Genomic DNA, 57,671 nt, shown 5'->3' on the forward strand with positions numbered 1-57,671 from the left:
GTATGCCACAAAGTTTCATCTTTTCCATCGACAGCTAAAGCTGCTTCTTGTCCCGGCTGTTCACTATCTGCTTTTGCTGTCATATTCTTAGGGACATTTCTGTATCGGTCAAGCTTCGTTCTGATTTTGAGCTCATCACTCCAGCCAGATGATCCTTTTGTATTCGTTACTCTTATTCTATAAGAATACTCTGTATCAGATGTTAATCCCGAATGAAGATAGAATGGGACTTGCTGGCTATCACTCATCTTAAACACATTAGTATGAACAACACCATTAATCATTAAATCATAGGTTGTATTTGACCCATCAACCTTTTCCCAATTTAATTTAATATCTTGGTCTGTAATGTTGGATTCATCAGCATTAAGCCCAGTTGGAATAGTTGGTACTGCTTTATCCAGGACTTCTTTCTTTTGTGTATTATCAAAGCCATTTACTGAAAAAACGATATTATTTTTCGTGATGTCTGTTTTTCCAACTTTAATAAATAACTTTGGTGATGTAAAAATTTCAGTCTTTTCAAATGGTGAACCTTTTGTCGAATATTTGTTCAAGTTGGGATGTTCATTATAGAAGTACACGTTTTCCGAGTTTTGATATTCCTCTTCGCTCGTAACTTCTCGTAATTTAATATTTTTATTACCAACCTTAACCTGATGTATATTCTTTGGCTTTACACGAGTATTAACAATCACTTCTGTGCCCCGCTCTTTAACCATGCCTTTATAGCCCTTTCCTTTTGCGGCATATACGGTAATATCAACTTTGTTCCCGATAATTTCAGAAGTGACCTTTGTTCTTGCATTTTCCCCTTCCTTATACTCAACCGTTTTACCATCGTCTTCATACAGGGTAAACTCTGATTTTCCCGATGGATATACATCAAATATTCTATTTTCCGAACCATCCAATTCATTAATGGAATTGTTTTCCGGTGCCATTGGAATGATTGCGCCAGCTTTCACAAATATAGGAGTCTTCCATAATGGAGCACTAAAATTATGAAGAACTGAACCTCCCTGATATTGCTCACCTGTAAAATAATCGATCCAAACTTGATCTTTATCTGGAAGATAAATATCGTTCCTTACTTCTGCTGCATTAGAGTTTTCATCATATATTGGCGCCACTAAAAGATTGGGTCCCCACATATATTGATATTGTGTTTCGGTCCCGTACGTAAAAGGATCATTTGGATATTCTAACATCATTCCTCTGACCATAGGCATGGATGTTGCTGTTGATTCCTCAGCAATCGTATAGATATAAGGCATCATTTGCGACTTTAATTTTAAATACATCCTATTTATCGATGTATAGGGTTCACCATAATTCCATGGGTTTTTAGACTTACTATAATCAGTACCTCCCGATGCCCAGCCGTCCATATCAATCTGGATAGGAGTGAATGCTTTCCATTGGAAATCACGTGTTTGTACTTTTGCATCTCCGCCAAATATACCATCCATATCTGAGCCAACGTTTGGATTCCCTGATAGCCCGGAGCCAATGTAAGTAGGGATATGCATTCTAATGTACTCCCAATTGCCGCCATATTGATCGCCTGACCATAATGTTGCATAACGCTGAGTACCAGCCCACCCATCTAGTGAAATAACAAATGGACGTGCACCACCTGAATTATCTTCTTTTTGAATTCCTTCTGCTGCCTGGCGTGTTGCATTTAAAGCCATGGAATATCCTTGCCCAACCCATGCAACATCCGTCTTTATGGCTCTTACACCAGCTTTAACTTCCCCGTCAAGGTCTCTGCGTAAAGGGCTGTCTTCAGGTAAATTAGGGTCTGGATAGAGATTGCTTTGTGTCCATAAGCCTACCTCTACTTTTTGATCATTTGCCTTATCAACAAATTGCTCTAAATTATCCAATCCGCCATATCCGCATCCATAACCGTCATTTGGCAAAAACCATCCTAAAGGCATATCGTTGTCTACATATTGATTTAATGTATTTACCCCATTAGTTAGGAAGGTTCGTTGGTCCTTATGACCATTGTGAGTTCCATTAAAACAGTCAGCATGCCCTAAGTAGAAAGCGTATTTTGGCATAAGGGCTGGTTTTCCCGTTAATTCTGTATATTCGTTAATGATTTTTGGAATGGAATTATCTACAAAATAATAAGCGTCAAATCTGTCTTCACTGTGAGTAAAGGTAGACGTTTTTGTAAAATCATAAACACCCGGCTTAAAAGTATTTCGCATGACTCCATAGCCTTCTGTGCTTAAATAAAATGGGACTGGGCTTGATGCAGCTCCTGCATCCCAACCTCCCCCGATGGCAATTTTTATAGAGTTATTCTTATGGGCATAAAACCCATTCTGTTGACCCCCACCATAAAAAAATTCGTTTTCTTTTGTATCAAGGGTTTGAACTGTACTTCCGCTCGAATGTTTTAGAGGCTCACTTTCACTCCAAAGAATCTTTGATTGTTTTTTATCGTACAAGCTCATTTTTGAGGTAGTTTTATCAACTCTTAATTCTAAAGCATCAGTAGATATTTTATAGACATTGCTATCACTCTCATCGACCTTAATGCCAATCTCTCCATATTGCCTTTTGTAATCGTTAACATTTTTGTCGATAATTTTCGTCTCATGCTCAGGTTTGTTGGGAGTTGGATATTCTTCAAAAATACCCTTTGGGTCCAAATGTAGTCGAAACACATTATTTTTTAGAAAGTTAATTTTTATTTTTTCTCCTGTTTCTAAATTAAGATATACATTATTGTGATCTTTTGTAATCTTAGTTACTTTTCCTATAGTCTTGGTTTCATTGGCAGCGAGATTTTCAATTGAGTACTCCTTTTCAGTTGTTGCCACAGATGCTGTTGAAGGAAGCGTAGAAAGTAACATACCCACTGATAAGCATAAACCTATCATCTTTTTTAACGTAGTTCGTCGTCTTTGCATATTTTACCTCCAATAGTAATAATGGTTTACCGAAAATAAACTCCGACTGTCTTTAACTCTTCATATGGATAATTGACTTATACACTTCCTTGGGGATCCAATTGGAAGAAAAGAGAGACAATCTCTAAAAAAAACACTTAAATTCATCCCTCCTGCCTTTATCTCAATTTGTGCAATTTTCTAACTATTTCAATATATAACACATAGGGTTGATGGGTCAACTTAGTAACGCAAATATCCTACAAAAGTTCTACTTTCCTATCGTCTAAAGAAAAAACATTAGGGCAAAACAAAAAAAAGGATAGCCTAGGGCCCCTTCAAACTTGGTCGGCATTAACAATCTATGAAAATTACAAAAAAAACATAAAAACCCCCACATTTGCACGAATATACTTTCATAACAAAATAATGCCAAATGGAAATATTCAAACATACATCTTTCATTTAGAGAGGTAAGTAATAACGGGTTGATGGTACGGGTTAATTTTATAAAAAACTCATAGACACATTGCTATGAGTGATTTAACCATTACGTTAGTTCTGTGTAAAAGCGGCAGCGATCGCCTCGTACAATGGATATACAAAATTCAACAGTTATTCCATTAGCATCATAGGCTGTTCGTTCAAGTAACAGTGCTGGACGGCCTTTTTCCGTTTGAAGGTACTCACTTTCTTCGGGCCGAATGAGGACAGGTTCAAATGCCTCTTTTGCTCTAGTTACTATGATATTAAATTCCTGTGCGAATAAATCATATAATGATATTTCGCCAACTTTTTTAAGCTGCTCCATATCCGAAACCACATTTTTCGGAATAAAAGACGATTCCAAAATGTAAGGCTCATTGTTAGCACAACGAAGACGTTTCATTTCAATGACTTTCTCGCCTTCTCCAAGTTGTAACGCTTCCCGGATTTTTGCAGTCGGTTTTACTTCTTCTATTTTCAGAATGATATCCTTAGGATTTAATCCTTTTTCTTTTAATACTTTGCTAAAGCTATAAAACCCCATCAATGACTGCTGAAATTTTGGTTTTGCGACGAATGTTCCTTTTCCTTGGATTCGGTAAAGGATTCCTTCCTGAACAAGCTCCTCAATTGCTTTTTTAGCCGTGTTGCGGCTTACACCGAATTGGTCCATCAATTGATTTTCTGATGGGATTTTATCACCAGGTGTCCAATATCCCTTTTCAATAGACTCCTTAAGCCTTTCCATTAATTGGTGATAAAGTGGAATTATACTTTCATGCTGCAGTGGTTCCATATAATTTACCTGCCTTCCAACCATACTTATATTCTTTAAAAAAATTATATCACCGTACCTTATGGTGTCAACCCAACAAGTGAGTGTAAGAAAAATAGCCATCTTACTTGTAGATGGGAATTACTTTACGCCTACATAAATCCTTTTAAGGTGTGGTGTGATTTGATTTGCGGTAAACGATTCGATAAGAGTACATACTTTTCTATTTTTTATACTTTTCAGGATGGGGAGGTCTTTCAAGAAATTAAGACATTCATATAACTACATCCTAAGTCATCCGTCTCAAGTCTTAGATAAAAATAATCCCATGATAGGATTTAACGATTTAGGAACGATGATATACTCGGTTAAGCAAGGGAGGAAATTATTGCTAATTTATTGGATCTAAAAAAGGAGAAAAAGTGGGAGGTTATGTAGATTTTATGAAGTATTTAACGAAGTGGGCCTTTCGAAATAAGGCTGCCTTAATCGTTATGACCGTTTTAACGTTGGGACTCGGGATTGGAAGTTATTTCATTTTACCGATGGAATTAATGCCGGAAGCCGATAATCCCCAAGTAACCGTTGCGACGATAGGGCAAGGATATAATTCGCAAACAATGACGCAAGAGGTTACGGAGCCAATTGAAAATGCAGTAGCAACCGTAAAAGGCAAAACGGATGTGTTATCTACTACGGGCGATGGTTATTCGCAAGTGAACATATCCTTTGATTCCAAAACAAATATGAAGGAAGCAAAAAAACAAGTAGAAGATGCTATTAATAATTTGAGGCTACCGGATACTGTTTCCAAACCAAATATCATTCAGTACGATACCTCGATGATTCCAGTAGCCCAACTTTCTATTGCTATTGATAAAGGCTCTAAGGAAGCGAATCTTGAAAAACTAGAGAAAGAGATTTTGCCTAAGTTCGAGAGTATTAAAGGAGTGGGCAATGTCCAACTCTTCGGCAAAGATAATCCTCTAGTGGAAGTGAAATTGAATGTAAAAAAATTAGCTGCTAACCAGCAATCTATCAATTCCGTCATGAGTTTATTACAAGGTCAAAATCTTTCTGTATCTTTAGGAGATAAGAGCATTGACGGGCAAATGAGTAACCTTAAAGTAGTGGGGGAAATTACAAGTATAGAAGAACTTGGAAATCTTATTCTTCCTTCTCTAGTGCCAAATGCACCAGTGGTACATTTAAAAGATGTGGCTGATATTCAGAGAAAGAGTGGTCAAGAAGGAATCACCCATGTCAATGGAAAAGATGCAATGGCAATTTCGATCACTAAAGAAAGCAGTGCTAGTGCAGTAACGGTTGGGAAAGATATTCAAAAGGTTGCAGAGGATATTAATAAATCGGGCACAGGTGAACATGTAGAAATATTGTTCTCGAGCTCGAAAATGGTGGTTGACTCTGTCAATAGTATGTTAAGAGAGGTATTATTGGGAGCTTTATTTGCAACAATCGTTATCGTTCTATTCTTAAGGAATATTCGTTCCACCTTGATCACCGTTGTATCCATTCCACTTTCGCTAGGCTTGACCTTGATATTGCTTTGGCAATCTGGCATTACGCTCAACATCCTGACATTGGGAGGAGTAGCGGTAGCGGTTGGACGGTTAGTGGATGATAGTATCGTAGTTGTCGAGAATATTTTCCGAAAGACTCAGAAAGAGGGTTTTTCTAAAGAGACAATTATCCAAGCAACAGGTGAAGTAGGAAAGGCAATTACATCCTCTACACTTACAACGATAGCTGTGTTTTTGCCGATGGGTCTCATTCAAAGCTCATTAAAGGCATTCTTACTGCCGTTTGCCTTAACGGTTACTTATTCCCTTTTGGCATCTTTAATCGTTGCTTTAACGATTGTTCCTTTAATGTCATTTGGTCTGTTAAAAAAGGCGAAGCTACCGGAACATAAAGAACCTAAGCGTTATATGAATATTTTAAAATGGAATCTTAATCATAAATGGGTACCAGTTCTCTTTGCTTTTATTATGTTTGTAGGCTCCATTACCCTTTATACGATGCTTCCTAAAGGTTCCGTTAGTGCAGATGATACAACGATGGTGTCTGTTACCATGACTTATCCAAGTGATACACCCATTTCAAAAGTGCAAGACCACGGACTCGCTTTTGAAAAGAAATTGTTAAAGTTAAACGGATATCAATCCATCATAACACAGCAGGGAAATAGTGAAGAACAGGCAAAATGGGGTCAGGTATCCAATCCTACCCAAACAACATTTACCGTCATCATGAAGGAAAATGCCAATGCTGATCATTTTATGAAAGATGTGAACGCACTGAAAAAAGAATATCCAAATGCGGATATTCAAGCATCTACAGCATCCTTCATGGGTTCGGCTCAAACGGCAATCACCTATGATTTGGAAGGATCAGACCGAGAGAAACTGTTAGAGGCTTCGGATGATATGATGAAGGTTATTGCTGGGACGAAGGGTGTTAAAAAAGTCGCTTCCAATGCAGAAGAGAAGAAACCCGTCTATCAATTTGTTGTGGATCCGACAAAGGCCAACACAGGTCAAATTGCCATGCAATTAAATGGATTATTAAACAAAACACCAATCGGCAATATGAACCTAGACGGAAAGGATACTTCCATTGTGATGGACACCAATCTTAATCCGGCTACAAAAAACGATTTGGATAAAATACAAATCGCAACCCAAACAGGAATGGTTCCCCTTTCTTCGATTGCTAAAATTGAGAAAGTAACACAAAGCAGTACAGTACTTCATAAAAATGGAAAAGAATATATTCGCATCAGTGCAGATGTAAATCCTGAAAAGCTTTCCGTTATTTCAGCGGATATAGATAAGAAACTTGATAAGCTGAAGCTGCCTAAGAATGTTACGCTTGTTAAGGGCGGGGCAGTTGCTCAGCAGGCTAGTGATTTTGCCGATTTAGGGTTAGTCATGGTTATTTCCATTGGTTTAGTTTATTTGATTATGGTTATTACGTTTAAAACGCTCAGGACACCTGTTGCCATTCTCATGACATTACCACTCGCATCCATCGGTGCTATTCTTGGGCTGATTGTTTCTAGAGTTTCCGTTGATCCGACTGCCCTTCTAGGTGCATTAATGCTGATAGGTATTGTAGTAACGAATGCCATCGTGTTAATTGACAAAGTAAAACAAAATGAAGAACATATGTCCATACGGGAAGCCATTGTGGAAGCAGCAGCGACAAGAACACGCCCTATTCTTATGACTGCAGTCGCAACCATTTGTGCTATGCTGCCGCTGTTGTTTACACACGCAGAAGCTGGCAGCCTTGTTTCAAAAGGGTTAGCTGTTGTCGTTATTGGCGGACTTGCAGTTGCAACTGTCTTGACATTATTTATCGTTCCTGTGTTTTATGAACTGCTTTATTTTAGGAAATCAAAAAAACAACGGAATAGAGTAAAATCAGATTTAACACAAAGTGTATAGTTTGTTATGGAAGCTTCTCATATATGAGGAGCTTCTTTTTGTGGGTGCTTTGGTGGTCCAACTTCCTCTGGAAACAAGGGGACGGTTCCCACGTCCCCCAAAATTGTCAGGTCCCCATAAGTTTACATATCTTGATGTCCTAATAATGTCAATAAACTAGAAGCATCTATTGTTCCTCAAGTTCAATAGTTTTTTATCCCAAGACAAAAAAACCAATCAATAAATGATTGGCCCTCTCCCTATAAAATTAGAGTATATCCATCCAAATTTTAATAGCAGTTACGAAGATTAATATTGCCAAGATAATTTGGAGAATCTTAGTGTTCATTTTTTTACCCGCTTTTGCTCCAAGGGGTGCTGCAATAATACTAGCTACAATCATGATTAACGCTGGCCAGTATTCTACTTGACCGGTTGTAATTTTTCCAATTGCAGTGCCTATGGATGATATAAAAGTAATGGCTAAAGATGTAGCAATGGTCATTCTTGTAGGTATTTTAAGAACCACCAACATAATTGGAACTAATAAAAACGCACCACCGGCTCCTACAATTCCTGCAGCAAGACCTACTAAAAGAGCAAGAAGAGCGGCTAACCATTTATTAAACTTAACTTCATCCAACCGAACATCGTCTATCCCTTTTTTGGGAATAAACATCATAATAGCAGCAATAAGGGCTAGTATCCCGTAAATGACATTGACACTACTCTCTGACAGATGAGTAGAACCAAATCCTCCAGCAAAACTACCAATTAGAATACTGATTCCCATATAAGTGATCAATGTCTTATTTAAATATCCGCCTTTTCGATAAGCCCACACACCACCGATAGTAGCAAAAAACACTTGTAATGCTGTAATGCCCGATACCTCATGTGCAGTAAAGTGAGCAACACCGAATGCAGCGGGAATATATAACATCATTGGGTAGTTAATTATGGCACCACCAATGCCTAACAACCCTGATATAAACGATCCCACAAAACCGATCAAAAAAATGGTTATAATAAAAATAATATCCATCCTATTCCTCCTTTGTTTAGTTAGAATTGAAAGATGCGGCGGGAAAAACAAAGTATAACCTATATAATAATTAGTCCTGTTCCTAGGCCTTCTTTATCCAGAACTTTAGAATTTCATTATCTTCTTCTTGTTTAACAATCTCATGACCACCTGATTTTGCCCAAGCAGGGAGATCATTTAATGCACCTTTATCCGTTGTATGAATTTCTAATATTTGCCCTGATTCAAGCTCGTTCATTGCTTTTTTTGTTCTCACAATTGGCATTGGACATGCTAGTCCTTTTGCATCTAATACTTTAGTTACATCCATGTTCTAAACATCTCCTTTTACATTTTTTCTCCTATAAAAAGCCTGTTTTAAACAGGCTTTTTATAGGAATAAATTATTGACATGGTTATTACTTATCTTACTGCACAACGGTTTGGTCCTATTTCCATTTCCCGTTGTTCTTCTTCATCTGGATTGATTTTACCCATATTAGTTTGACGAATTTCTTGGTATGCATTTGGTTGTGGAGGAAGATTCTCCGTTACCAATTTTCTAAATTCATTTTCATCTTCAATATTTAAACCATGATTTTTGGCAAATAGTACTCCTAATTTTTCAGCTACTGTACCATCATCATTTAACTCATCAATAATCATAAAGTGTGCTGGAAGAACGACTAATTCATCTGATAATTCTCTATAACGATTGTATAGAGTCTCTCTTAAATCTGAAACCCAATCTTCTGCCATACCAGCTAGGTCTGGTCTGCCAATTGAGTCGACGAATAAAATATCTCCTGAAAGTAAGAATTGTTCATCTACAACGAAAGAAGTGGAGCCAACGGTATGACCCGGTGAATATAAGGCATGAATATTAATGGTAGTATTTCCAATAGTCACATCATTTCCATCCGCTAACGGTTGGTATGTGAATGTTACATCTGTTGCATCTTTTGGTGGTAGCCAATAAGTTGCACCTGTTTTCTCTGCAATTTGACGTCCCCCAGAAATATGGTCAGCATGAAGATGCGTATCAAATACATGTGTAATTTTTGCACCTAAGTTGTCAGCAAAGTTTAGAAAAATATCAGTCATACGAGTGGCATCAATGATTGCAGCTTCCCCATTAGAAATGACCATATACGATAGACAGCCTTTTCCGATACGGACAAATTGATAAATCTCTCCACCTTCTTTCAAGTCTCCAACCTTAACAGGTTCTAAATGCTCACTCCAAGCTTTCATGCCTCCCTTTAAATACGAAACAGTCAATCCTGCTTCAGAGAGCATATCTGCAACCATGATAGAAGATCCTTCTTTTGCACAAACCACTAAGATATCTTTATCAGAAGGAAGTTTTTCTAAAATCTCCTCTACACCATCTAGTAATTCAAAATAGGGAACATTAAGGTAGTCAAAATGTTCACCTTCAATTTTCCAGTCATTAAAATCACTTTCATTTCTTACATCCAATACAAATAGCTTTTCTTTATTAAATACTTTTTTTGTCACATCTGCGGAAGTCATTACTTGAACAGTCATTTTAAATCTTACCCCCTACGGTATATTCAACTTTAAAAAAAGATGTTTTTCCTAAAATGTCAATGCTACATCTGCATCTTTAGCAAACTCTAAAAATGTTACAGCTCCGCCTACTTCTATTCCATCAATAAAATCTTCTTTTTGATATTGCTCGTTTTTCCAGACCATTGACTCATGCCCGGAACTACATTGACAACATTAGTAAATCCTTTTTTAGATAATTTTTGTGCTGCAAGATCACTACGATTACCAGTGCGGCATATAACGTAAATCTCATCTTCCTTATTTAATTGATCCATTCTCTCTTCTAATTCACCTAAAGGAATCGAAATTGCATTTGGAATATGATTAAATGCATATTCTGCAGATTCTCTAACATCGAGTAACACAATATCTTCATTTGCATTAATCTTCACTTCAAGATCCTCATTACTAATCACGTTAGGGTGGTTTTTCTCGTTTACTTCTTCACTCGAGGATTTTCGTAAGTAATGCTTTAAGACATCACCGTCTTCTATCGTTCCTAAATATTGGTGACCTGTACTCTGAGCCCATGCTTGAATATCGGCTCTGGAACCTTTATCTGTAGCTTGAACTTCGATTACTTGACCTTCCTCAAGGGTATTCATTGCCTTCTTTGTTTTCACAATCGGCATTGGACATGCTAATCCTTTTGCGTCTAAAATTACATTTGCTTTTATGCTTTCCATGATGAACCTCCTATTTTTATACCTAATAGGGTATATATGAAATCAAAAAAATTATTCCACTTCGCCTTCCCAAGCAAGCATTCCACCACTCATATTCATAACATTAAATCCTTCACTTTCTAAAATCTCCGTTGCCCGGCCACTTCTGCCGCCTGAACGGCATACCATAATATATTCAGCTGACTTATCTAATTCATTTATACGAGATTCAATTGTTCCTAAAGGAATGTTAACAGCTCCTGGAATTTTCCCAGCTTCTACTTCATCCACTTCACGAACATCAATGAGGTTTACCTTTTTACCTTCTTGAATGAATGTTTCTACTTCTTTTGGTGTGATTTCTTTCATTTTATATTCCTCCTAAATAAATGATTAAGACCAAGCACTCATGCCGCCTTTTACATTGGTAACTTGTTTAAATCCTTGTTTTTTTAACACCTTACATGCCTTATTACTTCTCATCCCGCTCTGGCAGATAACCACAACCTCTTTATCTTTAGAGAGCTGACTTACTTTTTGCTCTAACTGATGTAGAGGGATATTCTTAAATTGTCTAATATGGTTACCCTTAAACTCACCAGGTGTTCGAACATCCACAAATTGTTTATTCTTATCACTTAATTCATTTTTTAGTTGTGCAGATGTTATGTTTCTTACACCTTTAGTTGGGAGCATACGCGTGATGAAAAAGAGAATAATAAGGGCAAAAATAATATATTTTATATAATCCAATTGTAAAACCTCCATCAGAAGGAAATCGTATTCTTCCTTTTATTAAATGAATAAGTTAACATTACCATCCTGCGCATCTGCTAAATAAGCTGCAACACCTGCATATTCAATGTTATCTAATAGCTCTTCCTTTTGAAGTCCAAGAAGATCCATTGTCATTGTACAAGCGACTAATTTAACATCTTGTTCCTGTGCCATTTCAATAAGCTGTGGCAATGTCATCGCATTGTGCTTTTTAATTACCCCTTTAATCATTTTAGGACCAAAACCTGCAAAGTTCATTTTAGAAAGTCCCATTTTGTCTGCCCCTCTAGGCATCATTTTCCCAAACATCTTTTCCATAAATCCTTTTTTTAATGGAATATTTGTCTCTTGGCGTAACGCATTTAGACCCCAAAATGTATGGAAAATTGTTACTTCATGATCATAAGCAGCTGCACCATTTGCAATAATATACGCTGCCATAGCCTTATCATAATCACCACTAAATAAAACGATTGTTGTTTTTTTCGTATCTCCCATTGGAAACCTCCTGTATTGTAATAACCCATACCTGTATAGGTATTATGATATCTAAAAAAATTTAATCCTTTTTAATCCAAAACTTTAATACATTATTTTCTTCTTCAAAATGTAATAATTCATGGCCGCCTGATTTAGCCCAAGCACTTAAATCATTTTTTGCACCTTTATCTGTTGTATGAACTTCTAAAATTTGACCTGACTCCAGTTCATTGATTGCTTTTTTTGTTTTAACGATTGGCATTGGACATGCTAATCCTTTTGCATCTAAAATTTTATCTGAATTCATTTTTATACCTCCTACAAATTACCCCTACGGGTATTATCTTAATGAAAATAAAATAGGATGTCAACCTATTTTTTATCTACTTTTAACAAGTAGGTTAACAGCCTCTTTTACTAATTCCTCCGTACTTCTTTCTCCTGTTTCATTAGCTTTTTGCACACATTCCACTAAATTGGAGCTAACAACAACCCCAATCGTACGATCAATAGCCGTTCTCGTTGCTGAAAGTTGTGTTATCACTTCTTTACAATCCTTGTTTTCTTCCATCATCCGAAGAATTCCTCTTAATTGTCCTTCTATACGTTTTACACGATTTTTCATTTGATCATCGTAATACATGGATTACCCTCCTTTACAACAAAGACTTTCAATATTTTTATTTTTTTCTTTTGGATCTAAAATGGTATACCCCATAACGTTAAATTCAAATTGACGTAATAAACGAACTCCTACATTTCTTTCAAGTAGATTAGATACTACTATATGAACGTCATTATTAGGTATTTCATTAATAAATCTTTTTAAATAAGCTACAGGTATATTAATTGAGCCATCGATTGGATTATTATATGATATATTGTAATCTCTAATATCTATCACATTTATCTTATCACAAACGTGATCAATTAAAACAGAATCTACATCACAGACTGGGTAATATCTTTTATACGTTAGAGATAACAGAACTACTAAGATTGCTGCAATAATAATTAAAAAGATCATTTACAATACCGCCTTTAAGACAAGGAAAATTACTGACAAGCTTTATAATATACCCCTATAGGTATGATGTCAACTAAAATAAACAAAAATTTTTTTAAAACTTATTTGCTAAGAATGGACCGCTGTAAACGTAGCGGGTTCTGTTTTCGAGTACAAAATATCAATTATCATTAGAAAAGGGACATCAACTCACAACGATTTGGTTGTCCTTCTTTTTGTTGTTATCAAGGGATTTCTAATAAGATTAGCAAACTTTTGGTATGCTAAATCACACCTAAAAAGATGTGTTACAGAACATTCTGTATTGGTAATAATTAATAAGACTTTTATGCTCCATTTCATTTCAGTTCTGTTATGGTATTTGTGAAAAAATGTACTTAAAATAACGAAGCAGGTTGGAGAAGGAACTATTCTAAACTATCTAGAAATAAAGACTGTAATGAATAATGATTAAGGAGGTTAGTATGCTGCTACCACCCAAAATAAGAAACCGATTTAAAAAATAGATTGGAGTTTTTATATGAAGAAAGTAGTTTTAGCAGGAGGAACAGGCTTTATCGGTGAATATTTTAAGAATAAATTTAAGGAATTAGGATATGAGGTAAATATCATATCACGGCAAAAGCAACATATTTCTTGGGAAGATAAATTGGGCATTATAGAGGCATTAGAAGATACTGAACTTCTTATCAATCTTGCAGGGAAATCTGTAAATTGTCGATACAATGAAGCAAATAAAAATGAAATTATGAATTCAAGGATAAGGACAACCACATTACTTGGAGAGTCTATACAGGCATGTAATAATCCACCTGAGATTTGGATGAATTCCAGCACGGCAACCATTTATCGACACGCTGAAGATCGTCCGATGACAGAAGAAAAAGGAGAGATTGGTTCAGGATTCTCGGTTAATGTTGCAACAAACTGGGAGAAAGCCTTCTTTTCCTTTGACTTACCAAAAACAAGGCAAATCGCCTTACGCATAGCTATTGTATTAGGTAAGGACGGCGGAGTAATAATACCTTATAGAAATTTAGTGAAGTTTGGACTTGGAGGTATTCAGGGAAAGGGAAACCAAAAGTTTAGTTGGATATATATCGAAGATTTGTTTAAAATCGTTCTTTTTTTGAAAGATAAAGAAGAGCTAAGTGGAGTTTTTAATTGCTCTTCACCACAACCTGTTAGTAATCGTGAATTAATGAAAGTACTAAGAAAAACGATGGATGTTCCATTCGGTTTACCTTCGCCCAAATGGTTGTTGGAGATTGGATCGCTACTAATTAGAACAGAAACAGAATTGGTATTAAAAAGTCGGTGGGTTCTTCCAGACCGATTAGAACGTGAAGGTTACACGTTTACCTATAAAACACTTGATAAGACCTTGCAAGACATTTTAAAGTAAATGTAATGTTCTATGAATAAAGATTGTGAAAGGTTACTCTTAAAGTAAAGGGTGCAAGAGTTTAAGATCTAGCTGCCATTTCGGCGGCTTTTCTTATTGAACTATCGGGGCAGTTTAACGCAAGAAGGATTGCAGGAAAAAATATACAACAAATAGAAATACTTAAAATAACAAACTATGTGAGGAGATAATACTACTTTGAACATTTTAACTCTGATTTTAAGTTATTTAATAGGCTCAATTTCATTTGCTTTAATAGTCGGTAAAATGTTTTATAAGAAAGATATTCGTGATTATGGTAGTGGAAATCTTGGTGCAACTAATGCTTATAGAGTTTTAGGCATAAAAGCAGGAGTAATTGTTGCAATTGCTGATATATTAAAAGGTACACTTGCTTGTTTACTTCCACTAATACTTAGTTCTACGATTAATCCTATTGTTTGTGGTTTATTAGCCATATTAGGACACATATTTTCTGTATTTGCTAATTTTAAAGGTGGAAAAGCTGTTGCGACAGCAACTGGAGTTTTTTTATTTTTGACACCTTTAGGTGTTTTGGTTGGTTTTGTTGTGTTTGTACTAACTTTGTTATTTACTAAGTATGTATCACTAAGTTCAATGTTGGCTGGTATAGCATTATTTATTTACAGTCTAATATTTGAAGATAAAGTTATCATAGCACTTTCTCTACTAATAAGCGTATCAATAATCATTCTTCATCGACAAAATATAAAGAGAATTCTAAATGGAACAGAGAGCAAAATAGTTTAAAAATATTGAGTATAATGTTAAGCTAACGGGTAGCAATCGTATTATAAGGTTAACCAGTTTTTACTGGTTGACCTTTTTTTAATAGATTCTATTATATCAGTAGCCAGGGTAGGACGTACGGGTGCGTGGGACATGATCCCGTCAACTAAACTGTCCGCCCCCTACTTGTAGAAACATGTTTGAGGCTGGTTGGGACGCAGATCTCGTATAACAAGCGAAGCTATGATACTTCAAGATGGAATAGGGGTTACTGGTGAGTAATTTGTGAAAGGAAGAGATAAAAAATGAATCCAGTAGTTGGTCTGGATGTTTCAAAAGGTGAAAGTCAGGTCCAAGCATTTTTAGATAAAGGAAAACCATATAGAAAAAGTTTTACTGTATCGCACACTACTGAGCAATTAACAAATTTACTTCACTTTTTGGAGGAGGTGGAGGAGAAGACAAAGGTTGAGCCAACAGTAATATTAGAATCAACTGGGCATTACCACACACCTGTAATTCAATTTTTAGATGAGCAGAATTACTTGTACATTTTGGTTAATCCGTTACTTTCTTATAACGCAAAAAAATCAAGTTTACGAAAAGTAAAGACGGATGAAATTGATGCTTTTCGTTTGTGTGAACTGTTTTACAAAGAAGATTTTGAGCCATATAAGAAAAGGGGAATTCAACTATTAAACCTTCGTAATCTTACAAGACAGCATGAAACAATTACTGGTCTATATGTTCAAGCCAAATTACAGTTCCATGCGATTCTTGATCAGGTATTTCCTGAATACAAAGGGGTTTTTGGGGATACGTATTCTAAAGTGTCTTTAAATTTACTGTTGGAATTTAGTACGTCAGAATCTGTGTTACAGGCTGGGGAAAATAGATTAACTGAAAAGATTTCTTGCTTATGTTTGAGTCGTTCAGAACGGTGGGCTAGGGATAGAGCAAAGAAGCTCCTTGAAGCAGCGAACCGAAATCCATTTAAAAGCACATTGTATCAAAGTCATTTGATAAGTCTTGATATGTATATTCGTATGCTTCTCCAGTATCAAGAGCATCTAGCACGATTAGATGAGCAAATTGATGCCCTTGCAGGAGAAATAGAAGAATATAAGATTATCCAAACAATCCCTGGTATCGGAGAGAAAATCGCGGCAACGATTATTTCCGAAATTGGAGAGATTGATAGGTTTAATCACCCTAAAAACTGGTTGCTTTCTCTGGGCTTGATCCAAGTGTACATTCATCAGGTAAATTTACAGCGACGATAAATCGGATTACCAAGAGAGGATCAAGCAGATTGCGTCATGCCTTATATATGGCTGTTCTCTGTGGGATTAGAGGCTCTCGAAATAAAAAGCTAAAAGCGTTTTATGATAAAAAGCGAGAAGAAGGAAAACCCTTTAAAGTAGCAATGATTGCTTGTACAAACAAACTAGTTCATTGGATTTTTGCATTATTAAAAAGTAAAGAAACTTTCCTAGATTTAGCTTAAAATATACAATTTAGTAAGTAATGAAGAACCTTCCAATTCTAATGAGGAAGGTTATTTGGCATGAGCATTTTTAGTATAGCATCTATTTTTTTGTTTTTTAATGAAAAATATTGACATCCTATTAGCTGGTTTAGTTAAAGAGCCAGCTACCAATTTGGTGGCTTTTTCTTATTCGATAAAAGGGGCAGGTTTGTCGAATAAGATGGTTAGCGAATCCCTATTATGGTAAAGAGAAGAAGCCCTTCTGAGGTACCTCTGAAGGGCTTCTTTCTATATATGAATCGACTTAAACTTGAATATTCCTAGGGGGCATTCATAGATTAATTAAAGTTTAGTTAGGGGCTTTTGTTTGCAGTAGTTTAATCCCCATGCCGATAAAAATTATTCCTGTAATTTTGTTTAAAATCATTCCTATTTTTTGGTTTCCTCTAAGTTTTTTTGTAACATAAGAAGAAAAATAAGCCACAAATAAACACCATAACAACCCAGTGGTTGTAAAGGTCAGTCCCAAGATGAGAAATGGTATGGGTCCTGAAGCCTTTGTTTCTATGAATTGTGGAAGAAACGCAATAAAAAACAAAGATACTTTTGGATTTGTAAGACTCGTCAAAAGTCCTTGCACGTATAGTTTCCGTATATTTAGTTTGTCGGATGCCGCCGCTGCCTGAAACGCTGAATTGGACTTATCAAGTAACATGCGAATCCCTAAATACACTAAATACATAACACCTATAATCTTAATGGTATTAAATAAGAATACAGATTTAACAAGTATCATTGATAAACCAAACGCAACGAACAACGTGTGAGTCAAAGAACCAGTAATAATACCCAAAACAGAATATACACCAGCTTTTCTGCCTTGTGACATACTTCTCCCAACGATATACATCGTATCTGCACCAGGAATTAAATTCAACAAAATTCCTGTTAATAAAAATACTTCATAATGAATTATTCCGTACATATTAATTAAGCACCTCTTTCTATTTTTAGGGTGCCCTTATTGATAATACAGCATCATCTATGAAAATAGAAGTTTTTTCTCTAGCTATCCCAAAATTGTGAAAAAATGCACTTAAATTTTCGGGGGCTTTAGTTAAAGAAGAAATGGTAAAACTTAATGAAAACCGTCATTTTGATCAATCTTTTTTCGAAATAACGGTTTTCTATTTGTTGTATATGGATTGAATGTAGTTTTTTATCAATCTTTATTTTAAAGCTACAAATCAGTGTGGCACCAGTTAAGACTTATAGTGTAAATGATACAAACGATTGGAGTGCGGTTTTAAGAGTTGTTTATGGAAAAAAATCATTCATTTTTACTGGGGACGCAGAAACAAAATCTGAACATGACATGATTTTATGGTATCGAAACTGAATCGAAAAATTAAATAATTTAATTTCTAAACCCTGACAGCTTGTTGTCAGGGTTTAAGTGTCATACTAAGGTTAGTTAAACAAAAAGAGTGAGGGTAAATTAATGGAAATAGAAAATCTTCTAAATATTTCAACTCGTCAAGAATTAAGAGAATGGCTAACTGATAATTCTACAAAAGAAACAAGTTGCTGGATACCCCTCTCCATTTCTCCAAAACCAAACTTAATATTAGGTTTAGATGCTGTCGAAGAAGCACTTTGTTTTGGGTGGATAGATAACTCAGGGAAAAAAACTCCTGATGGCATACTTGCTGGACGTTTTACTCCAAGGAGAAAAAATAGTAGTTGGACTGAATTAAACAAGGAAAGAGTTCGACGATTGGAAAGATTGGGTTTAATGACTGATGAGGGGCGGAAGTGCCTGCCAGACATGTCGGAAAGTTCATTCAAAATACACCCTCGTGTAATGCAAGCTTTAAAAAGTAATCCAGGTGTTTATGAAAAATTTCTTGAATTTCCCGAACTATACAGGAGAGTTCGTGTGGACACCATTCAGTCTTGTCTAAAAAAGGGAAAAAAACAGGAGGAAGTCTTTGAACAACGTCTAAACAAATTAATTGAAAATACTCAACAAGGTAAAATGTATGGTGCTTGGAATGATAGCGGGCGGTTGTTAGAAAATTGATTTTTCCAGAATGAATTTTGACGTGTCTGATCATGTAAATTTTTTAAAAATCTAAATTGAAAGGAGGTAAAAATTTGAATACTCGTCAATGATTTATCCTGCTATGACTATAGTCTAAACAAACTAAAAAGTATTCTTGATTTAACTAGATGAAAATTTGTTGCCATTATCGGCGCAATACTTGGGAGTTAAAATAAAAAATTTTTAAGGAGTAAATAAAATGAAAAAAACACAGATTAAAAACATTGATGAAATTCCTGGACAACAAATTAACTGGGGTGGGGAAATAAATTTAACAGTAAAACCAGTTTCAGATGAAGGTCTGCTATCAAAGTGTAAAGTGTCCTTTGTGGAGCTTGAGCCTGGCAATCAAGCTTATGCATACCATTATCATGAAATCAATGAGGAAGTATTTGTTGTGCTTAGTGGCGAAGGTGTTGTTCGCACAATTAACGGAGAGAAAAAAATTAAAGCGGGAGATGCAATCTCTTTCCCAGCAGGCGAAGGTGGCTCTCATGTGGTGAAGAACACTTCAAACGAGAAGCTTGTGTATGTAGATTTTAGCACCATAAGTGAAGTGGAAATTTCCCGACATCCAGATACGGGGAAAATGATGGTATTGAGCAGCCAGACCTCCATTATTATGGATGATCCTAATAAGCAATAATGTTAGTTTTTTGAAAAACATCTAATGTGCAGATCATTCCACCAGTCTCAGTCAGAATCAATGGAATAGCCTCGATGAACTGAATCAAACCCTGACATTAAATTGTCAGGGTTTGATTGCCCATGTATAATGGACTTGAGGTGATCTCATGAAGTCAAGTCGATTATTCAATTTACTTGTATTGCTATCTGAAGATTGAAAAGTTTCGTCCACCGAACTTGCAAAAAAATTAGAGGTTTCTGTCAGGACAATTTATCGAGATGTTGAAGTGCTTGCTCAGGCAGGAATCCCGATATATGCAACTACCGGAAAACACGGCGGTATCCATCTTATGGATGGTTTCTTTATTGATAAAACAATGTTTTCAAACGATGAGCAACATGAAATAATGAGTTTTCTGCAAAGTTTGCGCAGTATTCCTGGTACGAATATTGAGATGATCAGGACAAAGTTTTCACAAATTTTTAATAAGCAAGCTGCAACTAAAGATGATTGGCTTGAAATTGACTTCTCATCTTGGATTCCTAATCATCGACAAAATGACATGGTCGCTGTTTTGAGAGATTGCATTCGCACATCATCTTTGCTTGAAATATCTTATATTAATATGCAAGGAGAAGTGAAGATTCGAACTGTAGAGCCAATAAAAGTAGTTTTCAAAACAAGGGAATGGTATCTTTACGCCTATTGTCAACTACAAGAAGACTATCGATGGTTTAGAATGTCTCGAATTTTAGAGTTCAAATCATTATTTGAGAATTCGATAAATAATCATTCTTATCACAGCACAACACAGGCTGACAATGAAATAAATAATGACTTGAAAACACATATCGAATTGTTATTTCCTTTAAAGGTAGCCCATTTAGTGTATGACATGTTTGATCATAGGTGCGTATTTCGTGAAGAAACAGATACAGTGAGAGTTTCAACTGATTGGTTTTTGGACGAGTGGACTTATCGACTCTTATTGTCTTTTGGAGAAAATATAACGGTATTAAAGCCTGCTGTACTTCGAAATGAGCTTAAAGAGCGACACATTAAAGCGTCTTTGAACTTGGACTGAAACCTTAACGCAATGTGCTTTGAATAAGAAATTAATAAATTAAGTGAGTAAATTTCGAGTGTATAATTGACTTGAAATTTTAACGTATGAACTATTTTACACCAAAAGAAAGCAAGGAATCACTATGAAAGTTTACGAAAAATCTTAAACAGACATTAAAACCCTGACAACTTCATGTCAGGGTTTTAATGTCATACATAGTTGTAGTTGAACATTAGAAGAGTGATTCTGATTAGTAGGGGATTCTAAACGCCCGAGCTTTTTGTTTAATTCCACTTAAAAGTAAAACTAAAGATATGGATTTAAAATAAAGTTGTACCGTTTTATCCTCGAAGAGCGACATAATTAATATTTTTATAATTTTTTTAACATCCAACTTAGTTCTAGAGATTCACGCAAGTTTGCCTGAATAGTTTCTTTCATTTCTTCTTCAGTAAACGTTTCATCTACAACTTCAAACCATAGTTTTCCGTTCTGCTTAAAAAAGAAGTTTTTCTTCTTAACTTTACTTCAAAATATATATTGAAAACACGAGATAGACCAAGTAATTTCCCTTGGTTTATATAAACTGCCGGTTTTTATTTTCTACCAATCCCTAATAAATATATTTCTTAACGGGCTTCTTCTAACAATAAAGGCAAACTAAGTGTAAATGTACTTCCTTTTCCCACTTCACTATTAACAAAAATAGCCCCTCTGAGTTTTTTTGCGACTTCTTGAGAAATATAAAGCCCTAGACCTGTACCACCGTATTTAGGATTACGTGATTTTTCTACGCGGTACAGGCGTTCATATATATTGCTTTGTTCTTCTTCCGGAATACCTATTCCAAAGTCTTGAATAGAAATGTGAAGCCGATTATTATCTATATTTCCGGTAATTTTTATCGGTGTTCCTGGAGGCGAATATTTCAAAGCATTTCCTATTAAATTATATAAAATACGATTGATACCTTCTTCGTCTGAATAAATAAAAGAAATTTTATCGTCTAATTCAATCAAAATATCTCTATTCTCATTTTTGAATTGCACTTGAAAACTATTTAATACTTCTACCAATATTTGGTCAATCCATATTTTATTTCGGGCAGGTTTTATCTTTTGGTTTTCTTGTGTAATAGTAAAATCAAATAATTCATCCGTTAATCGATTTAAGCGCATTACTTGAGTGTGAATAGATTCTAGGTATGTGGGCATATCGCTATCACTGACTAAATGATCCATAATAGCCTCAATTTGTGAACGAATGGAGGTAATGGGTGTTTTAATATCATGTGATAATTGTGAAACCATCGTGTTTTTTTCATTTTCAGATTTCTTTATTTGTTTGAATGATTTTTCTAATTGCTCAGTCATATAATTAAAATCTTTAGCAAGTTCAGCTAATTCTTTGGATGAATGAATATCTGTTATTTGTTCAAATTGACCTGTAGCTAGTTTTTTGCTATGACTGCTTAATTTTCTGATGGAATGAAAAGTAGGTAAAAATAGTAAGTAACTTACAATAAAAGAAAGGATGCACGCGACAATCATTATGAAAGTTACTATATAAGCGATATTTGATTTCAATACCATATATTTCACACTAAAAAACACGATAAAAATAACTAACATTAAAGCTAATCCGTAGGACAACATAATGATAGTACGTAATTTCAAGTTCCACCCACCTCTAGTTTATACCCCAGCCCCCAAATAGTTTTAATAATGGGGTATGGTTTGCCATCTGATGCTTTTTCAAGCTTTTCCCGCAAATGATGAATATGAACATTCAATGTATTGGCATCTTCATAGTAATCAGAGCCCCACACTTTTCCAAAAAGCTCTGATTTAGAATAGACTCTTTCCTGTTCAATTGCTAATATCCATAAAAGATCGAATTCTTTAAGGGTCAAATCCAATGTGTTTTCAAATAGAGTAGCTACCCGTTTTTCATAATCGATTTGTAATGAACCTCTATTAATGATAGAATTGCTGCTCTTATTGATTCGGCGTAAAATATTTTTGACTCTCAAGACTAATTCTCTTGGGCTGAAGGGCTTGGTAATATAATCTTCAGCACCAAGTGTTAAAGAATATAAACGGTCTTTCTCCTGTGTTTTTGCACTGATAAATAAGAACGGAATATCTTGATCTGAGTCTAGAATTTTTAAAATAAAATCATACCCATCGAGTTCAGGCATCATAATATCTGTTACAATTAGGTGAATTTGATACTGTTGACAAATGTCAAATGCTTCAGCACCATTTGATGCGATTAACACTGTGAAATTCTCTTTTTCAAGATAACGCTTTGATACATCTAAAATGGTAGGCTCGTCGTCCACAATAAGAATTGTTTTTTTCAATAGGTTCACCTCTGTTAATCCAACATACTATCCTTTCAGTTGAAAAGGAGTGAAACAGAGCTATTGAAAAAATAGTTCTATTTCACTCTGATGGGGAAAATCATTTAATACTATTATGCACTTTATTTTTATTAACTAAATAAAAATATAACCTTGTTACGCTGAAATAGGAAGTGTATTTATTTCCTAACAATAAGATGACCGCTATAGATAGCTGAACTGGATAAATATAAATCATATTAGATAGCCAGTAGTTAAGATTCATAAAGATGGCACATAAAATAGCAGGAAGTGTTAATATCCCTAAAATTAAGCCTAGACCAACTAATGTTTCACCCCAGGGAATCAATAGATTAAAAAGACTCATGTTTCGTTCTACAAAATGCACCATAAAGAATTTAAACCAATCAGGTGTTACATTATTATTTGCTACAGCTTCTGAGAGTCCAGACATAGTAAAATGAGCTTGTAATTTAAAAACACCTTGTTGTAACCAACTAACTCCAAGTCCTATTCTAATCAGTGAAAAGAGATACTTAAATAATTTGATCAATTTACATTTCCTCGCATAAAAATCAAATTTTACATTAATTTAGCAGAACCAAATATTACATGGGCTTTATTGCAATAGATGACTATTTTATTGTAACCTGTTGTATCGATGCCATTTAATGAGAAAGTTTGATCAGTATTTTCTAAATCAATTTTTGCAATTGATTTACCGGAGGCAATATCACCGTCTTTTGTTAAATATACATGTAGATCTGGACCTTTTTCTGTTTTAAAGTTTGATAACATTAATTTTCCATTACTGATGGTGGCTGTTCCTGAGACCATTTTTCCGTTTTCCCCCATAAACATCCCAGTTACAGACATATCTGGATTCATGATCATTGCTTGACCGAAAGTAACTTGAGCTTTGTTACAATAAATGACCACAGTATTGTACTTTGTTGTATCGATACCATTTAATGAGAAAGTTTGATCAGTATTTTCTAAATCAATTTTTGCAATTGATTTACCGGAGGCAATATCACCGTCTTTTGTTAAATATACATGTAGATCTGGACCTTTTTCTGTTTTAAAGTTTGATAACATTAATTTTCCATTACTGATGGTGGCTGTTCCTGAAACTATTTTTCCGTTTTTTCCCATAAAACTACCTGAAAGAGTAGATGTTGAGTCATTCTTTGAATTACTTGTAGTCTTAGTCATGGATGAATTCTCTTGCTTAGTTGTCACATTGCTCTTTGTCATCTCATTTTTATCATTTGTATTCCCACAAGCTGCTAAAGCAAAAGCCATTGTTAAAATGAGTAATAACATGCCTAAAAAATTTTTCTTCAATTAAATCACTCCTAATTTGTTATTTTTAATTATTACGGTTATCAATATAACAAATAGAGTTAATCCCATAATTATTTATTTCTTAAGTAAGTCTTAATTATCTCGTATTTCGTATTAAGAAAAATCTGGCACGATTAGAGAAGCTTAGTTTCCTGGAGGTTGTTATTCAACTTGCAAATAAATTGAACTTTCCAATCGTGGCCGATCCACTTTCCCAGCTGAGGAGGGGAATTCACAATGGAAGCCTTATAATTGATACATATGATAGCTTTTTGAGAAATGAGAATACTAAAAAGGCCCTTAAACCAAATGTGATTATTCGCTTTGGTGTAATGCCTGTATCAAAACCATTGACGATTTTTATTAAGGAAAACAGCACTGCTCGCCAAGTCATTGTCGATGGCGGTAGAGGTAGAGGTTGGCGAGATCCGACTTTACTTTCTACTGAAATGGTACATTGCGATGAAGTACAGTTCTGTAAGATCTTTCTAACTCATTTAGAAGAGATTTGGTACTGTAGGCTGTGCTGGAGATACTTCCCCTTTAAGTAGACAGTATTAAAAAAGTCCGCAAATGATGCGGAATAATACACTACTACTTGGAGGGGATATTTATGACTAAAAAGGGTGGCCTAAATCCTTCATCATATTTGACCATATAAAACACCCCAAAAGTTAAAGTTTTTGGTCTAACTTTTGGGGTGCAAATCAAATTCCACTGGCTTGCGGTTTTTCTAATTAGTAAAAGGGCATTGTTAAGACTACGTGAGTAAAAAGCCCGGGACGTTTGTTAATGTGGCATTTTATTTTGTGAGCCGAATATCAAGAAACACGCTCGATTGCTGAAATTGTGAAAAGGGTTTAAATAATTCAAGTGGATTAGAATGCCTGATGAATTATATTCAACGAAAACGATATTAAATTAACTTTTATCTAAGTGTAGGGGCGTCTAAAGGACCCTCATTATGTTTTAGAAGTCTATTTTGAATTTCCTTTGTTAGTGGAACTGTCTTTCTATGTTTAAAATCAAAGCCGGCTAATACGACCTTTCCACGCGCAACCCAATTTTGATGCTCGTCCTTAATGGCATGTTCAACATCAAAACTAGATTGTCCAATCCTGCTAATCCAAGTGTACACGGTGAAATTTTGGGCATAAACCATCTCACGAATGTAGTCACATTGGGTAGAAGCAACAATTAGATTCCACGAGCTTATGCTTAAATTAGGATTAAATATTTGAAAAATCTCACTTCTAGCTTCTTCAAAATATGTTAAATAAGTAGCGTTATTTACATGCCCCAAAGAATCACATTCCTTGAAACGTACAATCATTTCAGTATTGAACATTTTATAGTCTCCTTTAAGTAAATATTTGTGTTTCCATTTCTTTTTTTCTTATGAAGTTCAGGAAAGTAAAAGTCTAAAAATTGCTGCTCCTACCTAGATAATCATCGAGAAATAAAAAGGAAAGTGTGTCAACCGGAGCACAACGTCATAATTCTCCTGAATGAATTTTATATGAATCCTGCCTTTTAGCAATTTGTAATTACATTAATTGCTAAACTCGTATAAAGTTCTCTCAGTTCCTCTTCCATCATCGAAAAAAAATGTTTCTTTTTAGGAAAACGTTTATTCTTCACAACAGTAGTATAAGCTTGAATTGATTCCAATATAAAGCAGCCAATGATACCTGTCCTAAAGTCTGAACTAAAAAATTAAGTATCATCTTACGGGTCAGAACATTATAATCGCCTACAACTTTCGTGGCCATGTTGTGATTATCAATCCCTGAATAATTAACCTTTCTTTTTCATCTGGGTTAATGTGATGATCCCCTTCATTCCTGAAACTTTAGTAAATAATTTATCTTCTATCATGAATGTCCTTCAAAAGTAATGACATCTCCAACCTGTAAAGTCACCATTCTCCTCTTCAACTATTACCTTTTTTTAATTCGACAATTACAAATGCGCCAAAGCAACGGTTTACCCAAATTTGGATAGTGAATGAGAGTTACAACTCCTTGCAAACATCGACCCATTCTAATGCATTCCCATACTGAAAAACCTCATCTGGGGAAAGCTCTACAACATGATATGGGCTACCACAAGCAGGAAACAAAGTCTCATACTGTTTTATCGAACTATCAATATAAACAGGAATATTATCAGGAATCGCAAATGGACATACACCACCAACAGTTTGTCCCGTCATAAGTGTTACCTCATCGGCTGTAAGCATACGGGCTTTCATCCCGAAGTAATGTCGGAATTTTTTGTTATCAATCCCAGCATTGCCAGCCATAACAAGCATCATACAACTATCGTCTTTCCGCAGAGTTAAAGTTTTGGCAATTTTTGCTGGGATTACCCCGATTGTTTTTGCTGCTTCTTCTACAGTTGCACACGAGTCACCAAAAGTTTTAATACGATTTTCTAAGTTACGATCTTCAAAATATTGTTTAACAATTTTAAATGTCATAGTTATTCTCCTTGTATTTTATGAAAAAATTAGTTTTACGGCACTATATAAAAGTAACGCCGCCATGACTATATTGGAAACACGAAAATACTTCTTTAATAAGTCACTAAAAGCGGAACCCGTAACTGCCCAAATATAAGTGGCTCCATTTCCTATTAGAGATAACAAGAGTATGAACCCTAAAATTGAGATGGAAGAATGATAATTTGTCAGTACAAAACTGGTAAAGACAGTAATGCCCCATAATATAATTTTCACATTCACAAATTGAAGTATAAAGCCTTTCCAAAACGATGGAGAATTTTCATTTTCCGTTACTTCCAAAGGCTTGCTGATTACGACGTGATATGCCAACCAAACAATATAGGCAACACCAAGATATTTCATATAGATCAATATGTTTGGCAACATCGCTACCAAAACGGTGCTAAAAACACCACACACGGCCATAACGCCTAAAAATCCTGTATAGATACCAAACAACAATTTCCTACTTTGTTTTAGTCCGAGGTTTCCAGTAGAATTGAGTGCTAAAATATTGTTTGGTCCCGGCGAAAGGGCTGTTACTATAGTGTAAGAAAAAAAGGATAGCCAAACACCATAACTCACTTGAAATCCACCTCCCTTTCTCTTAAAATATCATTAAAGGATATATCAATCAAATTGAATTATTCAAATTCAAAATTCAATGAAAGTGAATGAATGGTGTAATGGAACTTAAATATCTTCAAACACTCAAAACAATATTAGAAACTGGCAGTTTTCTCGGTGCTGCCCGAAAATTAAACTACACTCAATCGACAGTTACTTTTCAAATGCAGCAGTTAGAGCAGAAATTATCTGTCAAGTTATTTGAAAAAATAGGTAGGAAAATGGTTATAACACAAGCTGGAGAAGATATTCTGCCTTTTGTTGAAACCATACTGCAATCAGTTGAACAGTTAGAAAATTATGGTAAGAGAACAAAGGAACTTAAAGGGAATTTGAAGGTTGCAATGCCAGAGACATTGTTGACTAATCAAATGCAACCTGTCTTAAAGGCTTTTCGAGAGCAAGCCCCTGGAGTGAAACTTTCACTACAAGCGCTAAACTGTTATACAATCCGTGATCAAGTAGTAAATGGTGGTGCTGATATTGGTGTCCATTATGATGTAGGGGGATATGGGGCATCTATGGTAATTGAACAATTAGCAGATTTTCCTTTATCGCTAATCGCCAGTCCATCATTAGAAAATAAATTTTGTGATTTTATAACTGAAGGTCAAAGAAGTTCAGTCTGTTTGATTACAAATGATCGGGAAAGTATTTATCAAGAAATGTTTGATAATTACTTAAAAGAAAAAGATATTAGGCTTGAAGGAATTATGGAGTTAGGTAGTATCGAAACAATAAAACAAAGTGTTAATAGTAATTTAGGGGTTGCGTTTCTCCCTCGCTTTGCAGTAGAAAATGAATTGGAAAATGGAACCTTACAAGAACTCAAAACAGGGCTTTTTGATAGAAACATTACAGCAGTTTGCGTCTATCATAAGAACAAATGGATTACACCGGCAATGGAATTATTCATTAGATTATCAAAAGAGTGCCTGAGTCATACAAGCTAATCTATAGGCTATAAATTTTCCAATAATAATCCTGTTATACAATCTGAGAAACTTTTTTCTACTTGATCTAAAAAATATATTTCTATGAAGAATTTTCAAATAGAATAGTTGGGCATTTTTTAATCGAAGAAATTTATAAACCTGTTATAGAACCAAAAGGATTTCTTAAAAACAAACCAATTTTAAAATCATTTATTAGTTCAAAGAATATAAACTCACTATTCCAACCAACCATACTATACCCTCGTTAAGGGGTGTTTATCACGAAGAATATTTAGACATCAATCTTCCATAATCGGGCAGCAAGAAGTCTCTTTCTTATGTTAATGGCTAACTAGTAGCAATTTGTTAAAATTAACTTACATCTAATGCAAGGTAGGATAATTTATGAGTACTTTTACAAACTATATAGAATTCAATAGAGAAAAATGGGCAGCTTTGCGAAATAAAACTCCTTTGTTACTATCAGAAGATGAATTAGAGAGTATAAAAGGAACAAACGATATAATTTCTCTTCAAGAAGTTGAAGAGATTTATTTGCCTTTGGCACGTTTAATTAATTTAAAAGTGAAAGCTTCACGACAATTTCAGGGAGTAACCAACTCATTTTTAGACTATAAGGCTAAAAAAATCCCATTTATTATTGGAATTGCAGGTAGTGTAGCTGTTGGAAAGAGCACTACAGCCAGAGTTCTTCAAACACTTTTATCGAAGTGGGGAAACCATAAAAGAGTAGAACTAGTTACAACAGATGGTTTTTTATATCCTAAAGATACTTTAGAGAAAAAGGGACTGATGAGTAGAAAAGGATTTCCCGAAAGCTACGATACCCAAAAATTGATTGATTTTATGGTCAGAGTGAAATCAGGAGAAGACAAAGTCGAAGCTCCAGTTTATTGCCACCTAACTTATGACATACTGACCAATAATGTAGAGGTTATTAGTAATCCAGATATTCTAATAGTAGAAGGTATTAATGTTCTTCAAGTCAACAATTCACATCATGTATTTGTCAGTGACTTTTTTGACTTTTCAATCTATATTGACTCCGATGAGAGCAATATAAGGAAATGGTATATTGAAAGGTTCCTTTTACTACAAAAGACAGCTTTTTTGAATAGAGAATCTTATTTTCATCAGTATAAGAATTTGTCTCAGGATGAAGCTATCAAAAGAGCTACTGAAATTTGGATAGACATTAATGCAAAAAACTTAAAAGAAAATATATTACCTACGAGGCGAAGGGCTAATATTGTAATTAGAAAGGGGCACGACCATAGAATTAAAAAGGTATATTTAAGAAAGTTCTAGGCAGTAGGAAGAAAAAAGTACGTCCGTATTATAAATCATTAAAAGATTCCCAAGTGCATCATTAATGCAGAAAAAAGTGATTTTTACATGTGGAGTGTTAGTTAATGACCCAAAAATGAAAGAAATTAAATTATGCTATTAGGCTTGTTTCTATTTCAGTTGAAGACTATTGTGTATTTTCCCTATAAATCAAAACGTATTTAACAAAGTCATTTTAAAAGTAAGTTTGTGAAATAGTGTACTTAAAGTAAATGGTGCTTTGGTTAAACAAGATTAATAATAAATTACATAAAAAACACCGTGCAATTTCGGAGTTTTTTTGTATGAGAATTAATTTGTTATATCACCAACAATTTTAAGTTCCTTTAAACTTTCTTCAATTCTCTTAACTGCTTCGTCCATGGTATAGTGGGTTTCAATTGTGTAATCAAACATCCCTCATTCTCCTTAAAACACTTTATTCTTTTTTATAATATTCATCCTTTTTTCGCTTCCTAAAGCGCTAATTTTAATTGATACCGATTGTCGGGAAAAAAGCACTTCAATTCCCCTTTAAATTTCAATAATTATAGGAACAACCATTGGATTTTTCTTCATTTCATTAAACATATGTTGCTGGATTGATTTTTTTATTTCTCTTTTCATTACCTTCCGTTCGTTTCGATTCTCCTCTTGTAGCCCATTAACCGTTTTTGTAGTAAGTTGATTAATATTTTTTCGGATATCTGAGAAATCACCGTCCGTAAATCCGCGGGATATTGTTTCCGGTTCACCAAGCAGCTTTCCTTCTGCTTTGCTTATCGCTAAAACAATGATGAGCATTCCATCCTCTGAAAACTGTTTACGATCTCGTAAAACAAATTCCCCTACATTCCCAACATTTCCACCGTCTATGTAAGTGTTCCCAACAGGAAAATGGCGGGTCTGGCGCGCAATTCCATGTTCAATATCGACAACATCGCCATTATTGATAATAAACGTGTTTCCTTGCTCTACTCCAACGGATTCAGCTAATAAACGATGATGGTGCAGCATTCTAAGTTCACCGTGAATCGGAATAAAATATTTTGGTTTCATTAAAGTAAGCATTAGTTTTAAATCTTCTTGATAACCATGACCGGAAACATGCATGCCGGATGAACTTCCTGATCCATAAATCACCTTGGCTCCAATGGCATAAAAATTGTCTACAATACTTGTTATACTTCTTTCATTCCCAGGTATTGGACCTGCTGCAAGAATAACCGTATCTTTTGGTAAAACTTCGACACCGCGAAAGTTTCCAGTCGACAAGCGGGCAAGTGCAGCCAATGGTTCTCCTTGGCTCCCCGTACATAAAATAGTTACCTTTTCAGGAGGCAGTTCATTTATTTCATTTTGGTCTATTAACATTCCATCAGGAACTGTTAAGTAACCTCGTTCTATAGCAACCCCTACTACATTCACCATACTTCTTCCAAGCAACGCAAGTTTTCGATTTGTTTTTTGTGCAGCATTCACGACCTGTTGCACACGGCTAATATTGGAAGCAAAGGTAGAAATAATAATCTTTCGTTCCGCTTTCATGAAAGCTGCTTCTACGTGATCAGCTATCATTTTTTCGGATGGGGTCAAGCCGATACGTTCGGCATTTGTACTCTCGGACAATAGAAGTAAAACCCCTTCATTACCGATTTCAGCCATTTTATGAATATCCGAACGCTCATCCCTTTTCTCAGGAGTTAAATCAAACTTAAAGTCCCCGGTATGTACAATATTCCCCTCTGGTGTGTGAAAGACGATACCCAAGCAATCAGGAATACTATGAGTCACTTTGAAAAAGCCTACACATATTTTTCCGAATGTTAATTTTGAATTTGCGTTGATTTCAATAAGATTGCTTTCTCTTAAAAATTTATGTTCTTTTAATTTGATTTCAATTAATCCTAGTGTGAAGCGTGTAGCATAAACGGGGACATTTATTTTTTTCAAAAAGAACGGAATCCCTCCGATATGATCTTCATGACCATGTGTGACAATTAAAGCCTTTACCCTATCTTTATTTTCTATTAAGTAAGTGATATCTGGAATAATCAAATCAATTCCTAATAAACTTTCATCTGGAAACTTGTTGCCACAATCGACAATCACGATATCGTTAGCATATTCAATTGCATACATATTTTTCCCGATTTCATTTAAGCCACCTAAGGCGAAAATAGATAAGATATTCTCATTTGTACTCACCTTAATATCCTCCCACTATAAATATAAACTTAGTATGTCCATTGTTTTATCGTTTATCAGTGGAATGAATGGATTTAGGCATTCTACACATTGTACATTTATATCAAAAATTAACTGCTCTTTTTCACTAATTAATTTTTTGACACACATATTAGAAAGAAGTAATATGATAGTATAAAACATATTAGTGATTTCTAATATGATGGAGGGAATACAGTGATTAAAGAAATTGATTTAGATACAAAAGTAAAGTTTTTACAAGGGTTTGCGCATAAAATAAGAATTCAAATTCTGGAATGTATTAAACAAGAAGAAAAAACGGTATCTCAGATTGTCCATGATTTAAATGGTAACCAATCAAATATCTCCCAGCACCTAGCATGTCTAAAAGGCTGTGGGTTAATCGTTGGAAGACAGGAAGGAAAATATATTTACTATAGTTTAAGAAATCAACAAGTTCGTGATTTGTTAACGATGTTTGATGTCGTTCTAGAAGAAGTGGAAAATGACGTTACTTGTTGTAAAAATCATATCGTTTAGAAGGTGAAAGAAATGGCAGACTCATGTTGCGGTTCTAATGAATCAGGGGACATTAGCGTGAAAGAAAAAACTATCTGTTGTAATGGTAACAATGACAACAAAGAAGTAATAGTAGAAAAAAAAGACTCGTGTTGTAGTAGCGGAGTAGCGTCAGAAGAGAAATCCTCTTGTTGCAGCGGCGGTGCAGTAGCAGAAAAGAAAGATTCATGCTGCAGTAGCAAAGTTGATGAGAAAGAAACAAATTCTTCATCATGTTGCAATAACACAGGTCTGGAGGAAAATCAAAGTTATCTTACTTCTGCGACTGACGACAAGCTCACATATCGTATATTCGGGATGGATTGCCCATCTTGTGCCATGTCCATAGAAAAAGGATTAAGCAAACTAGAAAATATAGAAGAAGTAAAGGTAAACTATAATACAGCTAAACTACAAGTAGTTAGTAAAGATACCCTTTCTTCTGAACAAATAGAAAATGTGGTTGAAATGCTGGGTTATCGTGTTGAACCACTGAAACAAAATAAAAATGTCCGATCCTATACGGTGGAGGGAATGGATTGTGGTAGTTGTGCGAAAAGTATCGAAAACCACTTAAATACAATCCCTGCCGTTCAACAAGTAAGGGTGAATTTTTCAACAGGGAAAATGAAAGTGGAACACGTAAACAGTGTGGAAGAAATTATTTCAGAAGTTTCCAAGATCGGTTATAAAGCGTCTTTGATCTCGAAAGATCGTAAACTAGTCGAAGAAAAAAAGAACAAAGAAGGATATGGAATTATTATAGGTTCGGGGATACTCATTGCATTAGGATATATTAGTTCTTTTACTGGCATTTCTTCGCTTATTCCAATATGTATGTACGCAATAGCCTTGATTATTAGTGGCTATAAGCCGGTAAAAAGCGCCTATTTTTCTATTAAAAGTCGATCCTTAGATATGAATGTGCTCATGTCAGCTGCCGCTATTGGCGCCGCCGTAATTGGTCAATGGTTAGAAGGTTCAACGGTAGTTTGGTTGTTTGCTCTAGGAACCACTCTTCAAAATATGTCCATTGAGAAAACGAGAAGTTCCATTCGTAACCTTATGAATTTAGCTCCATCAGAGGCTTGGATTAAAGTAGGCACACAGTTAATGAAAAAGCCGGTGGAAGAAGTTTCTGTTGGGGAAATTTTAATCGTAAAACCAGGAGATAAAATCCCATTAGACGGTGAAATTGTAAATGGGGAATCTAGTATTAATCAAGCTCCGATTACCGGAGAATCTATTCCAGTCGATAAACAAGTTGGAGATACGGTTTATGCAGGAACAATCAACGAAAACGGTTCGCTTGAAATAAAGGTCACGAGATTAGTGGAAGATACCACCGTTGCTAAAATTATTCACCTAGTTGAGGAAGCACAAGAACAGAAAGCTCCTAGCGAGGCGTTTATCGATAAGTTTGCAAGTATTTATACACCGATAGTGTTTGTTTTAGCATTAGTTGTCATGGTCATCCCTCCTTTAATTGGGTTTGGAGCATGGGGAGATTGGTTTTATAAAGGGCTAGAATTATTAGTAGTTGCTTGTCCATGTGCATTGGTGATATCGACACCTGTTGCGATTGTTTCTGCAATCGGTAATGCTGCCAAGAATGGTGTCTTAATAAAAGGTGGTACATTTTTAGAAAAAGCAGGAGCGATTAGTGCAATTGCTTTTGATAAGACTGGTACATTAACAGAAGGAATGCCAAAGGTATCAGAAGTCAAGGCGCTAAGTATATCTGAAAACGAGCTATTATCCATCACTTTAACACTAGAAGTTTATTCAACACATCCGATTGCCCAAACAATTGTAGAATATGCTAAAGAAAAAAATTTACAGCCTAAAAATGGTAAATTGTTTAGGAGTATCGTGGGTAAAGGTGTTCAAGCAACTATTGATGGCATCGTATATTACGCTGGGAATGCTAGGCTCTTCGAAGAAAAGAACATCCCTTTTGGAAAAGTAAAATCAGCCATTCAAGAGATGCAAAGCAAAGGGAAAACAGTTGTGATCATCGGAACACAGGATGAAGTAATAGGAGTCATCTCTGTTGCAGATACCATCCGAACAACAACTGTAAACGCCCTAGACGGATTAAAACAAGTCGGCATTAGCCAAGTTGCTATGTTAACCGGTGACAATGAAGGTACAGCTAAGATGATTTCTAAGGAAGCAAATGTTAGTCGTTATTTTGCTGAACTATTACCAGAAGATAAAGTGGAAGCAATTAAACAATTACAACACGAAGGACAAAAAGTAGCCATGGTTGGGGATGGCATTAACGATGCCCCTGCCCTCGCCACAGCTGATTTAGGAATTGCTATGGGTGGAGCTGGAACCGATACAGCAATGGAAACTGCGGATATCGTTTTGATGGCTGATAATCTAGAGAAACTGCCATACACGATAAAGTTAAGCAGAAAAGCACTTGCTATTATTAAACAAAACATATGGTTTTCATTAATAGTGAAATTCGTTGCATTAGGCCTCATCTTTCCAGGTTGGCTCACACTTTGGTTAGCCGTTTTAAGTGATACAGGAGCCGCTATCATAGTAATTTTAAACGCACTACGTCTTTTAAAATTTAAAAACTAAATTCTAATAGCTGTTCAGCCTGTTCTGAACGGCTTTTTGTTTTGTAACAATGAAAACGCCTTGCCATGGATGGCAAAGCGTTCCCTAACCTTCAAAATCCACTACACTTTTCTGTTTCCAATCGAAATCCTTCAACTACTACTTCTTCATCAACTTCTATTACTTGCACGGAACTTCTATTTTATTTTCAAAAAATAGCTTATTTATTCTAAAGTTTATATTACTTTTTATTATCGCGAGCTGATTAGGATCAGATATCATGACGGATAGTTCAAACTGAAGGGATGAAGCCCCAAAGCCGACAAAATTCACAAATGGTTCCGGATCCAATAAAACTGCTGGTGAAACCAAGCTTTCCTCTCTTGCAATCTCCATAAGCATCTCTCTTACTTTTTCTGCATCGGTTCCAAAATCAACATTAAAGGGAATCGATATTCGCAGTCTAGGATCACTAAACGAACGGTTAACAACCTTTTCTCCTAAAAAGTATGAATTCGGTACAATAATATGTTCATTGTTAACTGTTTTAATGATAGTCGCCCGCATATTAATTTTTTCAACGTCCCCAATAATGTTATCGATAAGAACACGATCCCCGACTTTTATTGGCCGTTCAAACAAGATAATAACCCCAGAAATAAAGTTGGAAGCAATGTTTTGCAGTCCAAACCCAATTCCAACACTAATGATGCTAGCAAACATAGTTAGTGCACTTAGATTTATCCCCACTGTCGTTAAGCTGACAATAATTGCAATAATCATAATGGAATAATGCACAACTCGGTCAAATGTATACCTCGTACCTTTATCTAAATGGTATCGATTGTATATACCCGGCAATAAAACATTAGTAGAAATTTTTGAAAGTCGACTAGCTAAAGAAATAATTAAAATGGCCACAATAATTATGAATAGCGTTACATCTACTTTACCGAATTTAAATATCTTAGCAAACATCCATTTTGCTTTTGAAAAGTATAGGAGCAAAAAGACCAGGGTTCCATAAAAAGTAAACCAATTTACTATGCTTCTCAACGCAACATGATGTTTGGGAAGCTTTTTGAGAGTCGTAAGAAGAATCCATCGCAATATTAACATTCCAATTACAACAGCTGCAATAATGATTAAGCTCATATAATTAAAAGAAAGAATCCAATTCTTTAATGTATGAATGTCCATGTTTTCCCCCTCTTTATTTTATGCAATTTCAGTCTAGTTGATTAAAGAGTAAACTCCATGTATATTTTAGCAAACAAATAAAATAGAAGGATGAGTATAAAGTCCATCCTTTTTTTGACACCTTAATGATTAACTATTCGAAATATCCTCAATGAAAAAATACACTGAAGGATGGCAAAGTAATCATTAAATTGAAAATGGCTCTATTACTCATAGAAGAAATGAACCTCTTCACTTTAAGCAATCCTCTGATGAATAGTATTTAAAAATAGTAGAATATAGATATATATATAAATAAAAACATTAGTGAGGCATTGTAGTATGTCCCTACATTAAGTTGCTGCTGAGGAAGCAGATGCATGGTCAGCCTTCACACAATCAATTGCGACAACGAGCGCAATCATGATGGCTTCCATCTCTTCATTTAATATTTGCACCTTGTAGCTATCGCCCCAAGTAAACCACTCTTTGCTCACTTTACCGACCAGTTCACCATGCTGTAAAACCTGAAAATCCATATCCCACCAATTACCATGTACTTCAATTCCTGCAGAATCAATCGTATAGCGTGCTTTAAGAAAAGAAAATTCCTTCTTTATCGTTAACACTTCCCGACCATTCACCTCAACAAAAAACTTTGGCAAAAAGCTGAACATCTTTTTCGTAATGAGCGCAACTTCATCTCTTGTAGTATTTAAAATGGAGTAAGTCTTTGGAATTTGCATAAAACTCCCCTCCACGTAATAAACATCCTTCTCCTGCTGATCCTTTACCGTAAATTTTCCACTTAGACTGAATACCTTTTGCTTTATATAGAGCTGCTTCATACTATTCCCCCTTTAATATAGCATATTACTATAAGTATATTATTTTTCTAACTTACATGAATATATTTTTTAATATAAAATTAATCCAATCCAGAAACGCCAGGGGGAATTTCTTAGCTAAAAATATGTAAAACAAAGTACTGCGAAAGGTAAATATCCCCCATTTTTTGATGGGGGATTTTGTTTTTTTGAATAAAACTCTACGAATAGATTGTTTTATCACTGGATCATCTTATAAGATTTGAATAGTCTGATCCCTATCCTACAAAATCCTCTACAGCAGCTCTTCTGATTCCAATCGAAATCCTTCGACTACTACTTCTTCATCAACCTCTAATAATAGGCATCTCTTTCCATTATAAGTAATATACTTAACATTTTTGAGGTCTTTTGGGTTAATGGTTACCTTGGCAATCTTCGTTTCAATTTTAATCGATTTTGGAATGACACTACTTGCTTTGATTTCATGTTTTTCATCATATACAACACTTTTAAAGGCATGTTCCACTTTGTCTGAGTTTACATTTTCAACTCCACTAGCCTCTAAGATTCGTTCGATGTCCTTTGAATCCAGTTTAGGAGATTCACTTTCTTCATTTTCTTGATTCTCCTGTACCATTTTATCAATTTCCTCATAGACATTTGAAATGACCTTGGAATCCACTTCGTCTCCTACTACTATCTGTAAAATTTGATCAAAGCTATCCTTTTCTTCTATCGCGGTTATGATCTCTTCACATTGAAGGACATCCACAATAAAAATTTCATTTGGTTGATTCACTTTCCCACCATTATAAAGAATATGATTCACATCTGCTGAATTATCATTAAAGGCAGGAAACAGAAAACCAGCTAATGGAGAAGTCAAATTAATAATGGGATCCACGGCATTATTTGATTTAAATTCTTTCTCAATATAATCAAAAAGCAAGGCTTTTTTCGGCTGGTCAGTTTTATTGAGACTGCAAAGGACAAACTCACTGGAGTATACCTCATCATCTCCCCCTTCTTCGGATTCCAAATCCCGTTTCCTTGTCGCCTTTTGATATTCACCTCGGATAAATGTTACTACGGTATCAAATTCATACTTTGCATGTGCAAACATTTTGTCCACGATTTGGAGCATCTTTTCTTTCCAATCTTCCGTTGATGCTGCTTGTAATCCATTGAAAAGAATCATTTGTGTGCTCTCTTCCACATCACGTCGGAATTTCAGTTCAAACAGCTTGGCGTCAAGACCCCCTGTCAAAACCTTTTTAAAGTTGGTTAAAAACAATTCTTGCGCTTCCTGTTCTAACATCTCAAACGGTTGGCTAACTTGATGATAAATCTCTCCTGATTCTTTCTTTACATATACATTGAATATTTCACGAAGTTTCATATATCGACTATTTATTTTGAATTGATTTCGGATTTTAGCGATGTCTTTTTTATTCATTTATCTCATCTCCCATCCCTGATTATACTGTTCGGACGAGAAAATAGTAATACTTGATTTTTATTCGGTTTTCATAGCAAATGAGAATTTTTAATTTTTTTTAGAAGAAATTTCAGCGTTATTTAACCATTTCCACTTCCTAAGGGAGGCTAGTTAATTGATTTTCCTTCTACTAATAAATCTTCTAGTAAAAAAATCATTCGCCTTACTTGTATTTTGATTGTAGCAATTGTAAAGAAACTGTAAGGTTCCTTGCAACCCCTGATTTAACAATGCTTATGCCGATTAAAAACAGTGCAGGAATAAATAACCACAAAGACACCTCAATTTTATATGCTAGAATCGAAGCTGGAAAAAAGAATATTTGGAGGTAACCGAATGAAAAAACATCTAGCGACCACAGCATTAGCAGTTACACTTGGCTTAAGTACGATAATAGTACCTTCGCTAAATGCAGTGAAAGTATCAGCAGCTACAATTCATCCTCAGAATAATCAATTAGCTGTCGAGGCAAAAGCTGATCAATTAATTCAAACAGCTAAAAGTTTAATAGGCAAGGCTACATACAGTAATACGGAGTATAAACCAACGGCTCCATATAAATTTTCTTGTGCATCTTTTATTATGTACATTTTTGAAAAAAACGGAGTCGATTTAGCTACATACAATGAAGATTACATGGTTCAACAAGGAACATACGTTGCAAGAAATGAACTACAAAAAGGGGATCTCGTTTTCTTTAAAAGTAAGACAACAGGTACTGATCCGGACCACGTAGGAATGTATATTGGTGATAATAAAATCATACATATAGCTGATCCACAACAAAATATCGTGATTTCCGATTTAGATAGCAAACCATTTTATAAAGATAATTATTATTCAGCTAGAAGGGTTTTACCAAGCTTACTTCCATCGAACCCAGCAACTATTGGAGATAACATTGTTGGAGTTTCCTATGATTTGATGAATAAAGTGACAATGGGGAACATCAATGATGAAGCAGCGCTGAAATTTACAAGTACCGGTTTTGTCAATTATGTTTATCAAAAAAATGGAGTAATATTAGGGACAACAAACCTTAAAGAACTTATGAATAAAGGAACAACCGTTACTAAAGAAAACTTAAAAAAAGGCGATTTGATCTTCTTCAACAGTGTGGTTGGTTCAACTACACCAGGATCAGTCGCTATATATGCTGGAGACCATAGAATTATCGTCCCGAATTCAAATGGAATTATGACTAGGGTTCTCTTTGTTGATTACTACAAACAGCACTATATAACGGCAAAACGTGTTTTTACCGAAGAAACGGCTCCAATTGAAAAACCGGTAACAAATACATCGGCTGCAGATAAAGTAGTGGATTCAGCTACAAGTCTTACCGGAAAAGCAAAATTTGGTTATGTTTATGATGAGAATTCCTTAACATTTACTCCTGCTGGATTTACGTATTATGTCTTCAAAAATCAAGGTATTGATTTAAAAGAAAAACTAGCAAGCCGTCAAGCAGAAATTGGACAAGCAGTCCAGAAAGCAAATCTGCAAAAGGGCGACTTAATTTTCTTTTCTGGTGATAATAGTGGGACAACAATCACTCATGCAGGTATTTACATCGGAGATAATAAATATATTCGCTTAGCTTCAAATGGTGTTGTTACAGAAGATTTAGCATCCAATTGGGCTAATCAAAACTATGTAAAGGCACGTCGCGTTTTATAGTGCTATCCCTTATTCAACAAACGGGAGCGATTGTGGAATAAGAAAAGCGCAAGCGCCTCGCTCATCGGCGTACGGATTTTGTAGTCTTCGACTGAGATAAAGGAAACACGGTGAGGTAGTTCTCGAGCCGATGTTGACTTATCGTAGGGAGGAGACGTAGAAATCCGCTAGCCGATAGGCGCTGGAGCTAGACATAGCAGACACTTTTAGTGTGTAATATCCTTAGTAAATTTTATACTTTCTTACCTTTTAAAAAAGGACATTACATATTGTCATATAAAATATGTAATGTCCTTTTATTTAGGTCTGGACAAACTTATTACTTAGTTCCAGTAGAACCATGTCCGCCACGATTTTCATTTTCTAGCTTTTCAACCTCAACAAATTCAACCGTCGGCATTTTTTTCATGATTCTGAACTGACAAATACGGTCGTTCATTTCAATTACGGTATCTCTTAATGCATACGCAGGGAAAAACCATTGATCTTTATCACCTTTATAAGATTCGTCAATGACTCCCATGGAATTCGTTTGGATGATTCCAAAATTCTTAAAAGTACTGGAACGAGGTACGACATGAGCTTCATAGCCTTCAGGCAGCTCCATCGCAATGCCAAGTGGAATTAATTTGAATTCATCTTTTTTTAATTCCATTGTTTTTGCTGCACGTAAATCCAACCAGTCACCTTGTACAATTTTATCGATTTTTACTAAGTTTTCGTCAAAATATTTAATCTTAATTTGTTGTGTCAACATTTTTTCTCCTCTTCTTCTAAAGAATAGCGATGGGATGTCCAAATACTCCCATCGCTAAACTGTTTAATAGTCATAGTCTGATTCTTTCATATCCTCCACAACTGATAGTAAATAGCCATTTCCGACCGTTGAGAAGAAATCGTGATTCGTTGTTCCTGTAGATAATCCATTAATAACAATCGGATTCACGTCATCTGCTGTATCCGGAAATAGTGGTGATAATCCGAGATTCATTAATGCTTTATTCGCATTATAACGAAGGAAAACTTTTACATCTTCCGTCCAACCTACTTCGTCATATAAGGATTCTGTGTACTTCACTTCATTTTCATATAATTTATATAGCAGAGAGTACGTCCATGATTTCATCGCTTCTTTTTCCGAATCTGGCAATTGCTCGAATCCAATTTTAAACTTATATCCAATATAGGCGCCATGTGCCGATTCGTCTCTAATAATTAATTTGATGACTTCTGCCACGTTTATTAATTTTGCTCTACCTAAATAATATAATGGCGTGTAAAAGCCGGAATAAAATAAAAATGATTCTAAAAAGACACTTGCCACTTTCTTCTCTAACGGAGTACCGTTCTGATATATTTCATCAATGATACGTGCTTTCGTTTGAAGTAAATCATTTTCTCTCGCCCATCTAAAAATATCTTCAATTTCCCTCTTAGTATTGAGTGTACTGAAAATCGATGAATAACTTCGAGCATGCTCTGATTCCATAAATTGAATATTATTTAGTACTGCTATTTCATGCTGTGTTTTTGCATCCATCCGCAATGCATCGATACCATTCTCAGATTGGAGTGTATCCAGCATGGTTAGCCCACCAAATACCTTTTCTACCAAACGTTTCTCAGGATCAGGAAGCTTCGTCCAGTCAGATTTATCCTTAGACACAGGCATACGTGTAGACAGCCAGAATTGTTCTGTTAATTTCTCATATGTCATTTTATCCATAATATCTTCAATATTATTCCAATTTATTGCATCATAATAATTCCATTCCATCCGCACTTATATCCTCCTTAAATACTGCATGATTCACAATAGTTAGCACCCACTTCAGTTCCATCATCCGTATAAGTTCTGATGTAATAGACTGATTTAATGCCTTTTTTCCATGCATAATTTCTCAAGATATTTAAGTCTCTTGTTGTTTTCTTCGTAGGATATTCACTGTTGATTTTCCATTCATACATACCATCTGGCAATTCGGATCTCATGAACAACGTCATACTTAAACCTTGATCGACATGCTTTTGTGCTGTTGCATACGTATCAATCACTTTTCGTTGATCAATATCATAGGCAGACTCATAATAAGGAATCGTTTCACTAGTTAAATATGGTGCAGGATAATAGACTTTCCCACGCTTTCCTTCAGTACGTTCCTCAATTCGTTGTGTAATCGGATGAATGGAGGCTGTTGCCTCGTTCACATATGAAATGGATCCTGTCGGTGCAGTTGCAAGCCGATAGGCATTATATATTCCGTATTGCATGACCAATTCTTTTAATTGCATCCAGTCCTTATGATGCGGAATAAAAATATCTTTAAATAATTCTTTCACCTTTTCATGCTTAAACTCAAAATCTGGTTCATTTAAATATTTGTCGAAATATTCACCTGTTGCATATTTAGACTTTTCAAACTCATAGAAGGTTTTACCCGTTTCTATTGAAATTGTATTGCTTTCAACAAGAGTCCAATAGTTTAATAACATGAAATAAATATCTGTAAATTCCAATGCTTCAGGGGATCCATAATACATTTTATTTTTGGCTAAAAATCCATGTAAATTCATGGCTCCTAAACCAACCGAATGATACATGTCATTCCCATTTTTCACGGAAGGGACTACATCAATACTAGAATGATCTGTTACATATGTTAAGGCACGAAGCATAGTACGTACTGATTTTCCAAAGTCAGGTGAACTCATTAAATTGGCGACATTGGTTGAACCTAAATTACAACTTACATCATTCCCCAAATGAGCGAAGGTTTGGTCATTGTTAATCAAGGAATCCTTCTGTACCTGAAATATTTCCGTACATAGATTAGACATAATAATCGTTCCATCAATTGGATTCGAATGATTAACAGTATCAATATTTATGATGTATGGATAGCCGCTTTCATTTTGAAGATTGCTTATTTCTGTTTCTAAGTCTCTCGCTTTGATTTTTGATTTACGAATATTAGGATTTTCAACCATCCTGTCATATTCCTTTGTAATATCTATATATGCAAATGGTTTTCCATAAATTTTTTCGACATCATGCGGAGAAAATAAATACATATAATCATTGTTTTTAATTAATTCATAGAATTTATCTGGCACGATGAGGCCAAGTGATAATGTTTTGATCCGCACTTTCTCATCAGCATTTTCTTTACGAACAGATAAGAAGTCAACGATGTCAGGATGGAAGATATTTAAATACACGACACCTGCACCATCTCTTGCACCACCTTGATTGGCATAGGAAAAGGCATCCTCAAACATTTTCATAACAGGAACTACCCCATCAGCAAGGCCATATACACCTCTGATTGGATCATTATTTGCACGGAGATTCGATAAACTGATTCCAACTCCTCCGCCCAATTTTGATAGTTGCAAAGCAGAGTTGATACTTCTGCCAATAGAATTCATATCATCAGAAACAGTTAAGAGGAAACACGAAACCATTTCCCCTGCTCTCTTTTTACCAATATTTAAAAACGTAGGGGTTGCTGGCTGATACCGCTGGTTAATTAATTCTTCTCCTAAGTCAAGTGCCAATTGTTCATTCCCATCAGCTAACGCAAGAGCATTAAAAGCTAGGCGATCTTCATATCTTTCTAAAAATCTATTCCCGTCATCGGTTTTCATTGCATATTGGGAATAAAACTTATAGGCACCCATAAATGAACGGAAACGAAATTTTTTATTATATATACTTTTAAATACTTTTTTGACAAACTTGCGATCGTATTTATTTAGAAAATCGACTTTAATATAATCATTTTCAATTAGATAATCCAACTTTTCATCTAATGAATGAAAGAATACTGTATTAGGATTAACATATTCTAAAAAGTATGCTTTAACAGCTTCCTTATCTTTATCTAATTGAATTTTTCCATCCTTAGGCAAATTTAATAGATTGTTAAGAGTAAAATACGTATCCTCTTTGACCTTTTTACTTAATTCTGGTGCTAACAAGTTGATTCACTTCCTTCTTAAAATAAATAACGTCTTCATCTGTCCCGCTAAATTCAAATGTAAAGAGCAATGGTTTATTATATTTTTGAGCTAAATCCCGTGCATTAAAGCAATAGTTATGATCAAAATTCAAATTACCGCTACCAACAAAGCCAATTAAATATTCGAGGTTATTTTTATAGTTAAGAAATGAACTAATGATATCTGTAATATCGTCATCATAGGACGGGGCAATCATAACGAAGGATTCTTGAACCTCGAAAAGAGGATCCGAGTAGTTGATTTCAACAGATTCCAGATCGGTCCTCTTAACAAAGCTTCTAACATTCCCAGTTAAGGAAAGATAGACAATTAACATTTAACAGCTATTGCTTTCAATTTATCTGGTTGAAAACCAGTAAATGGTTCCTGCCCCTCCACTACCACTACTGGCATCTGACGCAAATTTAGTGTATTTACAACGTGATCAAAAGCATTTTCATCTTCTTCTACATTGAATGTTTCAAACTCAATTCCTTCCCCATTTAGAACTACTTTTGTCATGTCACATTGAGGACAACCATTTTTTGTATACACTGTTACTTTCGACATATTTATTACCGCCAATCTACAATTTTTTCACTATTAATATCTGATTATAGCAATTTAAGAATAGAATTTCACCATATGAAGCTCATATTTATCATTTATATTCGCTCAAAAAATTAACCATATATTCACAATTCGTGAGCTAAATCGTTAACAATCGTTGATGTCTAAGCATCAACAGTGATTTGGTATTTACTAGATTAAGAGTAAATATTTTTAAAATAGTTACGATATTTCTACAATCTTTTAATAATTATTCATCGATTAAAAGTTGGCATAGCAAAAGGGCTCATTATTCAGGGATTAAATAAGCTATTTTAAGTATATCATGCTAAATTTTTAAGTTTTATAGAAAAATATTGTCAAAACGATTTGCAGTTTTTAATATAAAACAAACAAGAGAGCAATCATGCTCCCTCGTTTGTTTGTTTTTCAGGAAATGTAAAAGCAGAATACCTTGATTTCAATCCAATTATTTGTATTTCTCTTACAATAGAACAGAATTCAACAGACATCGAAAGTTTCGCCCCAAATTCATATTTAAGAAAAGTGGAACACGATAGATACTACTCTCCTCGCAATTTATCCATCCGTTTGCCCCAATCATCTACTTTTTTCTGTATTCTGGCCAGTTCCTGTTTCTCTTCTTCGTTTTTTGCTTGCTCTAATTTTTTCATTTCCTCAACAATATTTTGTTGGTGGTCTTCCACTAGTTTGCTTAATTGCTCAAGCTTTTCATTGGAAAGCAGATTATTCGATTGCATCAATCCAATAGCTTGAGATAACCTACTTTTTTCATTATAGCTTGCATACAATATACGATCTGCAAGGGCACTCCGCTCTGTTAAGTTGGTCCATGTTTTCCCCCAATTATTTAGGAGAGAGTTATGCTTTTCCATCACATCGAATATGCTTGGCACCCATTTCTTTGTTATGGAATTATCCAATTCATTCGTAGTATTTGCTGAAATGTAATCACCATTTCCTGCTTTCGCCACTTTTTTGAGCTGACTTTCCGACTTTTGATCAACATCAAATCCAATAATATTTACCTTGCGATGATTGTTTTCTTCTGCAAATCTTTTTGCTTCTTTGATCGGATCTCCACCGCATGTTTCCGCTCCATCACTAACAATATATAAAGTGATCGAACCATCCATCGATGCTGTCTTTTCACGCACGGTCTTAATCGCACCTGCTAAAGGAGTCCAGCCTTTTGCCTGAATTCCTTCGACCGCATCAGAAAAGCGATTCGCATCATAGTGCTGTAGTGGGTAAACTTCTTCGATGGATGAACAAGACAATATCTTATCCTTATCCGCTTGTGTTCCTTTGTGTCCATATACATATAAGGAAATCTCATTTTCTTGACCGATTGTACTTGCAAACCGTCCAACTGCTGTTTTAGCAATTTTCATCTTTTGCTTACCATCCACATTCAGCAGCATACTGGAGCTTGCGTCAAGTAAAATCAACGCCTTTCCGGGACTAGATGGATTTTTTCTATTTGTCTTAATGTCACTAGGTTCAGGCAAATACGGTTCGTATAGCCCGCCTTTATAATCTCTTAATCTCTCGATGGATTGAGAATAGCTATTGCTTCCTAAATAATAGAGCAGGCCTTTATAAATGGTGTCAACATCATCTGTTTCTGCAGTAAGTGCCCTCAATTTTTCAACCATTGCACCTTGGTAATCGCTCATATCAAAATTTCCCCATACTTGTGAAGTCTCTTTTTCATATGGAACATCTTTCGATAATAATCCTGGAGGCATTTTCGTGAGGTCGTCTAATGTATTAGGCGAAATATAGGCTTTAATCTTTTCGAAGTCGATGTTTACGGCTTGGGTGCTTTCGTTTTTATTTTCATTTACTTTGCGATTTGGCGATGTTTTATCTACCTTTTCTTCCTTTTGTTTCGTTACATCTTGTGTCCCTGAACAACCTGTCATCAAGAGTAAAGCAAAACAAACAATGACAGAAATCCGTTTGTACATCGTCCACTCTCCAATCCAAAAAAGTAATTTTTTCCAATCAACAACATCATAACATGATTTTAGCCAATGATAATATCATACCTTTGTCCTAGTAAACTTCTGATTCAAAGAAAAGGTTGTATTCGAGTTTTTCAGAGATGTTGGGAAAGAATAGCATCATAAATTCCTCAAAGAAGGTTCGAATGAATTCTTTGAATAAATAGTATTTCCGTATGCAACCAAATTTCCATAACTCGTTTCATATACGAGACTAGATTGTTATTTGGTTTCACCTAATTTATTTTATAAGACTCAGACAGTACCTTTTTACTAGCCTTATAGGAAAAAAGTTGGAATTTTCAATTATAAGAAAAAATGGTAAAAGCATTCCGCTATAATTGGAAGATATAGTATGCATTTACAATTTCATTAGTGCTAAAATTTTTTTGCTTGAAGTGGAGTGGGGGAAATGAAAAAACTGTTAGGAATTTTATTAATGGTTAATTTGCTACTTGTCGGCTGCAACGGTGAAAAAGTCGCCAATAAAGAAAACGATCATCCCAGAAAACCAGAAAAGGGGGAAGCGACGCAAAAGAAAGCGAAGGATAATTGGCAATCCATACTAAACGATATCCAACTAGATTCGACAAAAGAAGCTTTAAAGGACCAGAAAGCTGGAATACTAATAGAAGATAATACGATGGAGCAAGAAACAAAAGATGTCCCATTGTTCCCGACCGATATGGACAGCGAGCTAAAGGGTAAGCTGACGGAACAATTAGAGTCATTAACCGAGGAAACGAAGGACCCAGAAATGCTTGAAAAAGGGCTTCTCTATTTACTTGGGAGTCCATATTATAAGGATGTAATTGAACCAGTTGAAGCATTTAAACCTGGTTTTAAAGAACCAGATTTACCAGAACCAGAGAAAACGACTAAAACAGAAAAGGTGAAAGCGAAAAGCTCAAAAGCAATCATACTACTGGATGCGAGCTCAAGTATGCTGCAGAATGTTGGAGGCAAAATGAAGATGGAAATTGCCAAAGATGCGGTCAAACGTTTTGCGAAAACAATCGGGCAATCTAGTGATGTTTCTCTCATTGTATATGGTCATGTCGGAAGTTCTGCTGATAAAGATATGAAAAAATCGTGCAGCGCTATTGAAGAGAAATATACAATGGGAAAATACAACGAAAAAACATTTGTCAAAGCCGTAAACTCCTTTCAAGCGAAAGGGTGGACACCACTTGCAGGAGCGATAAAGAAAGCGAAGGAAATGACCAAGGACTATGAAGCGGATACGACGATTTATATCGTCAGTGACGGTGCAGAAACTTGCGAAGGAAATCCGGTAAAAGAAGCAGAAGCATTCGCATCTATAAATAGTGAATATAAAGTTAACATCATCGGCTTTGATGTAGATTCAAAATCGGAAGATCAATTAAAGAAAGTGGCTGATGCGGGGAAAGGCAAGTATTATTCCGCTAATAATCCAAATGATTTAAATAAAACCATTGAAACACAATGGCTTCCTTCCCCTCTTGATCTTGCTTGGGCGTTTACGAAGGCGCCTGGCCCCTGGGAGATTATGGAGGAGCGAAAACGATTTGATGCGCTAAGCGGACCCCTTAAAAATATGATATCGTGGGAAAATGACAGGTATACGAAAGCAGTCCAGATACTGGAACAAGAGAAATGGATCGATTCGGAGACATCTTCAACGCTGCGGGAGTGGTTATCGGAAAGAAACGAACAATTACGTAATATCGCTTCCCAATTAGTTAAAGAAAAATATACAGAAATCGATGACAGAGCGAGTGAAATTGGTAAAAAGGTAACAGAATGGACAGATAGAATGTGGAAACTGAGAAAAGAAAGCGGCAAAGAATGGTAATAAGAAACTCACATGATTTGTACACTCACACCCCGGTATGAAAATGATTCTATGCTGGGGTTTTACTTTTTGTCCGGAAACAATATTTTCTTAAAAAACATTTTAAACTTTACCATCTTTTATCCAATCCCATATTTGATAGCTTCCAAATGCAAATACAAATAAAAGCAATAAACAACTAGCCATCATCGCAAAATTTTAAAACCTTTTTGCAAATTTAACGTATAAAAATTAACTAGTTTTTCGGAGAAAGGGTGAAAGCAATGAAACCAAAGTTTATCGATCGATTGTTTATCTCAAATAATGATAATGTAAAAACCTTAGGGGAACGTATTGGCACTTATTTTATGATCGTGTGCGCCATATTTTTCATTTTGACGGTTATCATTTATGCTATTTCATTTTTCTTCAAAAATGATTGGATTGTTCATGAGATGATTCAGTTGATTAGTGGGGTTTGCTTCACATTTGTTTTCTGTTCCGCCTTTATTACATTAATTTTTATGACCCATAATTGGATTTGGAAATTAACAGGTGTTTTGGTGACGCTTGCTGTTTTCTATACAGCGACTACACTCATGGTTGATGTGAGAATGATCTATAAAGATAAGATCGCCTATGAAAATAAGCAATTTGAAAAGATCGTTGGCATCCCGAACGATGTGGAGTATGATCACCCAGAGTCTGGACAGAAAATGGTTTATAAGATCATGTTTGAAGATGTAACAGTTGAAGCTTTAAATCTATGGATACGCCAAGATTATTTTGAAAAAAATATGAAAGGGAAAAGACTTGAGGTTCTCTATTTACCGAACAGTCATTATGCGATAGATATTCATGTGGCTGATTAATAAAGCAAGACTTGAATTGAAGTTTTTTTGTCCCATTATCCACAGGCAAATACTTGTTTATGTTCTCCCTTATGAAACCAACCACTTTCATTATTTGTCGTACTTACTTTCTTCTTTTTTACTTTTAAATCACTTCCTATTTTTCTTTTTAAGGGCTTTTTTAATCGTTTTTCTCTATCCTTCTCAACCTCTACTTGTAAGCTTTTAATATAAAATAAACTTTCTTCTGTTACATCTGTACTCTCATATTTTTTATTATTTGCATGTGCTTTTATGTGTGTTCCGTCAACAAAAACTTCTGAAGTATCTACTAATTGAGCGCCAACACACTGATCTAAAACGCCATAAAAAATTTGTTCATATATATCAGTGCCTCTAAATCTTCTTGAATAATTTTTACCAAAGGTAGAAAAATGAGGAACTGAATCTTTCATATCCAATCCTAAAAACCAACGGTAAGCTACATTAACCTCTATGTCTTTAATTGTTTGCCTCATACTCTTAATACCATATAAATATTGAATTAATGGTAACTTGATTAATAAAACTGGCTCTAAGCTAGGTCTACCATTATTTTCATCATATTTATCTTCTACTAATTCATAAATAAAATTGAAATCAACATACTTATCAATATCTCTTAACAAATGTTCCTGTGGAACTAGATCATCTAAAGAATAAAGACCAATTTGATCTCGTTTACTCATATCTTGTTTTTTCAACATCTAAATCAGCTCCTTTTCTCCATTTTACCAAGAAAAAAAGACAAAGTATCGAATAATCAAATACTTCGTTTACAGTCTGAGGTTGAGAAATTATTTTCTCAACCTTTTTATTCGGTGTTTTTTTATTTTCACTCAATATTTTCTACATTTAAACACTTAGTTTCACAGTAATAGCCTTTGCCGCCAACATAAACTTTTTCTATTTCATTCTTGCTATTGGTTGCTAATTTAACTAATATTTCGGAAGGCGAGTGTAAAGAATAACCTTGTTCAAATACATAGACTTCTTTTTGCAAGTAGTGCTGTTCATAAAGGTAGCAAGCTAATGCACCGTTTGAAGTTCCAGTCGCTGCTTCTTCATTGATGTCGTATAGTGGAGCAAAATTTCTACATATAATTCGATTGTCATTAAAAGTATATAAATGCATCCCTACAACATTATAATACTTGCTGATTTCTTTAATTTTTTCAAAATTAGGTTGCAGTGCATGTAATTGTGTTTCGCTTTTTATAGGAATTAAAATATCTTTTAAGCCCGTGGAGACAATTTGAATTGGGTATTTATTGTCTATAGCTTTAATGTCAAAACAGTCGATGAACTCGTTTGGAGATACAACATCATAGAATATCGGTTTGTTTTGTTCCATGAATATGATGTCATCTTTTATGGTAATAGTAAGAACACCGCTGTTCGTTTCAATCGTATAGCGATTCCTGAAAAGTTTATTTAAATGCATCAGTATCACGAAAGAGCCAATTGTGGCATGACCACATAAATCAACTTCTTCTTTTGGTGTAAAATACTCAAATTTATAATCAGCAATTTCAGATTCTGATATAAATGCGGTTTCCGCATAGCCCAGTTGTTTGGCTATTGCCATTTTTTGAGTAGTGGTCAATGTATTCTCAATAAATACCACTCCTGCTTTATTTCCGCCTTTATGATCCTTGCTAAATGCACTTGCAACATAAACGGATATTTTCATAAGACACCTTCCTTCCTCACTTATAGTAAATTGTAGCATAGAAAGCACTACGTATAAATGTTATTGGATAAATTTGCCATAAAACAAAAGACAAACTATTTTTTAGCATCTGAACTCTCCAAAAATAGTTTGTCTACAGTCTGTGATGAATGAAATTCATCTTAGTTTTTGTAAATAAAAACCAATCGTGATATGAACATATCCCTGTCCTGTAGCAGTAGTAAAAATTAACAACCTTCTTCAGAAGATTATAGGATAGTTGGATGGTGGGCACTAAACTGAAGAAGGAGATAACCTAATCCAAATGTCTTCTAAGCAACCTTAGCGTTTTTATACTCAACAGGGCTAAGGTTATTTAACTTTTTCTGATAACGTAAATTCATATATCGGTTGACTACTTGATTAAAGATTTCTAAATATATGATAGATGGAACAATGATATAATATATGGTAATTAAGAAAGGGACGGTGAAAGACATGAAATGGTCTGAAGTTAGAGAATTGTATCCAAACCAATTTGTAAAACTGAAAGTGTTATCGTCTCATATCAAAAATGAACAAGAAATGATTGAAGATGTGGCAGTAATAAAGTCTGCTTCAGACGAAATGGCAACAAAGGAATTATTGAAATCAAAGGGCGATGAATTGGTTTATCATACCCTTCACGCAAATATTGTTCTTGAAATCCGTCAAGATGTAGGGTTAAGGAGATTCCACTAAAATGGAAATCGAGTATAAATATGGACTGCTTTTGGTTGATATTACGCTGACATTTAACGGGAAAAGTATTAGATTTGTTAATGAAGGCAGGATTTACAATTGACTTACTTCAATTACAATTAGAGAGAAATTACTAATTATTGTATAGAAAAGTAATACAGAGAAAAAGACCCCGAAATACATATTATATTCAATGTATTTCGGGGTTTTCAACTATTTTGATACCGGTAGTCCGGGTATTGGCTCCAGGTAAGGATTTTCTATCCTTGTTTTCCACTTACCTCTACAATTTGATTAAGAAACTGTTCAACCTCTTCCTGACTTTTTCCAAGTTTACTTACAAAGCGGTCCAGTTCCTTCCCTTCTTGAAAAGCAATAAAGCTTGGGATTCCATACACATCCAGCTTCTCTAATACCTCTGGAAAATGTTCACGATTTACTGCAATCATATCTACTTTTTCTCTATACGCTTCTTCCAAAATGTGCATGAATAAATCGGTATGCTGACAGTCTGGGCAGTAGTCAGCATAAAATTTGGCCATAACTGGTTTTGTTGATAAAATCGCCTCTTCAAACTCTTGTTTTGTTTTAATCTCTTTCATTATTAAAATCCTCCCTATACTTGGTTCTCAATGATAGATTGATTGTTTCCACTACATAATTCACTTGCATCAAGATATTTTTCGCAATCCAGAGCAGCCATGCAACCACTTCCCGCAGCCGTAATGGCTTGGCGGTATTTATGATCTTGAACATCCCCGCAGGCAAATACACCTGGAATATTCGTTTCGGTTGTACCAGGATTCACCATGATATATCCCATATCGTCCGTTTTGATTTGATTGTCTAAAAATGCTGTGTTCGGTTTATGGCCGATGGCAATGAAAACACCATCAGTTTCCAGAACTTCTTTTTCTCCTGTTTCGCTGTTTGTTACTATGAGGCCAGTAATGCGTCGATCCCCTGCAATCACTTCTTCAGGAATGGAATTTAAGCTCCACGTAATTTTTTGATTCTTTTTGGCACGATCTTGCATAATTTGGGAAGCACGAAGCTCCTTTCGGCGATGGACTACCCGAACCTCCGAAGCAAACTTCGTTAAAAAATTTGCCTCTTCCATAGCAGAATCTCCGCCACCAACAACGATAATTTTCTTTCCTCTAAAGAAAAATCCATCGCATGTTGCACAGGTGCTTACCCCACGCCCAATATTTTCTCTTTCCCCTGGAATCTCCAAAAGTTTCGCCGAAGCTCCCGTTGAAATGATTAAAGATTGTGTTTTGAGCTCCCCTATTCCTTCCACAGTTAAAGTAAAAGGGTTATCGGATAAGTCGACTTTTTTAACCCAGCCTCTTTTAAACTTTGCTCCAAAAAACTCAGCTTGTTTTCTCATGTTCTGCATCAACTCTCGTCCCATAATCCCTTCAGGAAAACCGGGAAAATTCTCGACATCTGTTGTCAATGTCAATTGCCCTCCTGGTTCAGGCCCTTCAATGACTAATGGACTTATGTTTGCACGTGCTAAATAGATTGCTGCAGTTAACCCGGCAGGTCCAGTCCCTAGAATAACGGCTTTATACATCACTTACCTCCTTATCTCTTAGTCATGAATATTAATTTGCAATATTCGTGCCAATCTTTCATTCCTTGTAAAATCACTATTTTTCCAGCCACTTATAGGTTAATCATTCCTATTTCCTATCACGTTTGAGAAATATTTTTTCAAAACTAAGAAAACATGTACCAGCTCAAATTTCAAACGGTTGATTAAAAGCCAAGGCGAATCGCAATTTCTCCTGGGTTGCCCATTTGATCCATTTTTAACTTCCCCTTTCACGGATAAAAATCCGAAGGGAATCATTGTTTTTTATCTTGACCTGTATGTTCATGAGTACGGAACGTCTAAGGGACAGACCGGACCACACTTTCACTATTTAATCGATTCTAAGCAGGGGAGTATTCAACCTGCTTTTCTTCTGCAAGATATAGCCCTTCTTCGTCTAAAGGGGCGAATACCCGAAATTTTCTCAATTGCTTTCCATAAACATGTATCGTAATAGCAGGTTTATCGCCTACCCCTTCAAGGATATGACAGTCTGCGGGAGGCAATAACTTTCCTGTATTCTGCTCGTTTACAACGATGGAATTCGTATGCTGTAACTTAACGATTTTTCCCCCTGATAATTCCTCTAATCGTATATAATTCGTCACTTTAACCTGACCCGCGACAACTCCTTCTACTCCCCATGTATCATCATGATCATGAAGAGTGGTCTTCTGGCCGGGCTTCCAAACTAGCGCGATCACTTCGAATCGATCCTCTGGATCACAATGCAGCGAATGCCGCGAGTATCCCTCATCACTTGGTCTTCTTTTCTCAGCAGGAAGCCATGATTGGGATTGAATTAATTTACTAATTAACTTTTCCGCTTCTACAACACATTCGTTATCATTCTGACTCTGTTCCACCATAACAGTCATATCATGGACAAAATTTTTGAAATCATATTCATTAGTGTAATCCATCCTAATTCCTCCTCAATATTCTGATATTTACTTTCCTGTAGGGGAAAGTTGCTTGACGCTTGTTCTAACTGAAGCAGAGCTTTTTCCATAGTAGAGCGGGGACACGCAATATTCATTCTCATAAAGCCTTCTCCCCCTAACTAGTAACTCTTACACCAAACTTTATTGCAAAAATCATGCCAAAATTAAATCCTTGTTAAATCAACATTCCTACTATCGGACGAATTGTAAAATTCCCATTTCCGCGAAGACTATAGAAAAAACCTACCACTCCGTACTGTTTTTCGGTTCTCATATCCGGAAAAATATTTCTAATTATTAAAAATTTTCCCGTAGAGACGAAAAAAAGATTGCAAATTAAATTTGCAATCTAGGGTAAAGTGATCAAACTTTTAAATTGTATCGTTCTAGCTTACGATAAAGTGTCGATAAACTGATTTTCAATTCTTCAGCCACTTTTTCTTTATCTTTTCTATCTTGACCACCTAGGAAGAAACTTTGGATAATGGATTTTTCATATTCGGCCACCATCTCATCTAAACTTAACCCGCCTGTATGAATAGGTGCTTGAAATTGGTACAAATAATCTGGAAGATCATGAAAGCCAAGTACATCCGATTCTGCCATATTCACCATATACTCCACAACATTTTCCAACTGTCTAATATTTCCGGGCCAATCGTACTGGATTAGCCATTGTTCTAATTGTGGATCCATAGTTATGTACGGACGACTTAAGTTCGAACTGTACTTACAAATGAAGTACTCGAGAAAAAAGGGAATGTCGTCCCTCCTCTCCTTCAATAACTTTGTATGCAGCGGGATCACATTGATTCGATAATATAAATCCTCACGGAATGTACCGTTTTGAACCATTTCTTCTAAATTGCGATGTGTTGCCGTTATCACACGAACATTTACAGGCAGTGATTTGATTCCTCCCACTCTTTCAATTTGTCTTTCCTGTAATACCCTAAGAAGTTTAGGCTGCAGTGAAAGGGGAAGATCTCCTATTTCATCAAGAAAGAGGGTTCCATTGTTCGCCAGCTCAAATTTCCCTGTTTTTCCTTCCCGGCTTGCCCCGGTAAAAGCCCCGCCTACATAGCCAAATAATTCACTTTCTAGTAAACTCTCCGGTATTGCGGCACAATTAACCGCAACAAAGGGGTGGCTACTCCGATTCCCTTCATAATGAATGGCCTTTGCCAATACCTCTTTCCCCGTTCCCGTTCCACCTCTAATTAAAACATTTGCCGTGCTATTTACAATACGCTTGGCTTTACGTATCACATCTTTCATATCCTCATTTTTGCCGATGAAGTTATCAAAGGTAATGACTTTATTTGAATTTAATGTATCTTCGTATAAATGGCATTGTCCTTGGAATCTTTGATTCTGCGAGATTAACTGGGATTCAACTACAAGACTTAGATGCTGAAGAAATTCCTTGAGTGATTCAGCATTTTCGATCATCTTTTCTTTTTGTTCAATTGAAAAGCCCATGAGCCCTATGGCTCCTAATGTTTCACTTCCCTTGACGATTGGAAAACCAATGGTTGCTGACTCTTTACATTCCTTAAAAAATTTACAGTTCATACAGTGGGAATCATTTTTAATAACATCATAGGTCATATCGGGTCTGCCAGTCTTCATTACAGCCCGCAACAAGGAGCCATCAGGTGCGGGTTTGCCAATTTGATGTTGATAACTTCCTGTTCCACTTACCCGATTACCGTTTCGATCAAGTATGGTTATATCAAAACCAAGTATCGCTGTAAGGTTTTCTGAAAATATTTGAATAAATTCCTGATTTTGAGTGATCCCCCTCACGTTATCTCCCTCCTGCGAGCTTCAAGTGCCTTTAAATTTTTCCTTGTCATATTTCTCTATGCAATGTTCAAGCCAACTTTAAATCCCCAAAAGCCTTTGTAAGAAAAAAGCAAAACACCCATTGTTTTACCAATTTTTCTATTTTTCCGTTATATACGTTATATAAATGATTATACTAAATTTCCTAATAATTAAAATACTTTTCCATAAGTTGATGAAATTTTCAGACGTTTGAGTAACAAAAACTTCACTGAAAGAGTGAAGTTTTTGCATATAACGCTGGGGATCCGCCAGAATGCACAAATAGGATATTATCTTCCGGCTTAAAGAAGCCTTCTTGGATTAAATCAATCAGTCCCGCTGCAGCTTTACCAGTATAGACCGGATCCAGCAATACCCCTTCCGTTCTTGCCATGAGCTTGACCGCCTCCACCATTTCAGACGTAGGTAATGCATAGCCTGGTCCAACATACTCATCAAAACACATTATAGCCTCACGAGGGATTGAACTTGGGATGCCAATGTGTGCTGAAGTTTCTTTAACAAGCTGAAAAACTTTCTCTTCTTGTTCTGCCTTACCTCTGCTTACGTTTATTCCAATTACCGGTATATTACTTCGGTTTCCATAAAAGCCCGTCACCAAACCAGCATGCATTCCTCCGCTGCCACTTACACAAACGACGGCATTCATGGGGACTCCTTGATCAAAGGTTTGTGCCAAAATCTCCTGAGCGCACGCAGCATATCCTGTTGCCCCAATATGATTCGATCCTCCCACCGGAATGATATAAGGTGTATGCCCTTCTTCCGTTACTTCTTCCGCTACTTTCTGCATTTCTTTCATCAAGTCTGTCCCATTCGGCACAACCTTGACTTTTTCAGCGCCCAATAAATGATACAGAAAATAGTTCCCATTAAAATCCGGATCAGAATCGGTTAAATGCCCCTCTTCCAATACAAGAATGCACTTCATTTTCTCTTTTACCGATGCGGCCAGCGTCAAACGGCAATGATTGGATTGAATGCCTCCACAGGTAATTAACGTATCCGCACCTTTTTCCTTTGCATCTGCAACAAGGAACTCCAGCTTTCTTGTTTTATTTCCACCAGCTGTCAGCCCAAGTAAATCATCCCGTTTCATATAGATGGAAGGACCACCAAGAACCTCAGATAAATGATCTAATTTTTCAATGGGTGTATAGGCAGCTGTATATCGCTTTCTAGGAAATTGTGCTAAATTCATATGAAATCTCCTCCTGTATCCTCTGTTTAAGGTTAATTATATATAAATAAAGGCTGTTTTCGTATAGATTGTTGCTTTTCGC

Annotated in this window: 52 protein-coding genes and 6 pseudogenes (1 of these 58 only partly in view); 19 read left to right on the forward strand and 39 right to left on the reverse strand. The window is 35.4% G+C overall.

The window, feature by feature from the left end; translation table 11 throughout:
- Together ACQKP0_RS15455 and ACQKP0_RS15460 are read right to left on the reverse strand one after the other, a co-directional pair.
- On the reverse strand, positions 1-2,933 hold the 5' portion of the coding sequence (locus ACQKP0_RS15455; protein ID WP_427406753.1) for a TIM-barrel domain-containing protein. Its footprint begins 997 nt before the window's first position; only the first 2,933 of its 3,930 coding nucleotides appear in the window; it begins with the start codon at positions 2,931-2,933; its stop codon lies off the left edge, out of view.
- 529 nt (positions 2,934-3,462) lie between these two features.
- Complete coding sequence (locus tag ACQKP0_RS15460; protein ID WP_427406754.1) at positions 3,463-4,194, reverse strand: GntR family transcriptional regulator; 732 nt, start codon at positions 4,192-4,194, stop codon at positions 3,463-3,465.
- Between the two features lie 422 nt (positions 4,195-4,616).
- Here ACQKP0_RS15460 and ACQKP0_RS15465 point away from each other — a divergent pair, with 422 nt between their 5' ends.
- A complete protein-coding gene (locus tag ACQKP0_RS15465) occupies positions 4,617-7,643 on the forward strand; it encodes an efflux RND transporter permease subunit (protein WP_427406755.1) in 3,027 nt (1,008 codons plus the stop codon).
- Positions 7,644-7,890: 247 nt separating this feature from the next.
- Here ACQKP0_RS15465 and ACQKP0_RS15470 read toward each other — a convergent pair whose 3' ends face one another.
- The 11 genes and pseudogenes from ACQKP0_RS15470 to ACQKP0_RS15520 form a co-directional block, all read right to left on the reverse strand.
- A complete protein-coding gene (locus ACQKP0_RS15470) occupies positions 7,891-8,667 on the reverse strand; it encodes a sulfite exporter TauE/SafE family protein (RefSeq protein WP_427406756.1) in 777 nt (258 codons plus the stop codon).
- Between the two features lie 82 nt (positions 8,668-8,749).
- Positions 8,750-8,977 (reverse strand): sulfurtransferase TusA family protein, encoded by a 228-nt coding sequence (locus ACQKP0_RS15475; protein WP_427406757.1) that lies wholly within the window; start codon positions 8,975-8,977, stop codon positions 8,750-8,752.
- A gap of 92 nt (positions 8,978-9,069) precedes the next feature.
- Positions 9,070-10,197 (reverse strand): MBL fold metallo-hydrolase, encoded by a 1,128-nt coding sequence (locus tag ACQKP0_RS15480; RefSeq protein ID WP_427406758.1) that lies wholly within the window; start codon positions 10,195-10,197, stop codon positions 9,070-9,072.
- Positions 10,198-10,248: 51 nt separating this feature from the next.
- Positions 10,249-10,341 (reverse strand): annotated as a pseudogene (locus ACQKP0_RS15485) (DsrE/DsrF/DrsH-like family protein); the annotation flags it as partial.
- Complete coding sequence (locus ACQKP0_RS15490) at positions 10,314-10,907, reverse strand: sulfurtransferase TusA family protein (RefSeq protein WP_427406759.1); 594 nt, start codon at positions 10,905-10,907, stop codon at positions 10,314-10,316. The pseudogene ACQKP0_RS15485 and the gene ACQKP0_RS15490, both read right to left, overlap by 28 nt.
- A 51-nt stretch (positions 10,908-10,958) precedes the next feature.
- Positions 10,959-11,255: a rhodanese-like domain-containing protein gene (locus tag ACQKP0_RS15495; protein WP_427406760.1), complete on the reverse strand. Its 297-nt coding sequence runs from the start codon at positions 11,253-11,255 to the stop codon at positions 10,959-10,961.
- A gap of 24 nt (positions 11,256-11,279) precedes the next feature.
- A complete protein-coding gene (locus ACQKP0_RS15500; protein ID WP_427406761.1) occupies positions 11,280-11,639 on the reverse strand; it encodes a rhodanese-like domain-containing protein in 360 nt (119 codons plus the stop codon).
- Positions 11,640-11,681: 42 nt separating this feature from the next.
- Positions 11,682-12,161 carry a DsrE/DsrF/DrsH-like family protein gene (locus ACQKP0_RS15505; RefSeq protein ID WP_427406762.1) on the reverse strand — a complete coding sequence of 160 codons (480 nt, stop codon included), beginning with the start codon at positions 12,159-12,161 and terminating at the stop codon, positions 11,682-11,684.
- A 61-nt stretch (positions 12,162-12,222) separates the two neighbouring features.
- Complete coding sequence (locus ACQKP0_RS15510; RefSeq protein ID WP_427406763.1) at positions 12,223-12,450, reverse strand: sulfurtransferase TusA family protein; 228 nt, start codon at positions 12,448-12,450, stop codon at positions 12,223-12,225.
- Positions 12,451-12,522: 72 nt separating this feature from the next.
- The gene (locus ACQKP0_RS15515) at positions 12,523-12,786 is read right to left on the reverse strand and encodes a metal-sensitive transcriptional regulator (RefSeq protein WP_427406764.1); all 264 of its coding nucleotides are present in this window, start codon (positions 12,784-12,786) and stop codon (positions 12,523-12,525) included.
- Between the two features lie 3 nt (positions 12,787-12,789).
- On the reverse strand, positions 12,790-13,170 hold the full coding sequence (locus tag ACQKP0_RS15520; RefSeq protein WP_427406765.1) for a hypothetical protein: 381 nt from the start codon (positions 13,168-13,170) through the stop codon (positions 12,790-12,792).
- A 520-nt stretch (positions 13,171-13,690) separates the two neighbouring features.
- Between ACQKP0_RS15520 and ACQKP0_RS15525 the strand changes: the two genes are divergently transcribed.
- The 4 genes and pseudogenes from ACQKP0_RS15525 to ACQKP0_RS15540 all read left to right on the forward strand — a co-directional run bounded on the left by ACQKP0_RS15525 (position 13,691) and on the right by ACQKP0_RS15540 (position 17,061).
- Positions 13,691-14,575, forward strand: a complete 885-nt coding sequence (locus ACQKP0_RS15525) for a TIGR01777 family oxidoreductase (RefSeq protein WP_427406766.1) — start codon at positions 13,691-13,693, stop codon at positions 14,573-14,575.
- Positions 14,576-14,773: 198 nt separating this feature from the next.
- Complete coding sequence (gene plsY, locus ACQKP0_RS15530) at positions 14,774-15,346, forward strand: glycerol-3-phosphate 1-O-acyltransferase PlsY (protein ID WP_427406767.1); 573 nt, start codon at positions 14,774-14,776, stop codon at positions 15,344-15,346.
- 284 nt (positions 15,347-15,630) lie between these two features.
- Positions 15,631-16,832, forward strand: a pseudogene (locus ACQKP0_RS15535) (IS110 family transposase).
- A gap of 100 nt (positions 16,833-16,932) precedes the next feature.
- Positions 16,933-17,061, forward strand: coding sequence for a hypothetical protein (locus ACQKP0_RS15540; RefSeq protein ID WP_427406768.1), 129 nt, complete (start codon positions 16,933-16,935; stop codon positions 17,059-17,061).
- A gap of 102 nt (positions 17,062-17,163) precedes the next feature.
- Here the strand turns inward: ACQKP0_RS15540 and ACQKP0_RS15545 are convergent, their stop codons facing one another.
- Positions 17,164-17,799 carry a LysE family translocator gene (locus tag ACQKP0_RS15545; RefSeq protein WP_427406769.1) on the reverse strand — a complete coding sequence of 212 codons (636 nt, stop codon included), beginning with the start codon at positions 17,797-17,799 and terminating at the stop codon, positions 17,164-17,166.
- Positions 17,800-18,066: 267 nt separating this feature from the next.
- Here ACQKP0_RS15545 and ACQKP0_RS15550 point away from each other — a divergent pair.
- The 5 genes and pseudogenes from ACQKP0_RS15550 to ACQKP0_RS15570 form a co-directional block, all read left to right on the forward strand.
- Positions 18,067-18,204, forward strand: a pseudogene (locus tag ACQKP0_RS15550) (MBL fold metallo-hydrolase); the annotation flags it as partial.
- A 111-nt stretch (positions 18,205-18,315) separates the two neighbouring features.
- Positions 18,316-18,897, forward strand: coding sequence for a YdeI/OmpD-associated family protein (locus tag ACQKP0_RS15555; protein ID WP_427406770.1), 582 nt, complete (start codon positions 18,316-18,318; stop codon positions 18,895-18,897).
- 220 nt (positions 18,898-19,117) lie between these two features.
- The gene (locus ACQKP0_RS15560; RefSeq protein WP_427406771.1) at positions 19,118-19,564 is read left to right on the forward strand and encodes a cupin domain-containing protein; all 447 of its coding nucleotides are present in this window, start codon (positions 19,118-19,120) and stop codon (positions 19,562-19,564) included.
- A 214-nt stretch (positions 19,565-19,778) separates the two neighbouring features.
- A pseudogene (locus ACQKP0_RS15565) lies at positions 19,779-19,874 on the forward strand (HTH domain-containing protein); the annotation flags it as partial.
- A gap of 126 nt (positions 19,875-20,000) precedes the next feature.
- Positions 20,001-20,630 carry a helix-turn-helix transcriptional regulator gene (locus ACQKP0_RS15570; RefSeq protein ID WP_427406853.1) on the forward strand — a complete coding sequence of 210 codons (630 nt, stop codon included), beginning with the start codon at positions 20,001-20,003 and terminating at the stop codon, positions 20,628-20,630.
- A 611-nt stretch (positions 20,631-21,241) separates the two neighbouring features.
- Here ACQKP0_RS15570 and ACQKP0_RS15575 read toward each other — a convergent pair.
- The 5 genes and pseudogenes from ACQKP0_RS15575 to ACQKP0_RS15595 all read right to left on the reverse strand — a co-directional run.
- Positions 21,242-22,288 carry a HAMP domain-containing sensor histidine kinase gene (locus tag ACQKP0_RS15575; protein WP_427406772.1) on the reverse strand — a complete coding sequence of 349 codons (1,047 nt, stop codon included), beginning with the start codon at positions 22,286-22,288 and terminating at the stop codon, positions 21,242-21,244.
- Positions 22,285-22,977, reverse strand: coding sequence for a response regulator transcription factor (locus ACQKP0_RS15580; protein ID WP_427406773.1), 693 nt, complete (start codon positions 22,975-22,977; stop codon positions 22,285-22,287). Before ACQKP0_RS15580 ends, ACQKP0_RS15575 begins: the two co-directional genes overlap by 4 nt.
- Positions 22,978-23,077: 100 nt before the next feature.
- Complete coding sequence (locus tag ACQKP0_RS15585) at positions 23,078-23,530, reverse strand: DoxX family membrane protein (protein ID WP_427406774.1); 453 nt, start codon at positions 23,528-23,530, stop codon at positions 23,078-23,080.
- A gap of 29 nt (positions 23,531-23,559) precedes the next feature.
- Positions 23,560-23,871: a DM13 domain-containing protein gene (locus ACQKP0_RS15590; RefSeq protein ID WP_427406854.1), complete on the reverse strand. Its 312-nt coding sequence runs from the start codon at positions 23,869-23,871 to the stop codon at positions 23,560-23,562.
- Positions 23,863-24,303: pseudogene (locus tag ACQKP0_RS15595) on the reverse strand (DM13 domain-containing protein); the annotation flags it as partial. The pseudogene ACQKP0_RS15595 and the gene ACQKP0_RS15590, both read right to left, overlap by 9 nt.
- A 185-nt stretch (positions 24,304-24,488) precedes the next feature.
- On the opposite strand from ACQKP0_RS15595, the gene ACQKP0_RS15600 reads away from it, so the two are divergent.
- Entirely contained in the window at positions 24,489-24,875 is a 387-nt protein-coding gene (locus ACQKP0_RS15600) for a hypothetical protein (protein WP_427406855.1), read from the forward strand.
- A gap of 377 nt (positions 24,876-25,252) precedes the next feature.
- Here the strand turns inward: ACQKP0_RS15600 and ACQKP0_RS15605 are convergent, their stop codons facing one another.
- The 3 genes from ACQKP0_RS15605 to ACQKP0_RS15615 form a co-directional block, all read right to left on the reverse strand.
- Positions 25,253-25,672 (reverse strand): acyl-CoA thioesterase, encoded by a 420-nt coding sequence (locus ACQKP0_RS15605; RefSeq protein ID WP_427406775.1) that lies wholly within the window; start codon positions 25,670-25,672, stop codon positions 25,253-25,255.
- 666 nt (positions 25,673-26,338) lie between these two features.
- A complete protein-coding gene (locus ACQKP0_RS15610; protein ID WP_427406776.1) occupies positions 26,339-26,806 on the reverse strand; it encodes a YbaK/EbsC family protein in 468 nt (155 codons plus the stop codon).
- Positions 26,807-26,824: 18 nt separating this feature from the next.
- Positions 26,825-27,415, reverse strand: coding sequence for a LysE family transporter (locus ACQKP0_RS15615; protein ID WP_427406777.1), 591 nt, complete (start codon positions 27,413-27,415; stop codon positions 26,825-26,827).
- 89 nt (positions 27,416-27,504) lie between these two features.
- Here ACQKP0_RS15615 and ACQKP0_RS15620 point away from each other — a divergent pair, with 89 nt between their 5' ends.
- Positions 27,505-28,410, forward strand: a complete 906-nt coding sequence (locus ACQKP0_RS15620) for a LysR family transcriptional regulator (protein WP_427406778.1) — start codon at positions 27,505-27,507, stop codon at positions 28,408-28,410.
- 387 nt (positions 28,411-28,797) lie between these two features.
- A complete protein-coding gene (gene coaA, locus ACQKP0_RS15625) occupies positions 28,798-29,721 on the forward strand; it encodes a type I pantothenate kinase (RefSeq protein WP_427406779.1) in 924 nt (307 codons plus the stop codon).
- 552 nt (positions 29,722-30,273) lie between these two features.
- Here the strand turns inward: coaA and ACQKP0_RS15630 are convergent.
- The gene (locus ACQKP0_RS15630; RefSeq protein ID WP_427406780.1) at positions 30,274-31,947 is read right to left on the reverse strand and encodes a ribonuclease J; all 1,674 of its coding nucleotides are present in this window, start codon (positions 31,945-31,947) and stop codon (positions 30,274-30,276) included.
- Positions 31,948-32,166: 219 nt separating this feature from the next.
- Here ACQKP0_RS15630 and ACQKP0_RS15635 point away from each other — a divergent pair, with 219 nt between their 5' ends.
- Together ACQKP0_RS15635 and ACQKP0_RS15640 are read left to right on the forward strand one after the other, a co-directional pair.
- Positions 32,167-32,487, forward strand: a complete 321-nt coding sequence (locus ACQKP0_RS15635) for an ArsR/SmtB family transcription factor (RefSeq protein ID WP_427406856.1) — start codon at positions 32,167-32,169, stop codon at positions 32,485-32,487.
- Positions 32,488-32,499: 12 nt separating this feature from the next.
- Positions 32,500-35,103 (forward strand): heavy metal translocating P-type ATPase, encoded by a 2,604-nt coding sequence (locus ACQKP0_RS15640; RefSeq protein WP_427406781.1) that lies wholly within the window; start codon positions 32,500-32,502, stop codon positions 35,101-35,103.
- A 159-nt stretch (positions 35,104-35,262) separates the two neighbouring features.
- Here ACQKP0_RS15640 and ACQKP0_RS15645 read toward each other — a convergent pair whose 3' ends face one another.
- From ACQKP0_RS15645 to ACQKP0_RS15655, 3 genes are all read right to left on the reverse strand, one after another.
- On the reverse strand, positions 35,263-36,282 hold the full coding sequence (locus tag ACQKP0_RS15645) for a mechanosensitive ion channel family protein (protein ID WP_427406782.1): 1,020 nt from the start codon (positions 36,280-36,282) through the stop codon (positions 35,263-35,265).
- 332 nt (positions 36,283-36,614) lie between these two features.
- Positions 36,615-37,109, reverse strand: coding sequence for an LURP-one-related/scramblase family protein (locus tag ACQKP0_RS15650; protein ID WP_427406783.1), 495 nt, complete (start codon positions 37,107-37,109; stop codon positions 36,615-36,617).
- A gap of 274 nt (positions 37,110-37,383) precedes the next feature.
- Positions 37,384-38,547, reverse strand: a complete 1,164-nt coding sequence (locus ACQKP0_RS15655; RefSeq protein WP_427406784.1) for a DUF4317 family protein — start codon at positions 38,545-38,547, stop codon at positions 37,384-37,386.
- A 378-nt stretch (positions 38,548-38,925) separates the two neighbouring features.
- On the opposite strand from ACQKP0_RS15655, the gene ACQKP0_RS15660 reads away from it, so the two are divergent.
- Entirely contained in the window at positions 38,926-40,269 is a 1,344-nt protein-coding gene (locus tag ACQKP0_RS15660; protein WP_427406785.1) for a C40 family peptidase, read from the forward strand.
- A gap of 319 nt (positions 40,270-40,588) precedes the next feature.
- Here the strand turns inward: ACQKP0_RS15660 and ACQKP0_RS15665 are convergent, their stop codons facing one another.
- The 6 genes from ACQKP0_RS15665 to ACQKP0_RS15690 all read right to left on the reverse strand — a co-directional run bounded on the left by ACQKP0_RS15665 (position 40,589) and on the right by ACQKP0_RS15690 (position 46,835).
- A complete protein-coding gene (locus tag ACQKP0_RS15665; protein ID WP_427406786.1) occupies positions 40,589-41,023 on the reverse strand; it encodes a dUTP diphosphatase in 435 nt (144 codons plus the stop codon).
- Between the two features lie 66 nt (positions 41,024-41,089).
- Complete coding sequence (gene nrdF, locus ACQKP0_RS15670; protein ID WP_427406787.1) at positions 41,090-42,046, reverse strand: class 1b ribonucleoside-diphosphate reductase subunit beta; 957 nt, start codon at positions 42,044-42,046, stop codon at positions 41,090-41,092.
- Between the two features lie 17 nt (positions 42,047-42,063).
- Positions 42,064-44,250: a class 1b ribonucleoside-diphosphate reductase subunit alpha gene (gene nrdE, locus ACQKP0_RS15675; protein WP_427406788.1), complete on the reverse strand. Its 2,187-nt coding sequence runs from the start codon at positions 44,248-44,250 to the stop codon at positions 42,064-42,066.
- On the reverse strand, positions 44,228-44,608 hold the full coding sequence (nrdI, locus tag ACQKP0_RS15680) for a class Ib ribonucleoside-diphosphate reductase assembly flavoprotein NrdI (RefSeq protein ID WP_427406789.1): 381 nt from the start codon (positions 44,606-44,608) through the stop codon (positions 44,228-44,230). The genes nrdE and nrdI overlap by 23 nt, the downstream gene beginning before the upstream one ends.
- Positions 44,602-44,841 (reverse strand): glutaredoxin domain-containing protein, encoded by a 240-nt coding sequence (locus ACQKP0_RS15685; RefSeq protein WP_427406790.1) that lies wholly within the window; start codon positions 44,839-44,841, stop codon positions 44,602-44,604. The genes nrdI and ACQKP0_RS15685 overlap by 7 nt, the downstream gene beginning before the upstream one ends.
- A gap of 563 nt (positions 44,842-45,404) precedes the next feature.
- A complete protein-coding gene (locus ACQKP0_RS15690) occupies positions 45,405-46,835 on the reverse strand; it encodes a vWA domain-containing protein (RefSeq protein ID WP_427406791.1) in 1,431 nt (476 codons plus the stop codon).
- Positions 46,836-47,283: 448 nt separating this feature from the next.
- On the opposite strand from ACQKP0_RS15690, the gene ACQKP0_RS15695 reads away from it, so the two are divergent.
- Together ACQKP0_RS15695 and ACQKP0_RS15700 are read left to right on the forward strand one after the other, a co-directional pair.
- The gene (locus ACQKP0_RS15695; RefSeq protein ID WP_427406792.1) at positions 47,284-48,708 is read left to right on the forward strand and encodes a vWA domain-containing protein; all 1,425 of its coding nucleotides are present in this window, start codon (positions 47,284-47,286) and stop codon (positions 48,706-48,708) included.
- A gap of 263 nt (positions 48,709-48,971) precedes the next feature.
- Positions 48,972-49,559 carry a hypothetical protein gene (locus ACQKP0_RS15700; protein ID WP_427406793.1) on the forward strand — a complete coding sequence of 196 codons (588 nt, stop codon included), beginning with the start codon at positions 48,972-48,974 and terminating at the stop codon, positions 49,557-49,559.
- A 44-nt stretch (positions 49,560-49,603) separates the two neighbouring features.
- Here the strand turns inward: ACQKP0_RS15700 and ACQKP0_RS15705 are convergent.
- Together ACQKP0_RS15705 and ACQKP0_RS15710 are read right to left on the reverse strand one after the other, a co-directional pair.
- A pseudogene (locus ACQKP0_RS15705) lies at positions 49,604-50,284 on the reverse strand (transposase); the annotation flags it as partial.
- Positions 50,285-50,412: 128 nt separating this feature from the next.
- A complete protein-coding gene (locus ACQKP0_RS15710) occupies positions 50,413-51,270 on the reverse strand; it encodes a PhzF family phenazine biosynthesis protein (protein ID WP_427406794.1) in 858 nt (285 codons plus the stop codon).
- A 477-nt stretch (positions 51,271-51,747) separates the two neighbouring features.
- Here ACQKP0_RS15710 and ACQKP0_RS15715 point away from each other — a divergent pair, with 477 nt between their 5' ends.
- The gene (locus tag ACQKP0_RS15715) at positions 51,748-51,990 is read left to right on the forward strand and encodes a hypothetical protein (protein ID WP_427406795.1); all 243 of its coding nucleotides are present in this window, start codon (positions 51,748-51,750) and stop codon (positions 51,988-51,990) included.
- A 260-nt stretch (positions 51,991-52,250) separates the two neighbouring features.
- On the opposite strand, the gene ACQKP0_RS15720 is transcribed toward ACQKP0_RS15715, so the two are convergent.
- The 5 genes from ACQKP0_RS15720 to ACQKP0_RS15740 form a co-directional block, all read right to left on the reverse strand.
- Positions 52,251-52,592, reverse strand: a complete 342-nt coding sequence (locus ACQKP0_RS15720) for a thioredoxin family protein (RefSeq protein WP_427406796.1) — start codon at positions 52,590-52,592, stop codon at positions 52,251-52,253.
- A 14-nt stretch (positions 52,593-52,606) separates the two neighbouring features.
- Positions 52,607-53,572 carry a thioredoxin-disulfide reductase gene (gene trxB, locus ACQKP0_RS15725; RefSeq protein WP_427406797.1) on the reverse strand — a complete coding sequence of 322 codons (966 nt, stop codon included), beginning with the start codon at positions 53,570-53,572 and terminating at the stop codon, positions 52,607-52,609.
- Positions 53,573-53,934: 362 nt separating this feature from the next.
- Positions 53,935-54,516, reverse strand: coding sequence for a cysteine dioxygenase (locus ACQKP0_RS15730; protein ID WP_427406798.1), 582 nt, complete (start codon positions 54,514-54,516; stop codon positions 53,935-53,937).
- A 384-nt stretch (positions 54,517-54,900) separates the two neighbouring features.
- Positions 54,901-56,346: a sigma-54 interaction domain-containing protein gene (locus ACQKP0_RS15735; RefSeq protein ID WP_427406799.1), complete on the reverse strand. Its 1,446-nt coding sequence runs from the start codon at positions 56,344-56,346 to the stop codon at positions 54,901-54,903.
- Between the two features lie 247 nt (positions 56,347-56,593).
- Positions 56,594-57,589, reverse strand: coding sequence for a D-cysteine desulfhydrase (locus ACQKP0_RS15740; protein WP_427406800.1), 996 nt, complete (start codon positions 57,587-57,589; stop codon positions 56,594-56,596).
- Between the last annotated feature and the right edge of the window lie 82 nt (positions 57,590-57,671).

This window comes from Heyndrickxia sp. NPDC080065 (assembly GCF_050281185.1).
Taxonomy (GTDB): Bacteria; Bacillota; Bacilli; order Bacillales; family Bacillaceae_C; genus Heyndrickxia.

Coding starts and splice junctions, on each gene's coding strand:
- ACQKP0_RS15555 (WP_427406770.1), top strand. CDS start 18,316: ATGGAAATAGAAAATCTTCTAAATATTTCAACTCGTCAAGAATTAAGA.
- ACQKP0_RS15520 (WP_427406765.1), bottom strand. CDS start 13,170: ATGATCTTTTTAATTATTATTGCAGCAATCTTAGTAGTTCTGTTATCT.
- ACQKP0_RS15510 (WP_427406763.1), bottom strand. CDS start 12,450: ATGAATTCAGATAAAATTTTAGATGCAAAAGGATTAGCATGTCCAATG.
- ACQKP0_RS15515 (WP_427406764.1), bottom strand. CDS start 12,786: ATGTATTACGATGATCAAATGAAAAATCGTGTAAAACGTATAGAAGGA.
- ACQKP0_RS15525 (WP_427406766.1), top strand. CDS start 13,691: ATGAAGAAAGTAGTTTTAGCAGGAGGAACAGGCTTTATCGGTGAATAT.
- ACQKP0_RS15545 (WP_427406769.1), bottom strand. CDS start 17,799: ATGTACGGAATAATTCATTATGAAGTATTTTTATTAACAGGAATTTTG.
- ACQKP0_RS15505 (WP_427406762.1), bottom strand. CDS start 12,161: ATGGGAGATACGAAAAAAACAACAATCGTTTTATTTAGTGGTGATTAT.
- trxB (WP_427406797.1), bottom strand. CDS start 53,572: ATGTATAAAGCCGTTATTCTAGGGACTGGACCTGCCGGGTTAACTGCA.
- ACQKP0_RS15475 (WP_427406757.1), bottom strand. CDS start 8,977: ATGGATGTAACTAAAGTATTAGATGCAAAAGGACTAGCATGTCCAATG.
- ACQKP0_RS15660 (WP_427406785.1), top strand. CDS start 38,926: ATGAAAAAACATCTAGCGACCACAGCATTAGCAGTTACACTTGGCTTA.
- ACQKP0_RS15710 (WP_427406794.1), bottom strand. CDS start 51,270: ATGAAAATATCCGTTTATGTTGCAAGTGCATTTAGCAAGGATCATAAA.
- ACQKP0_RS15655 (WP_427406784.1), bottom strand. CDS start 38,547: ATGAATAAAAAAGACATCGCTAAAATCCGAAATCAATTCAAAATAAAT.
- ACQKP0_RS15495 (WP_427406760.1), bottom strand. CDS start 11,255: ATGAAAGAAATCACACCAAAAGAAGTAGAAACATTCATTCAAGAAGGT.
- ACQKP0_RS15610 (WP_427406776.1), bottom strand. CDS start 26,806: ATGACATTTAAAATTGTTAAACAATATTTTGAAGATCGTAACTTAGAA.
- ACQKP0_RS15570 (WP_427406853.1), top strand. CDS start 20,001: ATGATCAGGACAAAGTTTTCACAAATTTTTAATAAGCAAGCTGCAACT.
- nrdF (WP_427406787.1), bottom strand. CDS start 42,046: ATGGAATGGAATTATTATGATGCAATAAATTGGAATAATATTGAAGAT.
- ACQKP0_RS15730 (WP_427406798.1), bottom strand. CDS start 54,516: ATGGATTACACTAATGAATATGATTTCAAAAATTTTGTCCATGATATG.
- ACQKP0_RS15560 (WP_427406771.1), top strand. CDS start 19,118: ATGAAAAAAACACAGATTAAAAACATTGATGAAATTCCTGGACAACAA.
- ACQKP0_RS15540 (WP_427406768.1), top strand. CDS start 16,933: ATGAAAAATATTGACATCCTATTAGCTGGTTTAGTTAAAGAGCCAGCT.
- ACQKP0_RS15695 (WP_427406792.1), top strand. CDS start 47,284: ATGAAAAAACTGTTAGGAATTTTATTAATGGTTAATTTGCTACTTGTC.
- ACQKP0_RS15470 (WP_427406756.1), bottom strand. CDS start 8,667: ATGGATATTATTTTTATTATAACCATTTTTTTGATCGGTTTTGTGGGA.
- ACQKP0_RS15490 (WP_427406759.1), bottom strand. CDS start 10,907: ATGGAAAGCATAAAAGCAAATGTAATTTTAGACGCAAAAGGATTAGCA.
- ACQKP0_RS15460 (WP_427406754.1), bottom strand. CDS start 4,194: ATGGAACCACTGCAGCATGAAAGTATAATTCCACTTTATCACCAATTA.
- ACQKP0_RS15650 (WP_427406783.1), bottom strand. CDS start 37,109: ATGAAGCAGCTCTATATAAAGCAAAAGGTATTCAGTCTAAGTGGAAAA.
- ACQKP0_RS15715 (WP_427406795.1), top strand. CDS start 51,748: ATGAAATGGTCTGAAGTTAGAGAATTGTATCCAAACCAATTTGTAAAA.
- coaA (WP_427406779.1), top strand. CDS start 28,798: ATGAGTACTTTTACAAACTATATAGAATTCAATAGAGAAAAATGGGCA.
- ACQKP0_RS15640 (WP_427406781.1), top strand. CDS start 32,500: ATGGCAGACTCATGTTGCGGTTCTAATGAATCAGGGGACATTAGCGTG.
- ACQKP0_RS15645 (WP_427406782.1), bottom strand. CDS start 36,282: ATGGACATTCATACATTAAAGAATTGGATTCTTTCTTTTAATTATATG.
- ACQKP0_RS15465 (WP_427406755.1), top strand. CDS start 4,617: ATGAAGTATTTAACGAAGTGGGCCTTTCGAAATAAGGCTGCCTTAATC.
- ACQKP0_RS15685 (WP_427406790.1), bottom strand. CDS start 44,841: ATGTCGAAAGTAACAGTGTATACAAAAAATGGTTGTCCTCAATGTGAC.
- ACQKP0_RS15605 (WP_427406775.1), bottom strand. CDS start 25,672: ATGTTCAATACTGAAATGATTGTACGTTTCAAGGAATGTGATTCTTTG.
- ACQKP0_RS15690 (WP_427406791.1), bottom strand. CDS start 46,835: ATGTACAAACGGATTTCTGTCATTGTTTGTTTTGCTTTACTCTTGATG.
- ACQKP0_RS15590 (WP_427406854.1), bottom strand. CDS start 23,871: ATGATCATGAATCCAGATATGTCTGTAACTGGGATGTTTATGGGGGAA.
- ACQKP0_RS15720 (WP_427406796.1), bottom strand. CDS start 52,592: ATGAAAGAGATTAAAACAAAACAAGAGTTTGAAGAGGCGATTTTATCA.
- ACQKP0_RS15700 (WP_427406793.1), top strand. CDS start 48,972: ATGAAACCAAAGTTTATCGATCGATTGTTTATCTCAAATAATGATAAT.
- ACQKP0_RS15620 (WP_427406778.1), top strand. CDS start 27,505: ATGAATGGTGTAATGGAACTTAAATATCTTCAAACACTCAAAACAATA.
- ACQKP0_RS15480 (WP_427406758.1), bottom strand. CDS start 10,197: ATGACTGTTCAAGTAATGACTTCCGCAGATGTGACAAAAAAAGTATTT.
- ACQKP0_RS15740 (WP_427406800.1), bottom strand. CDS start 57,589: ATGAATTTAGCACAATTTCCTAGAAAGCGATATACAGCTGCCTATACA.
- nrdI (WP_427406789.1), bottom strand. CDS start 44,608: ATGTTAATTGTCTATCTTTCCTTAACTGGGAATGTTAGAAGCTTTGTT.